Origin of the sequence: Rhizobium sp. BK060 (genome assembly GCF_014193145.1) — a bacterium.
Lineage (GTDB): Bacteria > Pseudomonadota > Alphaproteobacteria > Rhizobiales > Rhizobiaceae > Rhizobium.
Window position 1 is genome coordinate 1 of the sequence record NZ_JACHYW010000014.1, and the last position, 55,128, is coordinate 55,128.

Sequence of the window (55,128 nt, forward strand, 5' to 3'; positions counted from 1 at the left end):
TAGCCGATCGGCGCCAATGCCGGTCAAACCACAACCGAACCCAAGGAAAAGCCGCCAGTTGAAGGCGTTTTGCCCCTTGTGTTCTTTCATTGGAGCCATCATGACAGACCAGGTCATCGTCGAGCAGGATACAGCCCACCCCGGCATCCAGATCATCCGCATCAACAGGCCGGAAAAGAAAAATGCCATCACCCGGGCGATGTATCGGACGATGGCGGACGCGCTGATCGCCGCCAACGGCGACACGCAGATCCGGGCAACGGCCTTTCTTGGCACCGAAGGCTGCTTTTCCGCAGGCAACGACCTGGGTGATTTCCTGGCCGCCGCCATGGGTGGCGCCATGCCGCGGGAGATCGTTGAGTTCCTCTATGCCATGGTCCGGTCCGAAAAGCCGATCGTCTCCGGCGTGGACGGCTTGGCGATCGGGATCGGAACCACAATGCACATGCATTGCGACCTGACCATCGCTTCAGCGCGCAGCCAGTTCCGCGCACCGTTCGTCGATCTCGCGCTCGTTCCGGAGGCGGGATCCAGCCTGCTTGCGCCGCGCATCATGGGACACCAGCGCGCCTTCGCGCTGCTGGCAGCGGGCGAGGGCTTCTCCGGCGAGGAAGCACGGGAGGCAGGACTTGTCTGGAAGGTCTGCGCGCCCGACGAGGTCGAAGCCACGACACTGGCCACCGCCGCCAAACTCGCGGCCAAACCGCCGGAAGCGCTGAAGATCGCGCGCAACCTGATCCGCGGCGACCGCGATGAGATCATTGCCCGCATCGATGACGAGGCGCGCCACTTCTTCGATCGCCTGCACAGCGCCGAAGCGAGGGCCGCCTTCGAAGCCTTCATGCGGCGCTGACGTCGGAATTATTTGAATTTTGTTAGATTTTAAGCCTGTTTTAAATACCCCTCTAATATTAGGGGCGTGACGGCGCGCAGATGTCGCAGCTGTCCGGGCGCATGAGGTGCTTTGTTCAGCTTTGCCCATTGTCTGCGCATCGAGTAGCCCGCGTTTCGTCAAGTACGGCGCGGGACCGCTCACAAAAGGAAAACCCTTGAAAAAGAAGACGAACTTGATGACGCGCATCCTCGTTGCCGCGTCTGCCGTTGTTCTCGCGGCCTTTGCCGCCTTTTCCTATTACATCAATTCCGTCGAGCGGAGCACCGCGACCGCCGCGATCGAAGCCAACATCAGCTCCTCCGGTGAGCAGGCAGCCAACAGCCTGGCCAACTGGATGAACGGGCGTGTGACGCTGACCGCGATGGTCGCTAACGCCATCGGCCGCGCCACGGATCAGAAAGGCGTCGAAGCCGTGCTCCAGAATGATGTTCTGACGAGCCAGTTCGTCAGCACCTATTTCGGCGACGAGCAGGGCGTCTTCACCATGTGGCCGAAGCTGCCGATGCCGGACGGCTATGATCCGCGCAAGCGCCCTTGGTATCAGGACGCAGTCAAGGCCAACGCGGCCGTCATGACCGAACCATATGTCGATGCGTCGAGCGGCGATCTCATCATCAGTTCCGCTGTTCCTGTCAGCCACATTGGCAAACTGGCCGGCGTCGTCGGCAGCGACTTCTCGCTGAAGACCATGGTGGACATGATCAAGGAGATCGATCTCGGCGGTAAGGGCACGGCCTTCCTCGTCAACAAGAGCGGACAGATTCTGATCCATCCGGACGCGAAGCTGGTGACAAAGACGCTCGCCGACGCATTTCCGGCTGAGACGCCGGCGATTAAAGCGGGGCTGGCCCCGACTGAGTTTGCCGGCAAGGATGTCCTTGTCAGCTTCATGCCGGTCGCAGGTCTGCCCTCGGTAGAATGGTATCTCGGCTTCGTCGTCGACAGCGATGCCGCCTTCGCGTCATTGAACGAATTCCGCATTGCCGCAACGATTGCCACGGTTCTCGCCGTCGGCCTGATGATCGCCGCCATGGCGTGGCTGCTGCATGGCCTCGTGATCCGTCCTGTGACGGATATGACCGCCGCGATGCAGAAACTCGCGGCGGGTGATCTGTTGGTCGCCATTCCCGGCGAACAGCGCCGTGACCAGATCGGTTCGATGGCCGAGGCCGTTGCCGTCTTCAAGAAGAACGCGATCGATCGCCAGCGTCTGGAGGGCGAAGCTGAAACCGGCCGCACACTCACCGAGCGCGAAGGCCGGGAACGCGAGCAGCAGAAGAACCGCGAAGCAGCGGAAATCCGCGATGCAGTCGACGCGCTTGCCAGCGCCCTAGATGCGCTGTCGGACGGCAACCTTGCGCATCGCATCGAGACGCCATTTGCACCACACCTCGACCGCCTTCGCAATGACTTCAACACGGCCGTCACCAAGCTCCACGGTGCCCTGCATGCCGTCGGCAACAACGCTCATGCCATCGATGCCGGCGCCAGCGAAATCCGCACCGCGGCGGACGGCCTTGCCCGCCGCACCGAGCAGCAGGCGGCTTCGGTCGAGGAAACGGCAGCAGCGCTCGAGGAGATTACGACGACGGTCAAGGACACGGCTCGACGCGCCGAGGAAGCCGGCAATCTCGTCTCCCGTACCCGCAACGGTGCAGAAGAATCCGGCAATATCGTTCGCAAGGCTGTTTCGGCGATGACCGAGATCGAACAGTCGTCGCAGAAGATCGCCAACATCATCGGTGTCATCGATGATATCGCCTTCCAGACCAACCTGTTGGCGCTGAACGCCGGCGTCGAAGCAGCCCGTGCAGGTGAAGCCGGCAAGGGATTTGCTGTTGTGGCTCAGGAAGTACGCGAACTGGCACAGCGTTCGGCTAAGGCCGCCAAGGAAATCGAAAGCCTGATCACCGCCTCGAACGATCAAGTTCGCTCCGGCGTGACGCTCGTCGGCGATACCGGCAAGGCGCTGGAGACGATCGTCGGCCAGGTCCAGGAAATCAACCGCCACGTCGATGCGATAGTCACGGCAACCCGCGAGCAGTCGACCGGACTGGCCGAGATCAACACTGCGGTCAACACCATGGACCAGGGCACGCAGCAGAATGCCGCCATGGTCGAGGAGCAGACGGCGGCAAGTCACGGGCTGGCGCAGGAGGCGGCAAAGCTGATGCAGTTGCTTGGCCAGTTCAACCTCCAAGCATCCCAGGCTGCTGCGTACAGTCGTCGCGCCGCCTGAGGCAAGCAAAGCTCGGAACGAAAAGGCCCGCACGATCTGAACTGACCCCCGAAGGTTGTTGTCCAACTTTATGGGGTAAGTTCAGAAACGCGGGCCTTTAACTGACTCTGGAATACCCAAGTCAGGGACTTGCGACGGAAGTAGTCGTGAGCCAGAACCGGCGATCTTATTGCGAGGATCAGGACCTCTACGAATGGCTGTGAGGCCCAAGATTTTGAGGCTCCCCGATTTCGATCGCATGCCTGTCAGGGTCATAAAAACGGAAGACCCTTTGCCCCCATGTTTGCCGTTCGACAGGATGGATCAGCTCGACATGTGGTGCGATGCTTTCGAAGGCCGCATCGACATCCTCATGTTCAAAATACAAAAGCAAGTTTCTTCGCCCATAGGATTCTTCAGTAACAGGCGATTGCCGCCAGATCGTTTGTTCAAGCGACCTTCCGTCATGGATCGCAAAGCCAGTCTCGAAAAGGACGAAGTTTCCGAAGTCCTCCAAAATCTGCAGGCCAAGTGTTTTGCGGTAGAATTCCTTGGAGCGATTTATGTCGCGGACGAAAGGGATGGGATTGATAAAACGCATCGAATTCCTTTCGGGGTGCTCAAGACCGTTGAGATTCGCCGTGCTCGCAGGGCAACCTCTTATTTCTCCAGCGCAGCTACGACCTCGACATGCGGCGTCCACAAGAACTGATCGATCGGCGTCACACCGGTGATGCGATAGCCTCCCTCGACAAGAAGAGCGAGATCGCGGGCGAGCGTCACGGGATTGCAGCTGACCGCCACAATCTTCTTGACGTTCGAGCGCGCCAATTCCTTGCACTGAAACTCTGCCCCGGCGCGCGGCGGATCGAAGACCACAGCGTCGTAGACTTTCAGCTCCGAGGTCATCAATGGCCGGCGGAAGAGGTCCCGTTTCTCGACGCTGACTGGCTTGAGGCCCTGCGTGTTGCGAGCGGCATGATCTAGCGCCGCCAGTGGCTTGTCCTCGCTCTCGACCGCATGCACGCGACCGACCCGGGCAAGGCGAAGTGAAAACGTGCCGGCACCGGCAAAGAGATCGGCGATGCGTTTCGCCTTGCCGACATGCGCCAGAACGAGTTCCGCCATCGCATCTTCCGCTGGCTTGGTCGCCTGCGTGAAACTACCGGGTGGCGGAACGACATTGACGCCGCCGAAGTCGACGATCGGCTTGGATGGTTCGACGAGGATCTCGTCGTTGAGCGAGACGCGGGCGATGCCGCGAAGGGAAAGCACAGTCTCAATCGCCTTGCGACGCTGCTGGTCGGAGAGCTTCTTGATGCCGTCGACCGCAAGATCGAGGCCCGACAGGGTCTCCAATACGGTGATGCGGAACGCTTCGGCGCTATTGGCAAGTGCTGCACCAATCGCCTTGATCGCCGGCAGCCTGGCCATGATGCCCGCCGACGAGATGGGACATTCCTCGATGGCGACGATGTGGTGGCTTTCGGCCTGATTGAAGCCGATCAGCATGTCCTTCTCGGTTCGCCGCGCGGCGAAGACGACGCGTCGGCGCTCGCCGGGATGAGCGGCGACGAGGTCGGCAACGTCGGACGTTAGCCCCTTCGATTTCAGCGCATCGACGACGAGCTGCCGCTTGAAGCGGCGGTAGGCCGCATCGTTCATGTGCTGCAGGCTGCAGCCGCCACAGGTGCCGTTCATTCCGTCCGGGCCGAAATGGCGGCAGGGCGGGTCCTGACGATCGCCTGATGGGGTCGCGATGGACATCAGCGTGCCATGGTTTTTAACGCGCACTATGGCGACGGTTTCGCCGGGCAGAGTGAAGGGCACGTAGATCGGCGCGCCGTCTGCATGCACGATCCCGTCGCCTTGGGCGCCGAGCTTTTCGATCGTAACTGTTTGCGTGCTCAAGGTTTCGTTCCTGCGAGTAGAAATTCCTGGTTCCCGTCGCCGCCGGCGATCGGGGAGGGGATGAGGCCAAGGCTGTTCCAGTCCATATCGTCGACGAACCAACGCTCGAGTTCGGCTGCGACATCAGGCGCCGAAGACGGGTCCTTGAGAAGCCCGCCTTTGCCGATCGCATCGCGCCCGGCTTCGAATTGCGGCTTGACGAGGAGAGCAGCGATGGCTCCCTTTTCCGCAAGGTCGAGGGCAGGGGCCAGCGCTAGCTTCAGCGAGATGAAGGAAACGTCCGACACAATGAAGGTGATCGGGTGCCCGATATCCTCGGCCGTCAGGTTGCGGGCGTTCAGGCCTTCGATGTTGGTCACGCGAGGATCGTTCGATATGCGCGGATGCATCTGGCCATGCCCGACATCGATCGCGGTGACGTGTGCCGCACCGCGCGCCAGCAGGACTTCCGTGAAGCCGCCGGTCGAAGCACCGACATCGAGACAGCGATGCCCCCACGGATCGAGCTTGAAGTGATCCAGCGCAGCTGCCAGCTTCAACGCAGCGCGCGAGACATAGTCCTGCGCCGGATCGTCGATCTCGATGGCGGCATCCTTGCCAAATAGTGCGCCGGCCTTCGTCACCACCTTGCCGCCGACCTTCACGGTGCCGCGCTGCACGGCATCTCGCGCGCGGGACCGGCTGGCGAAGAGACCAAGGCTGACAAGAAGCTGGTCGAGGCGTTGTGTGTTCTGATCTGACATGCGCTGTCCTTGCAGGGCAAAGCCAAGCCTTGCAAGCCTTTTGTTCCAGAAACGCTTCGGTGTCTCGCTCGCGACGTTCGCCGCGTCGCACAAACTTAAGCAAATTTAAAGTCTGCCGTCATAGGGTCGGGCGGATTGCAGCGGCTTGTGAAGCTGCTTCCCGCCATGATGGCCCACCTCCCAATTTGCCGATCATGTTCCCATCCTCCGAATTTTCCGGGCATGCCTTGGCGTGCCGTTTCCCCATGGCCGCAGGCCGTCAGGAGAGATTGACTGATGTTTGCTAGAAACATGTCCTTGAATGGTAAGCTCGCTGCGACATTCGCAGTGCTGATCCTTATCTTTCTGTCCGTTTCCGCCTTTGTCTACTCGAAAGCAGGCGCCGTTTCCGCCGCTTCAGAGCAGCAGAAGAAGTCCGAGCGTCTGGTCAACCAGATCGATGACGCGCTGCAGGCCATGCTCGAACAGGCGGTGAACCTGCGCGGCTTCCTGCTGTTCCGCAGCGACAGCACCTATGGTGACATCTTTGCGAACCGCGAGCGCATGCTGAAGGCGATCGCCGCTGCACGCGAAACCGCAGCCGGCAACAGAGATTTCATCCAGCAGATCGACGGTATGCAGAAGGCCGCCGATCTCTATTTCCACGAGCTTGCCGAACCGCAGTCCAAGGCTAGCAAGGAAACCGACATGCCGATCGACCAGATCGTCAAGATCGGCGTCAACGAAACAAAGGGCCAGCTCGACGGGTTCCGTCAGGCGTCCGCCAAGATCAAGGCTGCCGCGCGCGATGAGTCGAACGCGCTTGCGGCTCTGCAGGCAGATGCCGGCAGTGATCTCCGTGCCACGCTGCTGACCGGCGGCATCGCTGCCGCTTTTGCCGCCGTCCTTCTTGCCTGGATGCTGTCGCGCAGCATCGTTCGCCCGATCGTCGGCATGACCTCGGCGATGGGACGCCTTGCCGGCGGTCAGAACAACATCGACGTTCCGGCCCTGGACCGCCAGGACGAAGTCGGCCGCATGGCCCAGTCGGTTCTGGTCTTCAAGGATGCGGCGATCGAGAAGCTTCGCCTGTCCGGCGAGACAGACCGCATGCGTAGCGACGCCGAGCGTCAGCGTCAGGCGAGCGACGAACAGAAGGCCCGCGAGGAAACCGAACTTCGCTTTGCCATCGAAGGCCTTGCCGGCGGTCTTTCCGATCTCGCCAACGGCAACGTCGCCGTTCGCATCACGACGCCGTTCGCATCGCAATTCGATCGCCTGCGCAGCGACTTCAACAACGCCGTCGAGAAGCTGCAGGGCGCCCTCCAGTCCGTCGGCCGCAATGCTTCCGCGATCAATGCCGGCGCCGGCGAGATCCGCTCGGCTGCCGACGATCTCGCACGTCGGACCGAGCAGCAGGCGGCTGCCGTCGAGGAAACCGCAGCAGCGCTCGAAGAGGTCACAACCACCGTTCGCGACTCCGCCAAGCGGGCCGAGGATGTCGGCCAGCTGGTCGAGCGCACGCGCCTCGGCGCCGAGAAGTCCGGCGATGTCGTCCGCAAGGCCGTCTCTGCGATGCAGGAGATCGAAAAGTCCTCCGGTGCGATCAGCAATATCATCGGCGTGATCGACGACATCGCCTTCCAAACCAACCTTTTGGCGCTGAATGCCGGCGTCGAAGCGGCACGTGCCGGTGAGGCGGGCAAGGGCTTTGCCGTCGTCGCGCAGGAAGTGCGTGAGCTGGCGCAGCGCTCGGCGAACGCCGCCAAGGAGATCAAGGCGCTGATCAACACGTCGGGCACGCAGGTCAATGTCGGCGTCTCGCTCGTCGACGAAACCGGCAAGGCGCTGGCCGAGATCGTCGGCGCCGTCCAGGAGATCAACAAGCATGTCGGCGCCATCGTCACCGCAACGCGCGAACAGTCGATCGGCCTGCAGGAGATCAACACGGCCGTCAACAACATGGATCAGGGTACGCAGCAGAATGCGGCCATGGTCGAAGAGCAGACGGCGGCCAGCCATTCGCTCGCGCAGGAGGCCGGCGCCCTCGACGATCTGCTGCAGCAGTTCAATCTCGGCAACAATGTCGTCGCGGCAGCCTCTCGCGCCGCTCCCGCCCACGCCGCATCGCGTCCGGTCGCCTCTCCGGCTCGTGTCCTGACCAGCCGTGTCGCCAGCGCCTTCGGCGGCAAGGCGGCAACCGCCGCAGCCGTCAAGGAAGACTGGACCGAGTTCTGAGACGCAGGCTCATTCGAACGAAAAAGAAGGGCGGCCCGATCGGGTCGCCCTTTCAAAGGGGTGGGGACACTCCCGCTATCGGACCGCTTGGAGACCGCTCCCGCTAGGAATTTGGCTCGGCAATAGGTCGATCCAGAAAAGCTGCCAACATTGCGAGCGATGCCGATATCAGCATCGCCCCGAAGAGCGCATAGACTGTTGCTAACTGCGCGACAAACACACCGGCAATCGCGACGACAAGCGCTCCACCGGCGATCGACATCGCAGCGGCCAGCCCTGCGGCAGTTCCGGCGAGTTCCACATGCACCGAAAGCCCGCCGGTGTTGGCGGCAGGCATGGTCAGCCCGTTGCCGATGCCGATGAACACGCAAGGCCCAAAGAATGCCAGGATGTGGGTACTTCCCGACATCGACAGGCTCAAACCGACCAACAGCCCCATGCACGTCAGCAGACGCGCGAGAACCAGCATGGTGCCGAGCGGAAGTCTGGAGGCGTAGCGGCCAGCCAAATAGCTGCCCAGGATAAAGCCTGCGGGGATCATTCCCATGTAGAGGCCCAGTGCCGCGGTTGACCCGTCAAGCGATTTACCGATCGCCAACGGTGCGCCTCCAAGGAAGATGTAAAGTGTACCCATGGAGAAGGTCATGCACAGGGTGTACGTCCAGAACCGTGCCGAATACAGTAGCTGGCCATAGGAGGCGAGGTAGTTGGCCCTTGCGCCGGAAGAGATCGCAGCAGTCTCTTTCAGCTCGCTATAGACGAGGCGAGTGCTGCCGCACCAAGGATCGCGAAGACGACGATCCGAACAACTCGTCCAGAAACCCGCCAAGCAGCGGACCGAGCATCGGTGCGATCGCCCATCCCATGGCCAGATAACCCAACTTGCTCGCCGCTTTGCGTTCGGCCGACGTTTCCTTGATGACGACGAGCGCGATGGAAAAGCAGGTCGCTATGGACGCTTGCATCGCCCGAAACAGAAGGAAGACGCCAATATTGGTCGCGAGCGCGCAGCCAACAGACGCGGCGATGAATATCGAAATCGCAATTAATGCTACCGGCCTGCGTCCGTATCGATCCGAGATTGCACCCGCGACGAGGTTCGTCAAGGCGGTGGCGATCGCGTAGCCGGCAACCGCGAGGTTGACGAGTGCGAAATCAGCTCGGAACGTCGCGGCAATATGCGGTAGCGACGGCAGGATCGCGTTCACCGGCAGCACGGCGATCGCCGAGAGCAGGATGAGGGTCGTCAGCCGCGGCGGGCTAGCAGTGGAAGGGACTACGGTTGTCCGGGTCCTTGGTGTGCTCGAAGTGTCAATGGGATTGTGGCCCGTCATGGCGTTGGTCTCTTTTCCGTGGGAGATGGCGAAAGCCTGACGAGGCGCGCTGAACTCCAGCCATAAAAAAGGCCCCGTCAGGAGCCTGCTTACCGCGCATGGGTGCTTTCGCCGGATGGCTATGCCATCCCGCCCATGCGCTCCATCACCACGATGAGAGCCATTGCGATTTTCATGATCGTTACGGCTAGAGAGAAATTTGCCTGTCGTCAATGCAGGCAGGCAGAGACGGCCTGTGCGTCAGGCCGCCATTTCGCGCCGGCAAGGATGCAGGAGTCTAGCCTGCGACGCCGACAGCCAGGCCACGGCCAAGCGCCTTGAACACCGTCGAGACGATCCCCGCACGGTCGAGGCCTGCGTGGGCATTCATTACTTCCGGCTTTGCCTGTTCCATCCACACGTCGGGCATGACAAGCGAGCGGATCTTCAGGCCGTTGTCGAGGAGACCGTCCATCGCCAGGAACTGGATGACCTGGCTGCCGAAGCCACCGATTGCACCTTCCTCGACGGTGATCAGGATTTCGTGGTGGCGGGCAAGCTGGCGGATCAGTTCGTGATCCAGCGGCTTGGCAAAGCGCGCATCGGCAACCGTCGTCGAAAGGCCGGCTGCATCCAGATCCTCTGCCGCAAGTAGACAGTCGGCGAGGCGGGTGCCGAAGGAAAGCAGCGCCACCTTAGAGCCTTCCTTGACGACGCGGCCCTTGCCGATCTGCAGGATCTCGCCGCGGGCAGGCATTTCGATGCCGACGCCTTCGCCGCGCGGATATCGGAACGAGATCGGACCGGCATCATAGGCCGCTGCGGTTCGCACCATGTGTTTCAGTTCGGCCTCATCCGCCGCCGCCATGACCACGAAGCCGGGCAGGGTGGCGAGGAAGGTCGTATCGAACGAACCTGCATGGGTCGGGCCATCGGCGCCGACAAAGCCGGCGCGATCGATGGGGAAGCGAACCGGCAGCCCCTGGATCGCAACGTCGTGGACGACCTGGTCGTATGCACGCTGCAGGAAGGTCGAGTAGAGGGCGGCGAACGGCTTGAAGCCCTCGGCTGCGAGGCCCGCCGCAAAGGTCACCGCATGCTGTTCGGCGATGCCGACATCGAAGCACCGCGACGGGAAGACGCTTGCGAGCTTGTCGAGCCCGGTGCCGTTGGGCATGGCGGCGGTGATGCCGACGATCTTGTCGTCGAGCTCCGCTTCGTGCACCAGCGCTTCGGCGAAAACACTCGTGTAGCTCGGTGCGTTCGGCTTCACCTTCGCCTGCGCCCCGGTGATGACGTCGAACTTGTTGACGCCGTGGTACTTGTCGGCTGCCGCCTCCGCCGGCGCATAGCCCTTGCCCTTCTGCGTCACGACATGGATCAGAACCGGACCTTCCGCATTGTCTCGTACATTGCGCAGCACCGGCAGCAGGTGCTCGAAGGAATGACCGTCGATCGGACCGATATGATAGAAGCCCATCTCTTCGAACATGGTCCCGCCAGTCACATAGCCGCGGGCATGCTCGACCGCGCGGGTGATGGCGCGATCGACGTTCTTACCAAGGTAGGCCGTCAGTTTCTTGCCGAAATCACGAAAGCCCATGTAGGTGCGGCCGGAGGCTAGGCGCGCGAGATAGGCGCTCATCGCGCCGGTCGGCGGCGCAATCGACATGTCGTTGTCGTTGAGGATGACGATCAGCCGGGCATCGAGTGCGCCAGCGTTGTTCAAGGCCTCATAGGCCATGCCGGCCGACATCGCGCCGTCGCCGATCACCGCGATCACGCGGCGGTCGGTCTTGTCGAGCTCCGAGGCAACCGCCATGCCGAGGCCGGCGGAAATCGATGTCGAAGAATGAGCGGCGCCAAAGGGATCGTATTCGCTTTCAGCGCGCCGCGTGAAACCGGAAAGTCCGTCTTCCTGGCGCAGCGTGCGGATGCGGTCGCGTCGTCCGGTCAGAATCTTGTGCGGATAGCACTGGTGCCCGACATCGAAGATCAGCCGATCTTCCGGCGTATTAAAGACGCTGTGGATCGCAATCGTCAGCTCCACCACGCCGAGGCCCGCGCCGAGATGGCCGCCGGTGCGTGACACCGCGTCGATCATTTCATCCCGCACCTCGCGCGCAAGCTGCGGCAGGTCGCGATCCTCCAGCTGTCGGAGGTCGGCCGGATAGGTAACCTTGTCCAGCAGCGGCGTCTTCGGCGGTTGTGTCACGGGTGGGCGCTCTTTCTTGTCATTCTTGGGCAGGATGCCTTTAAGCCATAAATTGCGGTGAAAAAAGTCGATTTCAAGAACGGCTGAAACTCCTTTCTAGAGGAGATCATCCTTCCGGCAAAGGTATGAATTCTTCTTCGTCCCCCGGAACGATGTCGAACTTGCCGGTCCGCCACTCTTCCTTTGCCTTTTCGATGCGCTCTTTCGAGGACGAAACGAAGTTCCACCAGATGTAGCGCTTCGAGTTCAGTGCCGCTCCACCGAACAGCATCAGATGGCAGCCCTCTCTGCCTGCTTCGAGCGTGATCGCATCGCCGGGGCGGAAGACGAGGAGCTGATCGGCGGCAAATCTATCGCCCGATATCACGACTTCGCCTGACAGCACGTAGGCCGCCCTCTCCTCGTGTCCCGCAGCGAAGGGAAACTTTACGCCGGCCTCGAGACTGATATCGGCATAGAGCGTGTCCGAGAACACCTTCACCGGCGAGGACATTCCCTCGAACGATCCGATGACGACGCGTCCGCGCACGCCACGTTCGTCGATCACGGGCATGTCGCTCTTTTCGGTGTGTGCAAAGGAGGGATCGATCTCCTCTTTGTCGTCGGGCAGGGCAAGCCATGTCTGCAGGCCCGACATCAACAGCGGATGGCCGCGCAAGTTGTCGGGCGTGCGCTCGGAATGCACGATGCCGCGTCCTGCCGTCATCAGGTTGATATCGCCGGGGCGAATGACCTTCTCGGTGCCGAGGCTGTCCCGATGCCGGATCTCGCCGTCGAAGAGGTAGGTGACCGTCGACAGCCCGATATGCGGATGCGGCCGTACGTCCAGGGCCTCGTTCGGCTTCAGGATCGCCGGCCCCATGCGGTCGAAGAAGATGAACGGCCCGACGAGCCGCCGCTGCCGCGTCGGCAGCGCTCGCCGCACCTCGAAACCGCCGATATCGCTGGTGCGCGGGATGATGAGGTTCTCGATCGCGTCGCAACTGAAGGCGTCGCCGGGCAGGGGGTCTTTACCGGGGAAGAAGGACATGAGCGGGTCTCCGATCAGAGTAGCAACACCTTAACCGCAAGCGGCGCAGAGGCAAGCGGCGGCCGGCAATGCGGCACAGCCGATATAATCCGTTCGATAGTATAAAGCGTTTCTTCACCGACCAGCAGACTTTGCTGCCGGAACGGCCGGGATGCCTTGTTTCATTTTGAAATACCTGCCAGCAAAAGAGGTGTTTTGAACAGCGGGAATATTGTCGTATATGCAATATAATCAAAGGCGTAAGGTTAGAAAGACGAGCGCAACAGCCGGTCTCTTGGCAGTGGGAGTAGCTCTCTCCTCCTGCGGGACAAATCCGAATTCGCTGGAAATGAACGAGAGCGCAAAGGAGGCCGGCAAGCGCGCGAACCCATGGTTCAGGAGAAAGGTGCCGCAGCGGTCGTGTCTCATTGAACGAGACTTATTGCCAGAGAGGTCAGGTCCGCCTCCAGAAGATCGTCGATGGCAGGATCGATCCGGGTCCTTTTGTCGAGTTGGGACAGCCCACCGGTTTCTATGGCGACAAGGCCCTGAAGGAGTTTGCCAAGCTTTTCGATGCAGATGCTTACGCTGAACCTGCCAGCGATCGCCAAGGCAACGGCCGTCGAAGACATCCGCACGTCTTTCCGGCCAATTGAGCCCGGGCGCTACATCGTCACCTTGGTCAATTGCAGCAACGGCAACAGCGGCGCGGCAATGGGCTTTGGAAATGTCGGCTTGCCCGGTGTAAAGGGCTCGAATCCGCAAATTCCAATTCTAGGCGATAATTCTATCGTGATCGGAAAGGGCGAAATCGTCGACGCCGGCATCGTCGATATCGTCTCGACGGGTTCGAGCGGCGTCTTCTTCAAGAACGAGACGGCCCGTCTTGTGGGATCGGAGGCGCCCCAACCGTTCAGGGAGCATCAAGCGGAACCTGCCGGAAAACTATGCCCGCATTACCTACAGGAAATTTTCAGCCGATGACGGCCTCCTGCTTCCAGAAAATAAAAAAACAACGGAGAAACAATAGTATGACGATTATGTTCATAACGGCAACGCCCAAAACGGCATCTGCCCTTCTTGCAATGACGCTTGTTGCAGGCATTGCGCTCCCGCAGGTGGGCATGGCTGCACCCGCCGCCGGAATCAGGGGAACGGATATCGCCATTGCCGCATTCAAGGATGTTTACTTGCGCTCCGCGCCATCCTTCGCCTCGGCCCTTACCAAGGCAAAGCGCTACGGCGTGAAGGAAACCACCAAGCTTGGCGATTCGAACATCGGCATGACCAGCGACGATTCTATATCCGTTCAGGTCAAGCTGAAGCGGGAATGCGCCGTCACGAGCCCCAACCGCTCGAATCCCACCCTTCATGCGCAGTTTCTGCGCACCATCGCCGAGGTCGCAGATGCGCCGCCGCAGGGAAACAAGGCGGGAGTGCCATTTACCGGCACCATTCAGGGCCATTGCTTCGTCTTCATGCATGACAGGAAAGGCGGCGAAGCCTACGTGATGATCAGTCTGGAGAAATAGTCCGCGCGCAATGGCGGTGGTCGAACGATCACTGCCCGTCAAGCGACTCGACGCCCTGCGGCTTGCCGGCGCGGTCGAGGCGGATCTTTTCGATGCGGTTTTCGGCAGCCGACAGCAGCGTTTCGCAATGCTTCTTCAGCGCCTCGCCGCGCTCATAGATCTCGATGGATTCGTCCAGCGCCACGTCGCCGCGTTCCAGCCGGGCCACGATGCTTTCGAGTTCGGCAACAGCCTTCTCGAAGGAAAGACCGGAAACCTCCGGCTTGGCGCTGTCAGTCATACTCAACCCTTCATCATTCTGAGAATATGCAGGCCGGCCGATTCGGCGAGGCCTTCGAGATCATAGCCGCCTTCCAGCAGGCTGACGACCCGGTTTCCGGCACTTTTGTCGGCCACCTCGAGCAAGCGCCCGGTTGCCCAGTCGAAATCTTCGCCGACGAGATTGATCTGCGCCAGCGGATCGCGGTGATGCGCGTCGAAGCCGGCCGAGATGATGATCAGGTCCGGACGGAAATCGAACAGCGCCGGCAGCACGCGCGATTTGAATGCCTCGCGGAAGTGATCACTGCCAACGTTCGGAGACAGTGGCGCGTTGACAATGGTGCCGTGCTTACCGCTCTCGTCCTTGGCGCCGGTGCCGGGATAAAGCGGCATCTGGTGCGTTGAGCAGAAGAGCACCGAAGGATCGTCCCAGAAGATATCCTGCGTGCCGTTGCCGTGGTGCACGTCCCAGTCGACGATCGCCACGCGCTCGGCGCCGTGCACCTTCTGCGCATGACGGGCGGCGATCGCGGCATTGTTGAAGAAGCAGAAGCCCATCGCCCTCGATTTTTCGGCATGATGGCCGGGCGGGCGGGCAGCAACGAAGACGTTGTCCGCCTTGCCGGTGAAGACGTCATCGACAGCGGCCATCGCGCCGCCGATTCCCGTCAGTGCCGCTTCGAAGCTCTTTCTGCTGGCATAGGTATCGGCTTCGAGCTGATTGATTTCGCCATCCTCTTCCGGCACCTGGCGCAGGACCGAAAGCAGGTGCTCTTCGGGATGGGCAAGCAGCACGGCCTCTTCGGCGGCTTGCGGCGCGCGCTTGCGGTCAAGCCCAGCGAAATTCGGATGCTCCAGGGCCACGTTGATTGCCCGCAGACGGTCGGACCGTTCGGGATGGCCGGCGGGCGTTACGTGTTCCAGGAAAATCGGGTGCTCGTAAAGGCGGGTGCTCATAGGATCACTCTATCTTTACCTCCCGTCATGATCCACAGCAGATGGGGCTCGACGCTGCGATTTCAACAAGCGCGCACCTTGCTCCTCGCACCGGTCCTCCCGTTTACTTCGGTCGACCTCGCGGCTAGTCTTCGGGGAGGGGGAAATTGGTAGAAAGATCAATGAACGAGGTCACGCGCACCGTTGAGATGAATGTGCCGTTCCGCGACGTCGACATGAACGGCCAGGTATTTTTGGGTTCCTATATTTCCTATGCCGAGTCCGTGCTGGCCACCTTTTGGTCGTCAAGGCCACGGTTGGAGAATGAGCCGCTTTATATCGCCAGCAAGGTGACCTGCATCTTGCATCGGCCGATGCATTACGACGAGAGAGTCCTGTTCACGGCATCGGTCGACAAGATCGGCGTGCGTTCGGTTGGCTTCATCATTTCGGCCGATATTGGCGATGAGCGCTCTGCGGAGGTCGAAATCATCTGGCAGGCACGCTCACGCGAAGATCGTTCGCCAGTCCCGCTTCCGGAGGTCACGCGTGACTGGCTTTACGGTTTCGTCGACTAGCTGCGCACCGGCAGCAGGGGATAACCGACCATGACCGCGCGGCCGACAAGAGCCGCAACGAACGCCTTGACGACGTCACCAGGAATAAACGCCATCGAGCCGAGGAAGGCCTTGGAGAGGCCAAGCTGGGCGGCGACCGCCAGATAGACGATGCCGAAGGCGTAGAGAACCACGATGCCACCGATCATTGCGGCAAGGAAAAAGCCGACTGTCTGCACCAGCGCCGACTGTTCGGATTTGACCAGCCGCTCGCTGACCCAGCCGGTCACGAAAGCAGCGAATACCCAACCGATGAGGAAGCCGGTGGTCGGTGCGGCGAAAGCGGCAAGCCCGCCGCGGCCGCCTGACAAGACCGGAAGGCCGATCGCGACAAGCACGAGAACAATCAGGACCGCGATCGTGCCGCGGCGCGCACCAAGCACGACACCCGCCATCATCACGCCGAGCGACTGCGCGGTGATCGGTACCGGAATGAAACCAAGCGTGATCGGCGGCAGAATGCCGAGCGCGACGATGATGGCCGCAAAGAGAGCGGAGAGAACGAGGTCGCGAGTGCTCATGCAGGGCTCCTGTTAGCGAGTTCTCAAATTGACATGCCGCCGAACGCCGCGCGCGTCAATCGCCGCGGCAATGTTATCCGCATCCCTCAGCGTCAGAATGATCAGTGGCACGAGCACTGTTGTCGGTCGCACCTTGATGCCCCGTGCAGCGTGCGCCTCGCGGATAGCCTGGTAACGGCCGAGAATCTCGGGAACAAAGCGGACGACAAGGCCGACAGCGAGGCCGACATCGTCGGCCCGGAGGAGGCCGAGGCGCTCCAACGGCCGCGCCAGCAGCGTAATCTCGTCGATGAATTGCGCGATCGTTGTCGTCGCCGTCACGGCGGCAGCAAACAGCATCAACGCCGTCAGCCGCAGCAATGCGACGACCGCAACATGCCAGGGATTGAAGGCAAGACTGAACAGCGCAACGACGAGGATGGTCAGGAATATCGGCTTCAGGCGCGCAAGCGCTGACCGCGTCGAGAGGCCGATGCTGAAGTAGATCGTGGCCATTACGAGCACTGCCAGGGCAAGCAGCAGGAGGTTCGCCGAAAGGAAGAGCAAGACGCCAAGAGCGGCAAGCGCAAGCAGCTTGGTGCGGGCGGAAAGGCGGTGCATGGCGCTGTTGCCTTCGACGAAAAGCGACTTCATCGGCTGGCGATCTCCTTGTAGCGGCGGATCGCTTCTGTGGCAGGCGCGTCGGCAACAAGGTTGCCTTCGTGGAAAACCAGCACGCGTTCGTAATCAGCGACCAATTCCAGATCGTGGCTGATGACGATAGCGTTCTCTGGAAGGCCTTCCACCAGCCTCTGCACGAGGCAGCGGTTCTTGAGATCCAGCTGGTTGGTCGGTTCGTCCAGGATAAGAATGTCGGGCCCGGTAGCCAGCACAGAGCAAAGGGCTGCAAGTTGGAGCTCCCCGCCCGAAAGCTCGTGCGCGCGGCGGTCGGCAAGATGGGCGGCGCTGAAACGCTGCAGGACCGCCTCCACCTTGGCTGTTATTTCTGCCGGTTTGTAGCCGCGGCTCTTCAGGCCGAAGGCGATATCGTCGCGCACGACGGGCAGGATGATCTGGTTTTGCGGGGACTGGAAGATGAAGCCGACATCGGTAAGGATCGCCTTGGCGTCGGCGGTATCGCGCCCGTTGACGACCACGCGCCCGACGCTCGGCTTGGTCAGGCCGTTGATGAGACGCGCAAAGGTCGTCTTGCCCGACCCGTTGAGGCCGATGATGCCGACGCGCTTTTCTGTGAGCTGCAGCGTGACTGGTGCCAGCGCGACGCGCGTACCATAGCTGACCCCTGCGCCTTCGAAACGGATATCCACTTGGTCCCTCGTGAATTGAGAGGCCGTTCTATAACGAATTTCGCACTTTGAAAGCTCAAAATCTCGCATTGAATGCCGGCTGCTCCTACCTGATGATCGTGCCAACATATCGGGTGGCTAGGAACATTTTCCGTTCTATGATGCGCAGATGACGAATCTCATTTCGAATTCCGATGCCCGCCGCATATTCCTCGCCAAGCAGGGCCTGAGCGCGCCGCCGAACAAGGCGTTGACGAAGGCCGGCCTGCTGGAACTCATCCACGAGATCGGCTTCGTGCAGGTGGATAGCATTCAGACGGTGGAGCGGGCGCACCACCAGATCCTGTTTTCCCGCAACCAGACTTACAAGCGCGAGCATCTGACTGCACTTCTGGAGAAGGAAGGCTCGCTTTTCGAGCACTGGACGCATGACGCCTCGATCCTGCCCAGCGCCTTTTTCCGATACTGGAAACACAAGTTTCGCCACGAGGAAGAGGTGATCGGCGAACGCTGGCGAAAATGGCAGGGGGAGGGGTTCGAACACGCCTTCGACGAGACATTTAAGCGGGTTGCTCGCGACGGAGCAATCATGGCCCGCGAGATCAAGGCGGATGGGCACGTTTCCGGCGGCTGGTGGAACTGGCATCCGAACAAGACGGCGCTCGAATATTTCTGGCGCACCGGCAAGTTCGCCATCGCCGGACGCTCCAACTTCCAGAAGATCTATGATTTGGTCGAGCGCGTCATTCCCGCCGAATTCCACGAGCCAGAAGTCAGTCGTGAGGAGTTTGTCGACTGGGCCTGCCGCAGTGCGCTGACGCGCCTGGGCTTTGCAACGCATGGCGAGATCGCCGCTTTCTGGGATCTGCTGTCGCCCGATGAAGCGAAAGCATGGGTCAACGCGCATCGCGACGAGTTGACCGAGGTTCTGATAGAGCCGGCGCTTGGCGGCAAACCGCGAGCCTCCTGGGCCTTCCTGGATCTGCTGACGAGCCTTCAGGACTATCCCGATGCGCCGCCGCGCGTTCGCGTGCTCAGCCCCTTCGATCCGATGATCCGCGACCGCAATCGCACCGAACGTCTCTTCGGCTTCTTTTATCGCATCGAGGTGTTCGTGCCCGAACCCAAGCGGGAATACGGCTACTACGTCTTCCCGCTTCTGGAAGGCGACAAGCTGATCGGTCGCATCGACATGAAGGCCGATCGCAAAGGCGGAACGCTGGACGTGAAGCGGCTGTGGCTGGAGCCGAGCGTGAAGGCTGCGGCCGGGCGGCTCGAAAGGCTGCATGCCGAACTGGAGCGCGTGGCAAAGTTTGCGGGACTGGAGAAGATCGTGCTGCTGGATGGGTGGTATACGAAGAGCTAGATGAAAGGCTTCTGTAACGGGCCTTGAGTCAATCCCTTGTGAGCTTAGTCCCTCGCCAAGTGCTTGCTTCTGTTGGGGTGGACGGCCCCGAACGGCATCGAAATGTGCCAGAGTGAGTCGTTAACGATCTCAAACGAAGGAGCCGTCCGTGGATCAGATTATCCGTATTGGCATGGATACGTCAAAGCACGTCTTTCAATTGCATGGCGTCAACGCCGCCGAGCAACCGATCCTGCCCGCAGTCGACGCTTGGCCGCTGCTCTATGGGGTCTGCTGACGCGCAGTCACCTGAGTGCTGCTTGCCTTTCGGCAGCCTAGCCCATCCATCGTCCCGGCGAAGGGACCTTGCTCCGGGGGGGCTGATGGCAGCGCCCGCCCGAACCCTGTTGTTGTCTCCTTCCGGCTCAGGCGGCCATGGCTGACGTCGCCTTGTGGGGGATGAAGTTGGTTTTATCCCTGAGCATGTGGTGCAACACCACCGCCAGCTTGCGGGCCAGCGCAACGCGCGCCTTTCTGGGACCCGCGCGCCTGGCGACCGCCAGCGCCCAGCTCTTCAGATCCGAACCCTTCACGGGGCGCGTCAGGATGACGTTGGCCGCCTCGTAGAGCGCGGTTCGTACGCCCACATCGTCGATCTTCGAGATGCGACCGCTATAGTCGGTCTCGCCCGATTGGTACTTCTTTGGCGTCAGTCCGAAATGCGGCCCGACCGCTCGGGATGAGCGGAAACGCTCGGGCGCATCAACGGCCGATGCGAATGTCAGCGCCACCACGACGCCAACGCCGGGCGTCGTCATCAGCCGCCGTGCGTTGTCGTCCTGACGGGCCAAGGCACGGAGCTTTCGTTCAAACCCGGCAAATTCGTCCGCAAGCGCGTCGCGCACCTTCAACAGCGACGCGGCGATCGCCTCCAAGGTCGGGTGACCTTCAATCAGCTCGCGGATGCGTGCCGCATAGGTGCGCCGCGTCGTCGGCCCCACCTTGAGGCCAAAACCGCGCAAAATGCCGCGGATGCTCATCTCGATGTCGTGAAGCTTGCCCTGGATGAGCTTGCGGCCGGTCAGCAGAGCACGAACCTCTTGGGCCGGAAGCGATCTGCAGTGGACTGGCCTGAACCAGCCAAGCCGCATCAACTGCGCAATACCCCGCGCATCCTTCTTGTCCGTCTTCACCGGCATCGTCTTGAAGGCGGCACGCACGTGGCGCGTCTCGATCAGTTCGACCGCCAAGACCCGCCTCTGTCATCCCGGCGTGCAGCCATTGCGACAAGGGACCGGCCTCCAGACCAATTCGTTCCATGGCCACGCCGTGCTCGCCAAACCAGGCGATCAACGCATCGGGCTCGCTGAGCACTTTTGCCTCCCGCACGATGCGGCCATCCGCATCCACCACGCACACACTTGAGTATTCCAATGACACGTCGATGCCGGCATACTCGCTCATGGTCGTCTCTCCGTGATGCTATGGAGCAGGCCATTTCTGACTCCGCGACACCATCATTGTGAGGGACGACCACCAGCCTTTCAAACCTCGCTGGCCGAGCTCCGCCCGTTACATCTAGACACAGCGATGCTCGCTTTCGTCAAGGTTCGCCGTATTCTTCGATTTCTTTCAGTGGTCGCCGCGCTGGCCGGATGCGCCGCCGCCTACGTCGCAAATCTCAAGAGCCACATCACCTCGATAAGTCCCGACGGTATTGTTTCCCTGGGAAACTATCGGATGCTGCGCGATCTGCATTACGATATCTCACTTGGGTTACTGCACGGCCTCGAAAGATGGCCGGATCCTGAAAGCTGTGCGCAACGAGACTCCTTCGAGATCGATTTGGAGCCGTTTCCGTACGGAGTGGGATGCACAAATCTGCCTATTGCGGATTCTGGATACTTGGGAGGTCCGGAGCAAGGGGTGGCTTGGCTGAGTGCGCAGCATCTAAAATACAACGATCACGCGCATTCTACCAAACGCTTCTGATCGCACGCTCAGCTTCGCATGCACCAAGCATACCGGGAGCTGTAGCAGCCTTATAGCGCAGTGGCGCCGCCGGTATTACATTCTGCAGCCTTATGCGTACGACTTCTCGATAACCTATCGCAACGATCGTCTCGTCGATATTGAGACCTTTGCCAACACTATCTAGCTGAATCTCAGCAAATCTCCGTATTGGCGATTTTGATCCCAAAGCCCTCGAGGCCGACGTAGTGACGCTCGCGGCTGGTGAGCAGCTTGATCGACGTGACGCCGAGGTCCTTGAGGATCTGCGCGCCAAGGCCGATCTCCAGCCATTCGCTTTCGCGGCTCTTAGCTTCGGCGTGGGATTCGCGGCCCTGGCTACGCGTCTTGCGGCCGTTGTCGTAATGGCCGACGCCGACGGAGCCTTCGCGGAGATAGACGATGATGCCACGGCCTTCCTCGGCGATCTTCTGCATGTAGTGATCGACCGGGCTCCGCTTCCCGAAGAGGTCCTCGGCGACGTTTTCGGGGTGTAGGCGTACTGGAATATCGATGCCGTCGCGGATATCGCCAAAGACGACGGCGAGGTGCTGCATCGGATCCCAGGGGAGCGAGTAGGTATGGGCTTTGGCCTTGCCGAAGGGCGTTTCGACATCAAAGCTGGCGCCGAGTTCGATCAGTGTTTCCTTGCGCTGGCGATAGGCAATCAGATCGGCCACCGACACGAGCTTCAAGTCGTGCTTTTCGGCGAACTCGACCACCTGCGGTCCGCGCGTGACGGTACCGTCATCATTGACCAACTCGCAGATCACGCCGATCGGCGGAAGCCCGGCAAGCTTGCAGAGATCGACGGCGGCTTCGGTGTGACCCGAGCGCATGAGCACGCCGCCTTCGCGCGCGACCAGCGGGAAGATGTGGCCCGGACGCACGAAGTCCCCGGCGCCGACATTGGGGTTGGCCAGGCTGCGAACAGTCAGCGTCCGGTCATCAGCGGAAATGCCCGTCGTCGTGCCGTGCTTGAAATCGACCGAAACGGTGAAGGCCGTCGTGTGGGCCGAGTCGTTTTCAGCAACCATTGCATTCAGATTGAGCCGGCGGGCTTCTTCCTTCGGCATCGGTGTGCAGACGATGCCGGAGGTGTGACGCACGATGAACGCCATCTTCTCCGCAGTACAATGGACGGCCGCAACGATCAGGTCGCCTTCGTTCTCGCGGTCGTTGTCATCCATCACCACGACAATTTCGCCAGCCTCGAAGGCCCGGATCGCATCGACGACGCGCTTCTGATCGTAAGGCATGTCAGTGTTCCTATTTCAGCCGGCCGGTCTGGCCGCGGTCACGGAGATAGTGGTCGGCAATGGCGCAGGCGACCATCGCTTCGCCGATCGGCACGGCGCGAATGCCGACGCATGGATCGTGCCGTCCCTTGGTACGGATATCGACATTGTTACCGTCTGCATCGATCGACTGGCGCTCGGTCAGGATCGATGAGGTCGGCTTGATGGCGAAACGCGCGATAACAGGCTGACCGGTGGAAATGCCGCCGAGAATGCCGCCGGCCTTGTTCGACAGGAACAACGGCTTGCCGTCATTGCCCATGCGCATCTCGTCGGCGTTTTCCTCGCCGGTGATCTCGGCGGCCTCGAAGCCATTGCCGATTTCGACGCCCTTGACGGCGTTGATTGACATCAGCAGCGAGGCGATATCCTGGTCGAGCTTTCCATAGATCGGCGCACCCAGACCTGCCGGTACGCCCTCGGCCACGACCTCGACAACGGCGCCGATCGACGAGCCGTTCTTGCGGATGCCGTCGAGATAGTCTTCCCAGACAGGAACGATCTCAGGGTCCGGCGCAAAGAACGGGTTCTGATCGACCTGATCCCAATCCCAGTTCTGGCGGTTGATCTTGTGCTTGCCGATCTGCACCAGGGCGCCACGCACCTTGACGCCAGGCACGACGAGGCGGGCAATGCCGCCGGCTGCCACGCGTGCAGCCGTTTCGCGGGCTGACGAGCGGCCGCCGCCGCGGTAGTCGCGGATGCCGTATTTTACATCGTAGGTATAGTCGGCATGGCCGGGCCGGTACTGTCGTGCGATCTCGCCGTAATCCTTGGAGCGCTGGTCGGTGTTCTCGATCATCATCGAGATCGGCGTGCCTGTTGTGATCATCGTCTCGCCGTCGGCGTCCAGCATAACGCCGGACAGCACCTGGACGAGATCGGCTTCGCGACGCTGCGTTACAAAGCGCGACTGGCCGGGCTTTCGCTTGTCGAGCCAGACCTGAATGTCCTCGAGCTTGAAGCGCAGACCGGGAGCGCAGCCGTCGACGACGCAGCCCAGCGCCGGCCCGTGGCTCTCACCCCAGGTGGTTACGCGGAAGAGATGACCGAATGTGTTGTGCGACATGTGTCCCGACCGGATCACGCCAACCGGTCGTCACCGGCGGCGTCCTTCATCTGAAAAATGCGCGACACTCATAGGCCAAAAAGACGCAGCGGCAAAAGCCTTTCTTTGCTCGAAACCGTCAACGAAAGGAAATGGTGTTTCCGTTGATTGTAAACGATGGCCTCAGGAGGCGATACTCCAGGAGCTTCCGATCGCCATTTGCGCGAAGTCCGCGAAGGACAGCGGGCGCGAGAACGCGTAGCCCTGCAGAAGGTCGCAGCCGAGTTCGTGGAGGAGGGTGGCGTGAGCCGCCGTTTCGACGCCTTCTGCTACCGTCTCGACTCCGAGCGAGCGGGCGATCTCGATGATCGAGCTGACCAGTGCGCGCTCCTGCGGCGAATTCATGATCGGCTGCACCAGCTGCCTGTCGATCTTGAGCCGCTTCGGTTTGAGCTTGAGGAGACTGACGATCGACGTATGACCGGTGCCGAAATCGTCGATCTCGATGTCGATCCCAAGCGCCTTGATCCGTTCAAGGTTATGGGTGGCCACATCCTCGCTTTCGTCGAGAAATATTGACTCGACCAATTCAAAGGACAGTTCGCCGGGCCGGATTTGCAGGCCGCTTAATGTCTCGACCAGTGTCTCGTCATGCAGCCGTCGCGCCGAAACGTTGACCGAAATCTTCGGAACGGAGACGCCCCTTGCTGTCCAGCGCATCTTGTCCTTCAGTGCCGTGTCGAGAACGATGCGGTCAAGGGTTTGGACGACGTTGATCTCGTCGGCGATCTTCAGAAATTTGTCCGGCGTCAGCAGTCCCCGGGACGGATGTTGCCAGCGAACCAGGGCTTCGACGCCGGTGAGTTGCATCGAGCGCGCTGAGAACTGCGGCTGATACCAGGCGGTAAACTCGCCGTTCTCGATGCCGGCAAGGATCTCGTCGGCCAGGCGCTTGTTGTTTATGATGTCGGCTTGAAGATTGTGGCTGAAGAATTCGTGGCGGTTCCGCCCCTGGCTCTTGGCGCGGTAAAGGGCGATGTCGGCGTTGATCAGCACTTTGCGGGCATCGACGTGCATGCCATTGGCGAGCGCGATGCCGATGGAGACGCCGCAACGGCAGGCGAACCCTTCGAAGTCGATCGGCTGGCGCATCTGCTCGATGATGCGGCCGGCCAGCGCCGACATATCGGCATCACTGGCGTTGAGCGACAGAATGACGAACTCGTCGCCGCCGATACGCGCGACGAGGTCACCACCGCGCAGGTTCCTCGACAGCACTCGTGACGCGTGGATCAGCATCGCGTCGCCGGCGGCATGGCCGAGCGTGTCGTTGATCTCCTTGAACCTGTCGAGGTCGATGTGGAGGATGGCGAACTTCTGCCGCTCACTGCGGCCATCGAGCGTCAGCCTTTCAAGTGCGATATCAAGTTTGCGGCGGTTGGCGAGCGCCGTCAGCGGGTCGTGCAGCGAATTGTGCTCGATGCGGTTCTTGGCGATCTCGAGCTCGATATTCTTGGCGATCGCCTCGTCCTTGGCCGCCTTGAGCTGCGCGGTCATCAGAGCATCTTCGGTGACATCGAAGGCGACGCCGATGATCTTCAGTTTGCCGCTGGGGGTCTGGTGAACCTTGCCCGTCGAACGAACGTAGCGCATCGCGCCGTCTTCCGTCGGGACACGGCAGATCAGGGTATGAGTGTCGCCAAGTTGCTTGAAATGGCGAGCGCTCTCGACCGCCAGTCCCCTGTCTTCAGGCAAGATACAGGAAAGCCAGACCGGTTCGGTCATGAATCCGGCCCTTGGCGTCAACCCATAAAGCTCGTGCATCCGCTCGTCCCAGATCGAGCCTTCGTCGCCGAGCGTCGCTTCCCAGATGCCGCACTGATAGGAGTCGAGCGCGAGATCCAGCTTGCCGGAGAGCTCGGAGAGCTCCGCCTCGCGCCGTGACAGTTCGTCCAGCGCCATTTCGAGTTCGGCATTCTTAATGTCGCTGACATCCTTCGCCCTGCGCAGCGTTTCAGCCGCTTCCGCGTCGGCGGTGACGTCCCAGACGATGCCGATGGTTTTGTCGTCGCCGGCCGCGTCCGTGTAGAAGGAGCCGACGGAGCGCAGATGTCGGACAGTGCCGTCCTCGGCTACGACCCGGTATTGTGTTTCATAGGCGGAGCCGGCGACGTTGTAGTTGAAGAAGTGGACCTCGGCGATGTGCCGGTCTTCGGGAACGATCGCAGCAAGCCAGTCTTCCAGCGAATGACTGCCATCTTCTGCCGGTTTACCGTGGAGCGCTGCGGCCCGGGCATCCCAGAACAGGGTATGCCCGTGGTCGTGCAGTTCCCATATGCCGATATTCGAGGATTCCAATGCTAGATTGAGGCGCTGCGACAGCTTCAGCAGCGTTGCCTCGCGCATCTTGAGTTGCTCGATGTTGCGATTGCGCTCGCCGAGCAGCAGGGTCGCAAAGAAGACCGGGACGACCGTGATGCAGCCGGCGGCGGCGATGATCAGGCGGAGCGTTGACTGGTTCTCGGGAACAGCGTTCCAGCCGGTCTTCGGGACCGCCGCAATCTGCCAGCGCCCGCCCGCAAAGGCGATCTTTCGCGTTATCGGTTGCTTCTCGCGCAAATCCTGCACGCCGAAGAAGGGCGTGACCGAGTCCGCCGTAGCGAGGTCGCGTACCGCGATCGAGAGGTGATCGAGGTGGGGATACTTCTCCTGATTCTCGCTGTTGCGCGCCGGCCGCAAGCCGGTGCTCTGATAGAACATGTCTGCATCGATCATGACCTCGACCGCGCCCCAGATCCGGCGTTGCCCATTCTCCTTCACGAAGACAGGAAAGAAGATCGCGAACGCTTCCGTGCCGTCGGCCACCGTGATCGGGCCAGAGAAGCGTGCCTGCTGCGTGCCGGCGGTGCGCATCACCGACTGACGCGCGGCAAGAGCGTCGCGGACATCTTTCCCAATTCGGCCTTTCCCGGCCTGTGGCGGATAGACGGCGCCGACGATGAAATCCGGTGCGACGGCAATATTCAGGAAGTGGGGGTTCTGGATGAGCAGCCAGTTGATCTGCCGCTCCATCTCCTCGGCATTTACGCTCGAATTGACGGCAACCATGTTGGCCAGGTCGCGAACGACCGTGATGTCCATGTTGATCTGCGCAGTCATCCGCGCCCGAATCAAACTTACTTCGTTTTCTGTCCGTATCGTCAGTTCGCGCAGATGAGCGGCAGTATTGGCGCGGTCCAGCCCGAAGCCGACGATGACAACAACAACAGTAACAAGGCTGGAAATCAGGAGGGCTAGGCGTGTATGCCTGAAGACGCGCCGCAATGTGTTGCTGTCTCTAAGGCGGAATAGCAAAACCCAGTCTCCCATGTTCGAGGACGACTGTAGAGAGAAGCCGTTAATTTACGCTTGCCCGCAAATACCCTTTGCCGGACGCGGAAACGTACTGGAAATGCAATTAATGAACCGGTGCCGTTATTGTTAAAATACTCTTCACCAATTTGGCGCGGCAAGTCATTCTTCAGGGCAAATTTCGCCATATTCGGGAGGTTATCTGTGCGCAGTTGGATTATTGAGTCGTGTTTTCGAGGGAATGCTGTCATGCGCTTCGTAGTAGCTACGCTTTTGGCCACTGCCAGTTTCTTGTCGCCGATCAGCGGATTTGCCGAGAGCGCGGACGTCGAGGCGACGATCAAGAAGGTCGATGTGACAAATCTCAGCCTCACGCTTGATGACGGAAAGACCTATCAGGCACCGGAAGAATTCAATTTCGAGGGGTTGAAGGCGGGCGTGAAGGTTATCGTCTTCTACACCGAGGTGGATGGCAAACGCGTCATCAACGATCTCGATATCGTCCAGTAATCAGGCCTAGATCCAGCCAATCAATCCGTTGTCGCGATCGATCTTGAGGATGCGATCCTGTGGGATCTCACCTTCGGCAGCCTCATCCTTGGGCAAGGCGGCAATCGTCCTGAAGAGACTGCGTATGACGCCGCCGTGGGTCACGCAAACCGTCGGTTTGTCGATGGAATTCAGCCAGGAAGCCACACGCCAGGACATGATTTCGTAGCTTTCCGCGTCGTCTCCCGGGGGAATGAAATCCCATTTGTTGAGATTGCGCTCGGTGACGCGGTCCCGGGCAGTGGCCTTCAGCTCCTTGATCGTGAAGCCTTCCCAGTCCCCGAAGGACACCTCGACCAGGCGCTCGTCGGTTCGATAGTCTTTCGATGGAAGACCCATCGCCTCGCGCATGATTTCCATCGTGGCGCGGGTGCGCGCCAGCGGGCTTGCTACAAAATCGAAGGGGATTGCTTCGACCTTGAGGATTTCTGCGAGGTCGATACCGTTCTGCCACGCCTGCGCTCTGCCGATGGCATTGAGCGGAATGTCTTTCTGCCCTTGCAGGCGGCGTTCGGCGTTCCAGTCTGTCTGGCCGTGTCTGACGACGTAGATAAGCAATGATCGGCTCCGTTTGGGGCACGCAACCCCTCAATCGCTGTCGCGAAGAAAGGGGTCGCGAGCGCGACGCAGCAAAGAGTGCGATCAGTCCTTTATGACGGAAATGTCCGGCGCGTCTACCGCCTTCATGCCGATGACGTGGTAGCCGCTGTCTGCGTGGTGGACCTCCCCGGTAACCGAACGCGAGAGATCCGAGAGCAAGTACAGACCGACATCGCCGACCTCTTCGATCGTTACTGTCCGACGCAGCGGCGCATTGTATTCGTTCCACTTCAGGATGTAGCGGAAGTCGCCGATGCCTGATGCTGCAAGCGTCTTGATCGGGCCGGCGGAAACAGCGTTGACGCGAATGTTCTTCGGTCCGAGGTCGACGGCCAGGTACTTCACGCTCGCTTCCAGTGCCGCCTTGGCAACGCCCATGACGTTGTAGTTCGGCATGACCTTCTCGGCGCCATAGTAGGTGAGCGTCAGCATCGAACCGCCGTCTGTCATCAGCTTCTCGGCGCGACGCGCGACCGAGGTGAACGAATAGACGGAGATCTGCATCGTCTTGGCGAAGTTGTCAGCCGAAGTATCGACATAGCGGCCCGTCAGCTCGTCTTTGTCCGAGAAGCCGATCGCGTGAACGATGAAGTCGATCTTGCCCCACAGCTTTTCGACGTGGTCGAAGACGGCATCGATGGTCGACTCGTCGCTGACGTCGCAATGACCGGCAAGAACGCCGTTTACTTCTGCAACCAGGGGCTCTACGCGCTTCTTCAATGCGTCGCCTTGGTAGGTAAATGCGATTTCGCCGCCCTGTGCATGAATAGCCTTGGCAATACCCCACGCAATCGAACGATTGTTGGCAACGCCCATGATGACGCCGCGCTTGCCTGACATGAGGCCTGTTGCCTGAGCCATATTTCGCCCCCTAAGGAATTCTGATCGGTCCTGCCTATGGCATAGGCTGCTAATCGGTTCAAGATTGGCAGCAATCATCAACTGTTAGGGACCGTAACAAAGGGTGCGTGTGTCACCAAAATTTCACAGAAACAGCCCGTTCTTCATGCTCCGCATCAGATCCGTGACTTTGTCGTCGGGTTTTTCCCACAACATAATACGCAGTTCGACGACGAGATCGCCCCTGCCGCCGTCCGTGTTCGCCAACCCCTGACCCTGAATCTGGATGGTTTTGTCGGAGCCCGACCAGGCGGGAATCGTGACGGTGACGGGACCATTGGGGCCTTCAATACGCGCTTCGGTTCCGAGCACCGCATTCTCGATCGTTACCGGCAGCACCGTGTGCAGATCGAAGCCATTGACCGTAAACCGTTCATCCGAAGCAATGTGGATGCTGACGACAGCATCGCCGCGCTGCAAACCGGCGAGCTTGTGGCCCTGACCCTTCAGACGGATCTGATGACCTTCCGTCGTGCCGGCCGCCAGCGCAAATCCCGTGTCACGACCGTCACCGAGGTCGACCGTGACCCAACTGCCTTTGATGACCTCATCGACTGTGACGGTCTTCGTTACGAACTGGTCTGGCGCTTTTTCGGGCGCGGCAGCGCTGCCGCCGGTAAAGCGGCGAACGAGTGAAGTCAGCAAGCTAAGCGGCTGCATGACCGCGGAGGCCTGAGTGGTCGCGTCCTCAGCAGCTTGCTGTTCAGCCTCGGCGTTGGCTGCATCCGGCTGTTTGTCTGCATTCGCAATTTCCGCCTCCGGCCGCTTCGAAGCACCGGCGGCGGCAAAACCTTGGGTGCGGCCGCCACCGGCCGCAGCGCGTGCCTGCGTGCCGAAGATACGCTCGATCATTTCTTCTGGCGGCTCGCCCGTACCTGTCTTCCGCTGCTTGGCGGCGTCCGCCGCAGCCTTCTGCGCGGCGGCGCGCGCAAGCTCTTCCATAACGCGCTCGGCATTGGCCTGAGCGGCCTTTGCACGTGCGGCAGCTTCGCGAGCTGCCTGACGCTGTTGCATGATCGTGTTCTCATTGGCCTTGGCTTCTGCCATGCGCGCGGCATTGTCGAAGAGGCTCCGCTTCTTCGGATCCTTCAACGTTTCATAGGCGCGGCCGATCTCGGCAAAGCGCGCGCTCGCCGTCGGGTCGCCCTGATTGTGATCAGGGTGAACGGCCTTGGCCATGTTACGCCAGGCTGCCTTGATTTCGTCCTGGCCCGCGTCCCGCTTGACGCCCAAAATCTTATAAGGATCGCGCATGTCCCAAACCGCCGGTGTTCCGATGCGGTGTGCCTGTCCTCTGCCCTAGCACCCCGAAGCCTCTCACTTGGCGCCCGGCCTCATCCACAGGAAGAAACCGTGCCCACCTGAGGCGGATTGTGGATAGAAGTTGCTAATCAGTTCTTATTCGACGTGGGAGACGTCTCGCTTTTGCGCCGAATGGTTAGCCTTTTGCTAAACATCATGAGAGAACGGAGCGCGCGTTAAGCATGCTCGGCCGGCGTTCAGCTTTCCGGCTGGAAACTCATGAGCTGCCAGTTTCCGCCGCCGACCAGGCAGGTCTTGCCGTAGAATTTTGCGATGCCGACATAGGAATGCCGCGTCGTGCGGAACTGGCGGCAAACCTTGCCGGAATCCGTATTCTCGACGATCGTATCGATGACGCCGGCGCTGCCGGTCGACGCGTTTGCCCAAGGGAGGGGACGGCCCTCCAGCCGTTGGATATCGGCTGAGGTCACGGCGTTGCCGACGGTCATTTCGTCGGAGATCGAGTCGCTCGTCGGCGCGGGCTGCGGCACGGTGCCCGTTGCAACCGACCGATCGACCTTGGAGCTGCTGAAGAGATCCAGACCGCTGGAAATGCAGCCAGAGAGGGAGAGCACCGCCGCACCGACAATGCAGAAGGCCGCGCTGCGACGCAGCAGACCCTTTGTATCACGATCTGACTTTGCTATGACTTCCACCCTGCGTCCTGTCCAGTAGCCAAAGGCTGGGCAAATTTCGAATAAACCCGGGGCATTCGAGCTAATATGTCGGCAAATGAGTTAACAAGCGGTGACTTCACCGAGCGAAACGAACCGTTCGATCTTTTTGCCGAGTGGTTGAAGGAAGCGGAGGCTTCCGAGATCAATGACCCGAATGCGGTAGCGCTTGCGACGGTCGATGAGGACGGCCTTCCCAATGTCCGCATGGTTCTCCTTAAGGGATTCGATCACGAGGGCTTTGTCTTCTACACGAATTTCGAGAGTCAGAAAGGTCAGGAAATCCTCGGGCAGAAAAAAGCGGCCATGTGTTTCCACTGGAAAACGCTGCGGCGGCAGGTTCGCTTGCGCGGACCTGTGGAAATCGTGAGCGACGAAGAAGCCGACGCTTACTTCAAGACGCGAGCCCGCGGCAGCCGAATCGGTGCCTGGGCATCCAAGCAGTCGCGGCCGCTGGAGAGCCGATTCGCGCTGGAAAAAGCTGTAGCCGAATACACCGCCCGCTATGCAATCGGGGAGATCCCGCGTCCGGCGCATTGGTCGGGCTTCCGGATCCGGCCGGTATCGATCGAATTCTGGAAAGATCAGAAATTCCGCCTGCACGACCGCATCGAGTTCCGCCGGCCTTCGCCAGAAGGCGATTGGACGAAGGTCCGCATGTATCCCTGATCAGGCATCAGCAGGAGCGTTCACGCCCTGTTTGGCGCAAACCGAAACGGAATACCGGAGGCAAGGCCGGACACGTACCGCACGTTCTGATAAATTCCGTTGATCGAGAGTCTCGGCAGATAGGTGAGGCTGCCGAGCGAGCGCTGGGTGACGACACCGGGTTGGGTCGTTACCGCGATATCGAAACCGACTTCGCGTGCGATGGCTGCCTGCCTCTGTGTTGCCGCCTCGCGTGTGCCGTAAGGGTAGGCGAAGGAGCTTGGTCGGTCGCCGGTGATCGCAGCAACGTAGTCCCGGGACGCCTCCATCTCGTCGCGAACCTCCGGGTCGGAGAGTCGCGACATCGCCCTATGGCTGATTGTGTGCGCGCCGAGCGAGGCGAGGGGGCTGGCCTCGAGGAGATTGAGTTCCGCCGGGGTCATGACGAGATCGTCGACGATTGCGTCCGGATCGATCTCGTGCTTTCGCGCCATTAGATCGATGGCTGCGACGGCGGCGCTCTCGTCATGACGATGAAGATGGTTGGCGATGCGCGCGAAAACGCGCTCCTTTGCATCGGTCGTCGTGACGTCGAGCATCTCGTGGCCGCTGCCGAAATCGAAGCCGAGCTTCTCTTCCCTGCGTAGAAGTGCTGCAAGCGTCTCCCACCAGATCGTATGCGTGCGTTCGGCAAGGCCCTTGGCGACGAAGACGGTAAAAGGCGCCTCGTGCTTTTCGAAGATCGGTAGGGCGTAGACGAGATTGTTGCGGTAGCCATCGTCGAGGGTGAAGGCGGCGAAGGGTTGACTGGACGCGGTTTGCGAAAGCAGTGCCGGAATCTCGGCAAGCGCCACGAAGCGATAACCGTCGCTCTTCAGGCGATCGAGGACGAGATCGAGGAATTCCGGCGTGATTTCCAGATGCGCATTGGGCTCGAACGTGCTCTCTTCGTGCGGACGGACATGGTGGAGCGTGAAGATGGCGCCAAGTCCGCGAGCGCCGCGCATCACGCCGGCTGCGCGCAGCAGATTGGCAGTCTCAAGACCGCTTGCGATCGCAATCCGCTTCGCAAGCTTTTTGACGCTCGCCGTCATCTCATTCGCCCGCTGGTTTCCGGAGCGGCGAAACTAGCAAGCCCGAGGTTAAGTCTTGCTGAATGAGGATTTTTGAGTGTCCTCTTTACGGGATTTTCACTATGAAGGATAAAACTTGTCAAAAATCATACCAGTCGCCGCAAAGTCGCGCCACATTGGCGGCTTCTGTAGCGGAACGGGACAAATCCGAATGGCGCCGGCTATTCGTTCATCGAGGGGAATTGCATGAAGAAGCTGCTGGCCGCGATTATGACCGCGACGCTCGTCGTTGCGGCGCCGTTGACGGCGATGGCCGGCAGCGCCTCCCTCATATTGGATGCCCGTACCGGCAAGGTGCTCAGCGCCGAAAATGCCGACGTTCTGAATCACCCCGCTTCGCTGACGAAGATGATGACCATCTACATGGCATTCGAGGCGATCAACCGTGGCAAGCTCAGCTGGAACACACCGCTTGTCATGTCGAAATACGCCGCCTCGCGTCCGCCGACGAAGCTCGGCGTTCGCGCTGGCGATTCCATTACGGTTCGCGATGCGATCCTTGGCATGATCACCAAGTCTGCCAATGATGCCGCCGCCGCCATGGCCGAGAAGCTAGGTGGTTCGGAAAGCAACTTTGCCCGCATGATGACGCAGAAGGCCCGGCAGCTCGGCATGAACCGCACGGCTTTCTATAATGCGTCCGGCCTTCCCGATGGCCGGCAGGTCACCACGGCGCGCGACATGTCCACGCTTGCCGTGGCGCTGATGCGGAATTATCCAAGCGAGTATCGCCTTTTCTCGACAGCCAGCTTCAATTTTCGTGGGCGCACGATCCGCGGTCACAACAACCTGATGTACCGCTACCAGGGCATGGATGGCATCAAGACCGGCTACACCAACGCATCCGGCTTCAATCTGGTCAGCGCGGTAAAGGACGGCAACCGCCGCGTCGTCGGTGTCGTGCTTGGCGGCCGCACCGCCCGCAGCCGCGACGCCAAGATGGCGGGTCTGCTCGACAAGTATCTCGGCCGTGCCTCAACCGGCGGTAAACTGGTTGCAAGCATCAATGCGCGCCAGCAGGTGGAAATTGCTTCCGCGGCTGATGACAGCGACATGCCGATCCCGGAAACTGCGCCGCGCACAAATGAACTCTCGCCGAAGGCGCTCGGCTATCTGAGCGATGCGACGGTTCCGATGGAGCGTCCGTCCGCTCTCGGAGAAATAACCAACGCCGGCAAGCCCGCCGCCAAATCCGCCGGCGCGCCGTCTGCTTCCGGCGACTGGCAGATTCAGATCTCGGCCGCATCGAGCGACGATGCCGCCCGCGCCCTTCTTGCCCAGGCCAAGGCTGAAGGTGGTGCGGCGCTGAAAGCCGCGTCGCCCTATACCGAGGCTGTCGGCAATGGCGCCAACAAGGTCTATCGCGCTCGCTTCATCGGCTTCCAGAGCCGTGAGGCGGCTACATCTGCCTGCGATGCCCTAAGACAGCGCTCCTACGACTGCATGCTGCTGCCCGATCACGGCTGATCCATCTCGACTTTCCAGCAGAATCAGGATTCTCCTTTATAAACAAAAGGAGAACGTCATGCTGGATGATCTCGCAGAAAAGTTCGAGCGTGCTTCGCGGAACTATGCCGATGCCAACGGCATAGAGCGCGACGCGGACTGGTTTCTGCTGAAGCTTCAAGAGGAAATCGGCGAACTCACCCAGGCTTGGAACCGGGTCAGCGGCAAAGGGCGTCGGAAAGGCAGGTCGGATGAGGAACTGGCTCGCGACCTCGCTGATGAGACGGCCGATGTCCTCGGCCACATCCTGCTTTTCGCGCACAGGAACGATCTGGATCTGGCGGCGGCGGTCAAGCGCAAATGGCTCTTCCAGCCTGAGGAGGGCCAGACCTAGGCTGCGGTGATCATGCGCCGGTAGAATTTGGTATCAACGGCCATCAGCGGAAACGATCGCGGAAGCTCGCTTTTCGAAACTTCCAAAAAGCCGTTCTTTTCGTAGAAGCGATGCGCGGCGAGGAACTTGTCGGTCGTTCCAAGGAAGATATCCTTGATCCCATGATCTTCTGCGTGCGCCACCAGTTGCGCCAGAAGCCGTGCCGCAACGTCGTGTTCGCGACCGAGCACCTCAGCCGCGACAAACATCTTGCGCAATGGCGTCTGATCGTTGCCGATGTCCTTCAGCCCGATCGTGCCGACGATCTGGCCGTCGCGTACGGCAACCCAGAACTGACCTTTTCCAGACTGATAGAAATCGGAAATGACGGCAAGATCCGGCTGATCGTCAGCCGTAATCGCAAATACCGAATTCCTCGCGCTGGATCGGCAGGATCACCGAGAAAACATCATCGATATAGGAGGCGACGAAAGGTCTGATTTCGATTTCGCTCATCGCCGCTCCCCGTTCTCGACTAAGCCTTCGTGCCGCCGACGGTCACCTGATCCATTCTGAGGTGCGGTTGGCCGACGCCGACCGGAACCCACTGTCCGGCCTTGCCGCAATTGCCGATGCCGGTGTCTAGCTTCATGTCGTTGCCGACCATTGAAACGCGCTTCATCGCCTCCGGGCCGTTGCCGATCAACATTGCGCCTTTGATCGGTGCACCGATCTTGCCGTTGTCGATCAGGTAGGCTTCCGTGCAGCCGAACACGAACTTACCGGAGGTGATATCCACCTGGCCGCCACCGAAGGAGACGGCATAGATGCCCTTCTTGACGGAAGAGATGATTTCCTCGGGCGTCTTGTCGCCGCCCAGCATGTAGGTGTTGGTCATGCGGGGCATCGGAACGTGTGCGTAGCCCTGGCGACGGCCGTTGCCGGTCGGTGTCATGCCCATCAGACGGGCATTCTGCCTGTCCTGCATGTAGCCGACGAGCCTGCCGTTTTCGATCAGCACGTTGTAGGCGGACGGTGTGCCTTCATCATCGATGGTGATCGAACCGCGGCGGTTGTCGATCGTGCCGTCGTCGACGACGGTCACGCCGGGTGCTGCAACCATCTGACCGAGAAGGCCGGCAAAGGCCGAAGTCTTCTTTCGGTTGAAATCGCCTTCCAGCCCGTGGCCGACCGCTTCGTGCAGCATGACGCCCGGCCAACCGGAACCGAGCACGACGTCCATGGTGCCTGCCGGCGCGTCGATTGCCTCCAGATTCACAAGCGCCTGCCGCAAGGCTTCGTCTGCGCCGAATTGCCAGCTGTCCTCGGTGATGAAGTCGCCAAAGCCGATACGGCCGCCACTGCCATAGGAGCCGCTCTCCTGGCGCTCGCCTTCACCCACGATGACCGAGATATTGATGCGCGTCATCGGCCGGATATCGCGTACGCGGTGACCATCGGCGCGAAGAATGTCGACGACCTGCCAGCTGGCGGCCACGGATGCGGTCACCTGGCGCACCTTGTCGTCCTTGCCACGCAGATAAGCGTCGATATCGGTCAGCACCTTGACCTTCTCCTCGAACGTCGGCGCGCCGATCGGGTTTTCGTCCGAATAGAGCTTCTTGTTCGTCCGCTGGGGAGCCGCGGCATAACTGCCGGAGTAACCGCGGGTGACAGCGCCAACGGCATCAGCAGCACGTCTCAAGGCGGCGACGGAGAGGTCGCCCGCATGCGCATAGCCAACCGCTTCACCGGCCACCGCGCGCAGGCCAAAGCCCTGTTCGGTGTTGAAGCTGCCGCCCTTCAGTCGCCCATTATCGAACATCAGCGATTCCGCCTGGGCGTGTTCGATGTAGAGCTCCCCGTCGTCCGCGCCCGAAAGCGCCTCGGCAACGAGCGAACGCATCTTCGCTTCGTCGGCATCGAAAAGCGTGAGGAGATCCGTATTCATGTCTTTGTGCTCCGCTGAAGCAGGAATGCTCTCAGCCGATGTAGGTCCGGTGGACGGTTCGAGCAAGCCCCGAAAAACGAGACGATCAGGGAAGGGCGTCGTAGCCTTCGGCGAAGCCCTTGAGATCGACGGGGATGCCGATCCCTTCTTCCGGCGTCTGGAAGACGATGAAGGTGGCGCTGGCGCCGCTGCGGAAGGTCTTCAGCAGTTCGTCCTCGAGAACAACCTCGGCATAGCAGCCATCGGCGAAGCAACGGACGAAATAGGCCCGGCCGATGTCCTTGCCGTCGACATTGAGGCCGAGGCCGTTCGGCAGCAGAACGCCGAGCGGGGCCAGAACGCGCAGGATCTTCGACTTGCGGTCGGCGGTCTTCAGGACGACGACTGAGAGACCGACCTCAGGCCGATCCTCGGCGATGACGTTCTGCATCAACGCGCACTGCTCGGTCGAGGCGCCGGCCGGCTTGTCACACACGACTGACCATGCGCCGTGGTTCGACTTTACGGTGCCGGGTGCCTGCGGCTGCGTCTGGCCGGGTGTTGCCTGCGTCGCCGGAGCTTGGGGCGCGGGCTGTGCCGGCGCGGGTTGCTGCTGGGCGAAAGCGGGAGCAGTCGCTGCTGCCGCAATGCACGCTGTCAGCACAAACGGCCGTGCGAGGGAACGGAAACCCATGAAAACCTCTGCAATTCGAATCAGTGCCGCTAAGTTGGGGCGCGCCATCAAAAATGAAAAGCCCCACCCGCTGAAAAGCCGGGGACTACGGCGGAAATGGGACGTTTATCCGAGAATGTTGGCGGACGGCCCGGGCCGCAAGCGATATTTCACGGATTATAACGAAAAGTTGGAATGTTTCGTTATGCTTGGATCAACCTGTTTGAAAGCGAAAATGCCGCACGAACAAACGCTTTGGGCTGTTGCGATCAATGACAAACTGTGGTTTGAAGCGCTGAGATGGCAAGGATTCTGTGCGCGATTTTGCACAGATCAGCGCTCGAGGGAGATTTTAAGGTGATTAAGAAGGCTTATGCAGCTCTGACCGCGCTGGTCTGTCTGCTTTTTGCTTCCGGCAGTTATGCCGACCAACCGATGCCGTGGCAGGCGACGTTGCAGCCGGCAGCCACGCCGATCATGCGGGACATTCATTGGTTCGAACAATATACCCTGTGGTTTATCGTTCCGATCACGCTCTTCGTTCTGGTCCTTCTTGTCGTCGTCTGTCTCAAGTTCCGCGCCGGTGCAAACCCGGTGCCGTCCAAGACGAGCCATAATACGTTGATCGAAGTTGCCTGGACCGTGGGACCGGTCCTCGTGCTTCTTTTCCTCGCTGTGCCTTCGTTCAATCTTTTGACCGCCCAGCTGACCCTGCCGGAAAATCCGGATGTTACAATCAAGGCGACCGCCACCCAGTGGCAGTGGAACTACGAATATGAAGGCTCGGGCGAAACTCCGGTTGCTTTCGATTCCTATCTCCTGAAGGATCAGGACCGCACCGCTTCTGGCAAGGACGACAAGTCGAAATATCCGCGCCTCCTGGCTGTGGACAATGAACTGGTGCTGCCCGTCAACAAGACCGTCCGCGTTCTCGTGACCGCTGCCCCAACCGACGTCATTCATGCTTTTGCGATGCCGTCCTTCGGCGTCAAGATCGATGCCGTTCCGGGTCGCCTCAACGAAACCTGGTTCCGCGCCGAGCGCGAAGGCCTGTTCTACGGCCAGTGCTCCGAGCTTTGCGGCAAGGACCACGCATTCATGCCGATCGCCATCCGCGTCGTTTCCGAGGACAAGTACAAGCAGTGGCTCGCCGCTGCCGCCAGCGATCTGCCCGGCGCGTACAAGACACTCATGGCCGCAACCGATGGTCCTGCAAAGACCGTCGACGTTGCCGAAAACGTCGCACAGTAAGGGAAGAGGGAACGGGACATGGCTGGACCTTCCGCACACGACGATCATCACTCGCATGATCATTCTCATGGCGCACACGCCCATGACGACCATCACGATCACTCGCACAAGCCGAGTTTCATCAATCGCTGGTTCTTTTCGACGAACCACAAGGACATCGGCACGCTTTACCTGATCTTCGCGATCATCGCCGGCATCATTGGCGGCGCGCTTTCCGTTGCCATGCGCATGGAGCTGCAGGAGCCGGGCATCCAGATCTTCCACGGTCTGGCATCGATGGTTTACGGCTACAAAGGCGACGCCGCCATCGACGGCGCCAAGCAGATGTTCAACATGTTCACCACCGCTCACGCGCTGATCATGATCTTCTTCATGGTCATGCCGGCGATGATCGGCGGCTTCGCCAACTGGATGGTCCCGATCATGATCGGTGCGCCTGACATGGCGTTCCCGCGTCTGAACAACATTTCCTTCTGGCTGATCGTCCCGGCCTTCCTTCTGCTCATCCTGTCGATGTTCGTCGAAGGACCTGCCGGCGCTTACGGTGCGGGCGGCGGCTGGACGATGTATCCGCCGCTGTCTAGTTCGGGCACGCCGGGTCCTGCGGTCGACCTTGCGATCTTTGCGCTCCACATCGCCGGTGCGTCCTCGATCCTCGGTGCGATCAACTTCATCACCACGATCCTGAACATGCGCGCTCCGGGCATGACGCTGCACAAGATGCCGCTCTTCGCCTGGTCTGTGCTGATCACCGCCTTCCTGCTGTTGCTGTCGCTTCCGGTTCTGGCAGGCGCCATCACCATGATGCTGACGGACCGCAACTTCGGTACCTCCTTCTTCGTACCGGAAGGCGGCGGTGACCCGATCCTCTACCAGCACCTGTTCTGGTTCTTCGGTCACCCGGAAGTGTACATTCTGATCCTGCCGGGCTTCGGCATCGTCAGCCACATCATCTCGACCTTCTCGAAGAAGCCGGTCTTCGGCTATCTCGGCATGGCCTACGCCATGGTGGCGATCGGTGCCGTCGGCTTCGTCGTCTGGGCGCACCACATGTACACGGTCGGCCTGTCGCTCGATGCGCAGCGCTACTTCGTGTTTGCAACGATGGTCATCGCCGTTCCGACGGGCGTGAAGATCTTCTCCTGGATCGCAACGATGTGGGGTGGCTCCATCAGCTTCCGCACGCCGATGGTCTGGGCGATCGGCTTCATCTTCCTGTTCACGGTCGGCGGCGTCACGGGTGTTCAGCTCGCCAATGCCGGTCTCGACCGCTCGCTGCATGACACCTACTACGTCGTGGCTCACTTCCACTACGTTCTGTCGCTTGGCGCCGTCTTCGCCATCTTCGCTGCCTGGTACTACTGGTTCCCGAAGATGACCGGCTACATGTACAACGAGTTCCTCGGCACGCTGCACTTCTGGGTCATGTTCGTCGGCGTCAACCTGGTGTTCTTCCCGCAGCACTTCCTTGGTCTCGCCGGTATGCCGCGCCGCTACATCGACTATCCGGATGCGTTTGCTGGCTGGAACTATGTTTCCTCGATCGGCTCCTACATCTCGGCCGTCGGCGTGCTGATCTTCCTGATCGGTGTCTTCGAGGCTTTCGCCAAGAAGCGCGTTGCTGGCGACAATCCGTGGGGTGAGGGCGCAACGACGCTCGAATGGCAGCTGTCTTCGCCGCCGCCTTATCACCAGTGGGAACAGCTCCCGCGTATCAAGTAAGATGCGAGAAATTGCGACCGCCGCGTGTTACAGTGCGGCGGTCGGCTTACAGGTTTGCAGGACAAGAGAATGACAGTAATCGGCAATCGCAAAGCTCTGGCACACGATGGCGAGTTCCGCCTGTCGGAGGCGAGTGCGCGCGATTATTTCGAGCTCCTGAAGCCGCGTGTCATGTCGCTCGTGGTCTTCACGGCATTTGCCGGTCTCGTTATGGCCCCTGGGCACATCAACCCGGTGCTCGGCCTCATCGCCATCCTTTGCATCGCCATCGGCGCGGGCGCTTCCGGCGCACTGAACATGTGGTACGACGCCGATATCGATGCGATCATGACCCGTACCGCCAAGCGTCCGATCCCGGCTGGCCGCATCGCTCCACGCGAGGCGCTGGCATTCGGTCTGGTACTTTCCTGTTTCTCGGTGACGATCCTCGGCCTCGCGGTCAATTGGCTGGCAGCCTCGATCCTCGCCTTCACGATTTTCTTCTACGCCGTGATCTACACGATGTGGCTGAAGCGCTCGACGCCGCAGAACATCGTCATCGGTGGGGCAGCTGGCGCCTTCCCGCCGATGATCGGCTGGGCCTGCGTGACCGGTACCGTCACGATCGAAAGCTTCGTGCTGTTCATGATCATCTTCTTATGGACGCCTGCCCACTTCTGGGCTTTGGCTCTGTTCAAGATGGAAGACTACGAGGCGGTCGGCGTCCCGATGCTGCCGAATGTCTCGGGCGAGCGGACCACCAAGCATCAGATCGTCGCTTACGCTGTGCTGACGGCGATCTGCGGCGTGCTGCCGACGGCGCTCGACTTTGCGAGCCTTGGCTATGGCCTGGTTGCCGCCGCGCTTGGCGCAATCTTTATTTACTGTTCCATCGCCGTCTGGCGGATGCCGGACGGCGATGAGAAGATGATCCCGGCGAAGAAGCTCTTTGGCTTCTCGATCCTGTATCTCTTCGCGATTTTCTCCGCCCTGATGTTCGACCGGCTTGCGGCCGTGCTCGTTTCACATGCGGGAGGCATTTTCTAATGGACGTCGTCAAGCTTACGGAAGCGCAGCGCAAGTCGCGCCGCAACCGCAACGTCGCTCTCGGCCTGGTTCTGGGCGGCCTGGTCGTGCTCTTCTACGCGATTACGATCGTGAAGTTTACGTCGGGGCACATGGGATGAGCGAGATGCGGAGCGCACCGAGGAAGCCGCGCAACAACGGCGCCATCGTTCTTATGTGCCTTTCCTTCGTCTTCGGCATGGGCGCAGCGAGTTATGCCGCGGTGCCGCTCTACAGGATGTTCTGCCAACTCACCGGCTACAATGGGACGACGCAGCGCGTCGAGCAGGCCTCCAGTGTGATTCTCGACCGCAAGATGCGCGTCACCTTCGATGCCAATATTGCGCCGGGTCTCGACTGGGAGTTCAAGCCGGTCGAGCGCGAGGTCAATCCGCGCATCGGCGAAACCATTCAGGTGAATTTCGTCGCCGTGAACAAGTCGAACGAGCCGCAGCGCGGCCAGGCTGTGTTCAACGTGACCCCCGGCGAGGCCGGCGCCTATTTCAACAAGGTGCAGTGCTTCTGCTTTAACGAAACCGTCCTGAAGCCGGGCGAAAAGCTAGAAATGCCCGTCGTATTCTATATCGATCCTGATATTACCAAGGCTGTGGAATCGAAGGATATCCACACCGTTACCTTGTCCTATACGTTCTATCCCAAAGAGGGTCCGAAGCCGCTGGCTTCGAATGAGGGTAGAACGGTAAAGCTTGAAAAGAAACTTTGATTGAGGTTCGTTTCCGGCTATGCCGGAGCGGAGAGGAAGAGATCCGGGGATAGCTTACATGGCTGATGCTCATCAGAAACATCACGACTACCACATCATCGATCCAAGCCCGTGGCCGCTCTTGGCTTCGATCGGCGCGTTCGTCATTACATTCGGCGGCGTCGGCTTCATGCGCTATCTCAATGGCGGCTCGCTGCACCTCTTCGGCGTCGAGTGGGCTCATCCGTGGCTGTTCTTCATCGGCCTTGCGATCATTCTCTACGTCATGTTCGGCTGGTGGTCGGACACCGTGAAGGAAGCGCATGAGGGTGCCCATACGCGCGTCGTCTCGCTGCACCTGCGCTACGGCATGATCATGTTCATCGCTTCGGAAGTGATGTTCTTCGTCGCCTGGTTCTGGGCCTATTTCGACGCGAGCCTCTTCCCGAATGAAGCGATCCAGGCCTCGCGCCTCGCCTACACTGGTGGCCAGTGGCCGCCGAAAGGCATTGAGGTCCTCGATCCGTGGCACCTGCCGATCTACAACACAGTCATCCTGCTTTTGTCCGGCACGACGGTCACCTGGGCGCACCACGCGCTGCTGCACAACGACCGCAGGAGCCTGATCCAGGGCCTGACGCTGACCGTTCTGCTCGGTGTCCTGTTCTCCGCCGTGCAGGCCTACGAATACGCTCACGCTCCGTTCGCCTTCAAGAACTCGATCTACGGCGCGACTTTCTTCATGGCCACTGGTTTCCATGGTTTCCACGTTTTCGTCGGTACCATCTTCCTGCTGGTCTGCCTGCTGCGCGCGATCCGCGGGGACTTCACGCCGAAGCAGCATTTCGGCTTCGAGGCGGCGGCCTGGTATTGGCACTTCGTCGACGTTGTCTGGCTGTTCCTGTTCTTCTGCATCTATGTTTGGGGCGGCTGGGGCGCACCACTGGCTGCGGGATGAGCCGCAGGTCGCGAAACGGAAAAAGGGCCGGTGCCGTGGCACCCGCCCTTTTTGTTTTGTCGATCACCGCATGGCGGCGATCCGCTCGAATGCGGAGGGTTCAGGAATGCCGAGGTCGAGGCGCTGCCGGATTGCTTCGGCGCATTCCAACGGCGTCAGCACCGAGGTGTCCACCTCAAGATCGTAGATGCCGGGGATATGAACCTGCTCCTGCCAGAGCTGGACGGGATGGGGGACCGCGTCGCTTTCGGTCGCGCGGACATAAAGCGTATGCCCCCCAGGCACAGGGATGTTCCGCCTTTTCATGATGACCTTGATCGGACATCTGACGCCGACAAAAAGCACCGGCAATCCCTCAAGCCGGCGCGCGCAATCGGCGAGAATGCCGAGCGGCTGAGAGTAGCTGTCGTGATGGCCGAGGTCGGCCACCACATTGAGGCCGAGCCCGGCGTGAATGGCGATCGATTCGTAGAGCGCCGCATAGAGAAACGGAACCATCTCCTCAAGATCGGGGCGTTCCCCGCCTGGGCGCAGCCCGATCCCCGGCAGATAACGTTCCGGGGTCATGCCGTTGTAGGTGTCGACGCCGAGGTTCATCCAGGGGCCGTCGAAGTGCTCCTGGATCGCGTTGGCGATCGACGATTTTCCGCTGCGCGGGGCGCCGTTCAGGATGACGATCTGTCCGGCCGAGCTGTCGTATGTCATCAGTTTTCGTCTTCTGTTTGGCGCGAATCGCTGAGGCGAAAGAGCGCAGGTATTTCCTTTCCCTCTGCGAATACTTTATGGGTGAGTTATGGCGGAGGCCCCGGTTGGCCATAGGCAATTGGAAGGATGGCATGAACGAGGACAGCGCGCATTTCCCGCCGGTCGATCCGGTGAAGACAGGCATCAAGGGATGCTGCCCGCGCTGCGGCCAGGGAAAGCTCTTTAACGGCCTGCTGGCGCTGAAGCCGAGCTGCTCGGCCTGTGGTCTCGACTACGCCTTTGCCGATGCCGGCGACGGCCCAGCGGTGTTCGTCATTCTCATTGTTGGCTTCATCGTTATCGGCTCGGTGCTGTGGCTGGAGGTCAACTACGCGCCGCCGATCTGGCTGCACATTCTGCTGTTCGGCCCCCTGACCATCATTCTCTCCCTGCTTGCGCTTCGCTGGTGCAAGGGGATCCTGATCGCGATGCAGTATCGCCACAACGCCAGGGAAGGGCGTCTTTCGCGTGACTGAATTTCATGTTTCGGCGTCTCGCCGAAAGCGGTCGGTCCTCACCGGCATCGCGGTGCTTATTGCGCTGGCCATCCTCCTTTCGCTCGGCACTTGGCAGGTCGAGCGGCTGCAGTGGAAGGTGAAGCTGCTCGCCGATATCGCCGAGCGCCGCCAGGCGCCGCCGGCATCGCTCGCAGATATCGAAGCGTTGGCGGCAAAGGGCGAGGATATCGATTATCGCCACGTCACGGTCAGCGGCGAATACGTCAACAGCAAGGAGCGGCACTTCTTCGCCACCTGGCACGGCCGAACGGGCTTTTACGTTTACACGCCGCTGCAGCTTGCCGATGGCCGCTATCTCTTCGTCAATCGCGGTTTCGTTCCTTACGAGAACAAGGAACCGGAAATGCGCATGCAGGGCCAACTGACCGATCAGCAAACGGTCATCGGTCTTGCCCGTGCGAAACTAGCTGGCAAGCCATCCTGGGTCGTGCCCGACAACGACGTCGCCAAGAACATCTTCTACTGGAAAGACCTCGATGTGATGGCTTCCAGCGTCGACCTTGACAAGGCCCAGGTCGTTCCCTTCTTCGTGGACGCGGACGATACCCCCAATCCGAAGGGGCTGCCGATCGGCGGCGTCACTGATGTCGATCTGCCCAACAACCATCTGCAATATGCCTTCACATGGTATGGGCTCGCGGCAACGTTCGTGATCATCGTCGTGGTCGCCCGTTTCCGTAAGCGGAGTCCAGCGCAATAGTATCGCTTCAATTCTTGCCTATATTGGGTTAGAGAGCCCTATCCCTATGAACCGGAACAGACATGAATATTGCGGCGAAACCCCCTTTGACGATCAGGCTCTGCGGACCGCGCGGCTTTTGTGCCGGCGTCGACCGCGCTATCCAGATCGTCGTGCTGGCGCTGAAATCCTACGGTGCGCCGGTCTATGTCCGCCATGAGATCGTCCACAATCGCTATGTGGTCGAAGGCCTTGAAGCCAAGGGCGCGGTCTTCGTTGAAGAGCTCGATGAGATTCCCGAAGAGCACCGCGCCCAGCCGGTCGTCTTCTCCGCCCATGGCGTTCCGAAATCGGTTCCGGAAGATGCGAGCGCCCGCAACCTCTTCTATCTCGATGCCACATGTCCACTGGTGTCGAAGGTCCATAAGCAGGCGATGCGCCACAGCCGACTCGGTCGCCATGTGGTGCTCATCGGCCATGCCGGTCACCCTGAAGTCATCGGCACGATGGGCCAATTACCGGAGGGTTCCGTCTCCCTCATCGAGACGGTCGAGGACGCCGACGTCTATGAGCCCGCCGATCCGGACAATCTTGGTTACGTGACGCAGACGACACTGTCGGTGGACGACACGGCCGGCGTCATCGCGCGCCTGCAGGAACGCTTCCCCAATCTGACGGCGCCGGCGGCCGACTCGATCTGTTACGCCACGACCAACCGCCAGGAAGTGGTCAAGCAGGCAGCGCCCGGCTGCGACCTCTTCATCATCGTGGGAGCGCCGAATTCGTCGAATTCCAAGCGGCTCGTCGAGGTGGCGCTCAGGGCAGGGGCCAAGAAGTCGCTCCTCGTGCAACGCGCCTCGGAGCTCGATTGGGATGAGATCGGCCCGATCTCCACACTTGGGCTTTCCGCAGGCGCATCGGCACCCGAGGTGATCGTCAACGAGATCATCGAGGCCTTCCGCGCACGCTTCGACGCCAAGGTCGAGCTTGCGGAGACGGTTCAGGAAAACGAGCATTTCCTCGTCAACCGCGAGCTGCGCAACATAGAGCTGACGTCGGCCGACATGGCTTTCGTAAACGGATGAGGCGGGTCCCGCGATGCGGGGGCAATCGTCGAGCGACGATTGCAGCGCCTGCCAGCGCCCGGACCGGGTGGTGGCCTTCAACTGATCAACCATTTTCGCGGGACGTAAATTGGCAGTCTATACCGATATTTCCGAAGACGATTTGAAGTGGTTCCTGATCGAGTACGATGCCGGCACGCTGCTGTCCTACAAGGGCATCGCGGAAGGCGTCGAGAACTCGAACTTCCTGCTGCACACCACCAAGGACCCGCTGATCCTCACCCTTTACGAGAAGCGCGTCGAGAAGAGCGACCTGCCCTTCTTCCTGGGGCTGATGCAGCATTTGGCCGCCCGCGGTCTGTCCTGCCCGCTGCCACTGCCCAGAAAGGACGGCGCCTTGCTCGGCACGCTTTCCGATCGCCCGGCAGCGCTGATCTCCTTCCTGGAAGGCATGTGGCTGCGCAAGCCGGAGGCCAAGCATTGCCGTGAAGTCGGCAAGGCACTGGCGCAGATGCATGTCGCCGGCGAAGGCTTCGAACTGAAGCGGCCGAACGCGTTGTCGATCGATGGCTGGAAGGTGCTCTGGGAGAAGTCGGAAGCCCGCGCCGACGAGGTGGAAAAGGGGCTGCAGAACGAAATCGGCAGCGAGCTCGATTTCCTCGCCGCCCATTGGCCGAAGGATCTGCCCGATGGCGTCATCCACGCCGATCTCTTCCCCGATAACGTCTTCTTCCTCGGCGACGATCTGTCAGGCCTGATCGACTTTTATTTCGCCTGCAACGACCTGCTTGCCTACGACGTCTCGATCATCCTCAACGCCTGGTGTTTCGAAAAGGACGGCGCCTACAACATCACCAAGGGGATGGCGATGCTGGAAGGCTACCAGAGCGTCCGGCCGCTAAGCGCAGCCGAGCTGGCCGCGCTGCCGATCCTGGCTCGCGGCTCGGCGCTGCGCTTCTTCCTGACGCGCCTCTACGACTGGCTGACGACGCCCGAGGGTGCGCTGGTCACCAAGAAGGATCCGCTCGAATATCTGCGCAAGCTGCGCTTCCATCGGCAGATCGCCTCTGCCGCCGAATATGGGCTTGCAGCATGAAGCACGTCGATATCTTCACGGACGGCGCCTGCTCGGGCAATCCCGGCCCCGGCGGCTGGGGGGCGGTGCTGCGCTACGGCGAGGTGGAAAAGGAACTCTTCGGCGGCGAGGCGGAGACAACCAACAACCGTATGGAACTGCTCGCAGCGATCTCCGCCTTGTCGGCGCTGAAGACGCCCTGCGAGGTCGACCTCTACACGGACAGCGTCTACGTCAAGGACGGTATCTCCAAGTGGATCTTCGGCTGGAAGAAGAACGGCTGGAAGACCGCCGACAAGAAGCCGGTGAAGAATGCCGAGCTCTGGCAGGCGCTCGAGGAAGCCCGCAACAGGCACAAAGTCACTCTGCACTGGGTCAAGGGGCACGCCGGCCATCCGGAAAACGAGCGCGCCGACGAGCTCGCCCGCAAAGGCATGGAGCCGTTCAAGAAACGCTAGAGCTTGCCGCTCAGACTTTCACAGAAACAAGGACATCGAGCGTTTCGTTGCATCTGAAAGGAAACGCTTGGCACAGACCGGGGAGGGATGTCATGCGGATTGTCTCGTTGAATGCATGGGGCGGAAAGCTGCACGCGCCGCTCATTCCCTACCTCGCCGAGATCGACGCCGATGTTCTCTGCCTGCAAGAAATCACGCGTTCGGTGACCGTTTCCAGTGACTGGCTGGTCTACCGCGACGGAAGTCATATCCTGCCGCAACGCGCTAACCTGTTTGCCGAGATCAAGGCGATCCTTCCCGCACACGATGCCTTGTTCGCGCCGACCGCGCGGGGCGAACTGTTCGAAGGCGAGACCTCTGTCATGTCGGAGTTCGGCCTCGCAACCTTCGTGCGCCAGTCCCACCCGATCATCGGCCAGGCGATGGATTTCGTGCACGGCGACTTCTCGAGCGATGGCTATGGCGTGCACCCCCGCGCGCGCAATGCGCAGTGCCTTCGCCTGTTCGACTATCGCACCAATCGCCCGATCACCGTCGCACAGCTGCATGGCTTGCGCGACCTTGCCGGCAAGGGCGACACGGCTGCACGCCGCGGGCAGGCGGATGCCTTGATTGCTCTCATTCGCCGCATATGGCGCGAAGGCGAGCCGCTAGTCGTCTGCGGCGATTTCAATGTGCTCCCCGACAGTGTCATGTTCGGCGCGCTCGCCGACCTCAGCCTCACCGACCTCGTGACCTCGCGCGGTCACATGGATACGCGAACCTCGCACTACATCAAGGAGGGCCGCTACGCCGACTATATGCTGGTCACAGCAAACGTTGACGTCGTGGCGTTCGACGTCATTGAAGAGCCCGAGGTTTCCGACCATCGGGCCCTGTTGCTGGAGATCGCGTAGGGAACACTGCAGGATGGCGCAGCGGTGCAGGAGGCATCCGCTGCGCCGAGCCTTGGGAGGCTTGTCGATTATGCTGCCTTGGCGACTTCGCCGTGCGGGTCGAGCACGAACTTCGTTGCCGCGCCGTGGTCGAAGCTCTCGTAACCCTGCACTGCATCTTCGAGAGGAATGACCTTGGCGTTGACGATATCGGCGATCGGCAACCGGTCGTGCAGGATCGCTTGCATGAGCTGGCGGTTGTACTTGAGCACCGGTGTCTGACCCGTATGGAAGGACTGTGCCTTTGCCCAGCCGAGGCCGAAGCGCAGCGACAGGTTGCCGTGCTTGGCGGCATTGTCCACAGCACCGGGGTCCTCGGTCACGTAAAGGCCGGGAATGCCGATCGAGCCTGCCGCGCGGGTGATCTCCATCATCTGGTTCAGAACGATCGCCGGCTGCTCGCCGCCGCTGTGGCCGCGCGCCTCGAAGCCGACGGCGTCGATGGCGCTGTCCACTTCGTTGCTGCCGGTCACCTGCGCGATCATGTCACCAAGCCGGTCGCTCTTCGACAGGTCGATCGGCTCGAAGCCGACCTTGGCGGCATGGGCAAGGCGATCCTTGTTGAAGTCGCCGATCATCACGACAGCAGCACCGAGGATGCGGGCAGACGCGGCCGCCGCAAGCCCGACCGGGCCGGCGCCGGCGACATAGACGGTGGATCCCACGCCAACACCAGCGCGCACCGCGCCATGGAAACCGGTTGGCAGGATATCGGAGAGCATGGTCAGATCGCGGATCTTCTCCATGGCCCTGTCGCGGTCTGGGAATTTCAGCAGATTGAAATCAGCGTAGGGAATGGTGACATAGCGGGCCTGCCCACCGATCCAGCCGCCCATGTCCACATATCCGTAGGCGCCGCCGGCGCGCGACGGATTGACCGTCAGGCAGACGCCGGTGTCCTGCGACTTGCAGCAACGGCAGCGGCCGCAGGCGACGTTGAATGGCACGGAGACGATATCGCCGATCTGAAGCATCTCCACGTCGATGCCTTTTTCGATGATCTCGCCGGTAATTTCATGACCGAGTACGAGGCCAGGCATGGCAGTGGTTCGGCCGCGGACCATGTGCTGGTCCGACCCGCAGATGTTGGTGGAAATCACTTTCAGGATGACGCCGTGCTCGATGCGGCGGCCATCGGGCGCCTCAAGCTTCGGATCGTCGATGTCGTGGATTTCGACCTTGCCCGGCCGCATGTAGACGACGCCTCGGTTCTTGCTCATTTCCATCTCCTCCGTTGAAAATGTGTCTAGTGCAGGGCTCCTCTTCCCCGCGCACTGGATACCGACAGATTAGACGAGAATGTAGGACGCGCAGTTCCATTTACGACGGTTTACGGCGCCGAATTGGCCGCGTCTTGCACACCGGCGTTTGCCGAGGCCATTCAGATGGGGATGTCTTCAAAACGGCACATCCTTGTCACTTGCCCCTGCGACGTTTCTCCTTATGCTCGCCTGAAAATGGATCCGGGAGGTTATCACATGATCCTGCACTGCGTGCTAATGCGGCTGAAGGCAGCCATGACAGGGGAAGAAAAGCAGTCCTTGTTTGACGCGATCGTCGCATTGAAGCAGGTGATTCCCGGCATCATCGATATCAAGTATGGCCCGAATGTCTCGCCGGAGGGGCTGCATGCGGGCTACGTCGACGGCTTTGCCGTGACCTTCGAAAGCGCGGAAGCGCGCGACGCCTACCTCGTGCATCCAGAGCATGTCGGCGTCGGCGAGCGCATCGTCTCCTCGACGGACGGCGGCTTGGGCGGCCTGATCGTATTCGATCTCAATTATTGAGGCTGGGCCGCGTTGCGCGGCCCAGCTTTTGTCATCAGCTAGCCTTTGCCATTGCCGCAACGAGCTGGTCGACATTGTAGCGGAACATCTTCTCGTAGGTTGATGCCGGCCCCTTGGCGTCCGAAAGAGACTCGACATAGAGCTCGCCGCCAGGCTCTGCCCTCGTCGCCCTTGCGATCTGCCTGATGAGGCGCGGATCGTTGGAGTTCTCGAAGAAATACGTCTTCACGTGCTCGGCCTTGATCTGCTCGATCAGTTTGGCGACATCTGCGGCAGAGGCTTCGCTCTCCGTCGAGACGCCGATCGGGGCGAGGAACTGCACGCCATACTCGCGACCGAAATAGCCGAAGGCGTCGTGGCTGGTCAGGACCTTGCGATGGGCGGCAGCGATGGTCTCGAGCTTCGAATGCGCGTAGGCATCGAGCGCGTCGAGCTTCTTCAGATAGGTCTCGGCATTGGTCTTGAACGCCGTAGCATCGGCCGGCGCGGCCTTCGCGAGCGCTTGCTCGATGTTGGCGACCCAGACCTTGACGTTGACCGGGCTGTTCCAGACGTGCGGATCGGTGACCGTCTGCCCGTCCTCGTCCATGGTGCGGAACTTTATCCCCTCCGAGACGACAACCGGTTTGCCCTTGTAGCCTGAGGCGGTGATCAGGCGGTCCATCCAGCCCTCCAGACCCTCGCCGCTGACGAAAGCCACCTGTGCCGCATTGAGGTTCTTCGCGTCGCTCGGCGAGGGTTCAAACTCATGGGGGTCGCCGTTCGGGCCGACGAGGCTTGTGACCGTCACACGGTCGCCGCCTACCTGGCGGACCACGTCGGCAAGCACCGTAAAGGACGCGACGACCTTCAGCGTCGCGGCAGACGCCGATGTCGTCGAAAATGCCACGAGCGCGGGGAGCATCACTGAGAAAAGCAGTCTGCGGGAAATCATGAGGGTCTCCAGGGTTGTCAGCCCTTCAGGTGCGGGCGAGGGAAATACCGCCAGGCAAGGCCTGACGGGGCGAGGAAGATGGAAAGGCCATAGATCAGCGCCGCCGTCATGATGATCGTCGGTCCGGAGGCGAATTCGAGATGGTAGGAGGCGATGAGCCCGAGATAGCCGGAGGCAGTGGCGCTCGCAGCCGCAATCGCCATCATGGATGGTAGACTACGCGACCAGAGCTGGGCGATCGCCGCCGGCAGCATCATCAGCCCGACCGCCATCAGCGTTCCCAAGGCTTGAAAACTGGCGACAAGATTGAGCACCACCAATAGCAGGAAGAGAAAGTGATAGATCGGTCCACGCCCGCCGATGGCCCGGAGAAAGCCTGGATCGAAGCATTCCGCGACCAGCGGCCGGTAGATGATCGCGAGCGTCATCAGGGTCACCGTGCTGATGACGCCGATCTCATAAAGGGCAGGCGCATCGATCGCGAGAATGGTGCCGAACAGGACGTGCAACAGGTCGATATTCGAACCGCGTAACGAAACGATGAGCACGCCGAGCGCCAGCGAGGACAGATAGAAGCTGGCAAAGCTCGCATCCTCCTGTAAGGACGTCACGCGGCTGACCATGCCGGACAGCAGTGCAACAGAAAGCCCGGCAACAAGCCCGCCGAGGCCCATCGCCGTCAGCGAGAGCGAGCCGGCCACAAGGTAGCCGATGGCCGCGCCGGGCAGCACGGCATGGCTCATCGCATCGCCGACGAGGCTCATTCGCCGTAGCATCAGGAAGACCCCGATCGGCCCGGAGCCAAGTCCCAGACATAGGCAAGCGACAAGCGCGCGGCGCATGAAGCCATAATCGGCGAAGGGCGCGAGAAGGAGATCGTAGGCGGTCATCTCGCGGGCTCGCAAATACCGGCGCTCTCGTCCCACCGCTCGGCCATCACCCGCGCTTTGCGCAGGTTTGCCGGGGACATGACATCCGCCGTTGCCCCCCAGCGGATAACTTCGCGCGCAAGTAGGAGTGTTTGCGGAAAGTGGGCACGGACCTGCTCGAAATCGTGCAGGACGGCAAGGACCGTTCGGCCTTCGCCATGCCAGTCCGCAACGATCTCCAGAAGATCCCGAGTCGTGCGGCCATCGATGGCCGTGAACGGCTCGTCAAGAAGAATGACACTCGCGTCCTGCAGGAGCAGCCGCGCAAACAGCACGCGTTGAAACTGGCCCGCCGACAGCGATGCGATGCTCCGCCGTTCGAAGCCCTCCAGCCCCACCACGCCCAGTGCGTCGTGCGCTCTGCCGCGGTCGGCCGATGCAATGCTTAAGAAGGCTCCAGCTTGCCGCCAGGATCCCAGCAGAACCGTGTCGAGCACCGAGATCGGAAAGCGGCGGTTGATGTCGGCTGCCTGTGGCAGATAGCCGAAATCCGTGCGCTTCAACCGGTGCCTTATTGTGCCGGAGGAGGGACGGAGCTCTCCTATGATGGCTTTCAACAGGCTGGATTTGCCGGCTCCGTTTGGGCCGGCAATCGCAGTCAGGCTGCCGGCCGCAATCGTTCCGGAAACATGATGCACGGCGGGATGCCGTTCGTAGGCGACAGTCAGATCCTCAAGCTCAATCGCGATGTCGCTCATGGCAGCAGCGTTGCCCAATGGATCGCCGCCCAGAGCGGGATACCGATTAAAGCGACGTAGAAGACACGACGTCCGGCGGAGAGCGCCATCAGGCCCGGACAGGTTGGAAACTTTGAGAAACGCATGCTTGTACCAAAATGTAATAACATTACGTGTTATGTTATAACAAATGGGGCGAAAAAATGGCAACGCCTGAAATTAAGCGGCGAAACAGAAAAGCGGCCGCAAGGGCCGCCTTGAGATGGTGGGTCAGTGAAGCTTTACAGCTGCTCCAGCATTGTCGCAGCACCGGAAACCGTAGCCTGGCCTGGGCTCTCTTCAACGTTCAGTGATTTCACGACGCCATCGTCGATAAGCATGGAGTAGCGCTTCGACCGAACGCCGAGGCCGCCGGCCGAAAGGTCGGCGTCAAGACCGAGCGCCTTGGTGAAGCCCGCGTCCCAATCGGCAAGGAAGTGAATCTTGCCCATGCCGCCGGAAGACTGGGCCCAGGCGCCCATCACGTGCCAATCATTGACGGCGACGACGGCGATATCGTCAACGCCCCTGGAAAGGATGGAGTCGCGGTTCTCCAGATAGCCCGGCAGGTGGTTCAGCGAGCAGGTGGGCGTAAACGCGCCGGGGACCGCAAAGAGAACAACGCGCTTGCCCTTGAAGAGCTGCTCCGTGGTAATCTCGACCGGGCCATCCGACGTCTTTTCCTTGAAGGTGGCCGGAGGAAGCTTGTCGCCGATTGCGATGGTCATGGACGTCTCCTTGTCATGTATGGCGGTGCAGATACCGCGATTTTGGCGCGACTATAGACCGCGATTACTCAAAGACAAGCGGCGTCTCGATCGCGCGCGAGCCATCGATGACGAGCGCGCTCCATGCCTTTCCGTGGACGTTGTATCCCTTGGGAAGCTTGCCAACTGCAAGTTTTGTCGTGAATTTGTTGCCGTCGCGGTGGGTCGCCATCTGCTTGGTAAAGACGTGCCCGCTCGGGCCTGCCACAATCACCTCGGGTGCGCTTTCGCCACTCTCCGGCAGGGTAATGCTGAGTGAAAGTTCCGTCATGTCCGCCGACAGGGTGTGGTGGTCGACTTTGAATTCGGAGGAGGCGGCTTCCGGCAAGGTGGCAGCGGCAGCCTTGAGAATTGCCTCCTCGGCTGGGCGCGATTGAGCCGACGGCTCAAAGGTCAGCGATAACTCAGCCTGAAAGGGGATGCAGATTTCCTTGCAGATGCCGATGAAGGCATTTGCCTTGATCTCGTGAGTGGCGGCGTCTTTTGCGGTGAGTTGCAGCGGGAACGTCACCGACGCGTCGTAGGCGACCTCGTCGACCTTTCCATCGACGATATGCTTCGGGATCGGATAGCTCATCTTGTCGAGGAAGACGGCGTCCGAGGAGAAGCTGACTTGGGGCGGGATGCCGCTATTCCCGGGCTCGCGCCAATAGGTGATCCAGCCCGGCTTCGGCTCGATTTGCAGGCCGGCGCGTATCTTCCCGCTTGCATCAGGCGAAAGCGCAATCAGCCGCATCCGGCCGCCCTCATTGTCGGCCCAGGCGCTCATCTCCGCCCGAGCCGGCGGGGAAAGCTGCAAGATGACCACGAGCAGGCACGAGGCGGGCCAGAATGGGCGAACGGCGAGTGAAATAGTCTCCATGGATCAACCGTTTATTGAAAATCCTCATGCTCGGCTAGAACTCGCCATCACTTAAGTCTTCATTTTCAGTTGATTGATCCGTGACATTGGCTCATGCTCATGGTGTCGGGGCCTCGTGCGGTCTGGCAGAGGAGGAATGATGTCCTTGGCGACCCTGAAAAACAAAAGAGAACGTGGTTTCTTCGACGGCCAGTTTCTCATTGCCATGCCGGGCATGGAGGATCGCAACTTCGCCCGCACAGTGATCTATATCTGCGCCCATTCGGATGCTGGCGCGATGGGGTTCGTGATCAACCGCCCGCAGAACCTGACCTTTACCGACGTTCTCCTGCACCTCGAAATGATCAAGGACGAGGAGGCCATTGTCCTTCCCCCACATGCGCGCGATTGCCCGATCCAGACCGGCGGGCCGGTGGAAAGCGGCCGCGGCTTCGTCCTGCATTCCGATGACTATCTATGCGATTCCAGCATTCCCGTCAGTGACGATATCTGCATGACAGCGACGCTCGACATCATCAGGGCGATCTCCAAGGGCAAGGGGCCGAAGCGAGCCACCATGCTGCTCGGCTATGCCGGCTGGGGCGCAGGTCAACTGGAGGCCGAAGTCGGCAACAACGGTTGGCTCACATGCCCGGCCAGCGAAGAACTGATCTTCGACCGCAGCCTCGACGACAAGTACGAGCGCGCTCTGGCCACCATGGGTATCAATGCCGCCATGCTTTCGGCCGAGGCCGGCCACGCCTGACCCGCGGAACGATCTGCACAAAAAACGCGTTCTCCTGGCGCCGCGGCGGGCATGAACGCCGTCTGGCGGTAACTGCGCATGCCCGCTGCATCCCGTGTCGCGGGCTTTTCGATGACGGGATCCGCGAGGAGCGCGATGCGACTGTTTGCCTGCGACAACTGCGATCAGGTTGTGCATTTCGACAACCGCCAATGCGTCCGGTGCAGCCATCGGCTCGGGTTCCTGCCGCATGACCTTGCCATGCGTGCGCTGGAGCCGCTGGATGATGACGGATGGCAGCTCG

General features: G+C 60.7%; 56 protein-coding genes and 3 pseudogenes (1 of these 59 only partly in view). 29 read left to right on the forward strand and 30 right to left on the reverse strand.

All coding sequences use genetic code 11. From position 1 onward, the window contains the following. The first annotated feature begins 100 nt into the window (after window positions 1-100). Together FHT71_RS16425 and FHT71_RS16430 are read left to right on the forward strand one after the other, a co-directional pair. Window positions 101-853, forward strand: coding sequence for a crotonase/enoyl-CoA hydratase family protein (locus FHT71_RS16425; protein ID WP_132588450.1), 753 nt, complete (start codon window positions 101-103; stop codon window positions 851-853). A 196-nt stretch (window positions 854-1,049) separates the two neighbouring features. Further along, the gene (locus FHT71_RS16430) at window positions 1,050-3,134 is read left to right on the forward strand and encodes a methyl-accepting chemotaxis protein (RefSeq protein WP_183720934.1); all 2,085 of its coding nucleotides are present in this window, start codon (window positions 1,050-1,052) and stop codon (window positions 3,132-3,134) included. A gap of 187 nt (window positions 3,135-3,321) precedes the next feature. On the opposite strand, the gene FHT71_RS16435 is transcribed toward FHT71_RS16430, so the two are convergent. From FHT71_RS16435 to FHT71_RS16445, 3 genes are read right to left on the reverse strand one after another with little or no spacing between them, the layout of a single operon-like run. Beyond that, a complete protein-coding gene (locus FHT71_RS16435) occupies window positions 3,322-3,714 on the reverse strand; it encodes a VOC family protein (RefSeq protein WP_183720937.1) in 393 nt (130 codons plus the stop codon). 59 nt (window positions 3,715-3,773) lie between these two features. After that, window positions 3,774-5,024: a class I SAM-dependent RNA methyltransferase gene (locus tag FHT71_RS16440; protein WP_132588452.1), complete on the reverse strand. Its 1,251-nt coding sequence runs from the start codon at window positions 5,022-5,024 to the stop codon at window positions 3,774-3,776. Beyond that, the gene (locus FHT71_RS16445; RefSeq protein WP_183720940.1) at window positions 5,021-5,767 is read right to left on the reverse strand and encodes a TlyA family RNA methyltransferase; all 747 of its coding nucleotides are present in this window, start codon (window positions 5,765-5,767) and stop codon (window positions 5,021-5,023) included. The genes FHT71_RS16440 and FHT71_RS16445 overlap by 4 nt, the downstream gene beginning before the upstream one ends. Before the next feature lie 276 nt (window positions 5,768-6,043). Here FHT71_RS16445 and FHT71_RS16450 point away from each other — a divergent pair, with 276 nt between their 5' ends. Then, window positions 6,044-7,984 (forward strand): methyl-accepting chemotaxis protein, encoded by a 1,941-nt coding sequence (locus FHT71_RS16450; RefSeq protein WP_183720942.1) that lies wholly within the window; start codon window positions 6,044-6,046, stop codon window positions 7,982-7,984. A 103-nt stretch (window positions 7,985-8,087) separates the two neighbouring features. Here the strand turns inward: FHT71_RS16450 and FHT71_RS16455 are convergent. The 3 genes and pseudogenes from FHT71_RS16455 to FHT71_RS16465 form a co-directional block, all read right to left on the reverse strand. Continuing rightward, a pseudogene (locus FHT71_RS16455) lies at window positions 8,088-9,318 on the reverse strand (MFS transporter). Between the two features lie 277 nt (window positions 9,319-9,595). Next, the gene (gene dxs, locus FHT71_RS16460) at window positions 9,596-11,512 is read right to left on the reverse strand and encodes a 1-deoxy-D-xylulose-5-phosphate synthase (RefSeq protein ID WP_132588455.1); all 1,917 of its coding nucleotides are present in this window, start codon (window positions 11,510-11,512) and stop codon (window positions 9,596-9,598) included. Window positions 11,513-11,618: 106 nt separating this feature from the next. Continuing rightward, complete coding sequence (locus FHT71_RS16465) at window positions 11,619-12,542, reverse strand: pirin family protein (RefSeq protein ID WP_183720945.1); 924 nt, start codon at window positions 12,540-12,542, stop codon at window positions 11,619-11,621. A 552-nt stretch (window positions 12,543-13,094) separates the two neighbouring features. On the opposite strand from FHT71_RS16465, the gene FHT71_RS16470 reads away from it, so the two are divergent. Both FHT71_RS16470 and FHT71_RS16475 read left to right on the forward strand, forming a co-directional pair. Next, on the forward strand, window positions 13,095-13,505 hold the full coding sequence (locus tag FHT71_RS16470; RefSeq protein ID WP_183720948.1) for a hypothetical protein: 411 nt from the start codon (window positions 13,095-13,097) through the stop codon (window positions 13,503-13,505). A 47-nt stretch (window positions 13,506-13,552) separates the two neighbouring features. Then, on the forward strand, window positions 13,553-14,053 hold the full coding sequence (locus FHT71_RS16475) for a hypothetical protein (RefSeq protein WP_132588459.1): 501 nt from the start codon (window positions 13,553-13,555) through the stop codon (window positions 14,051-14,053). Window positions 14,054-14,081: 28 nt separating this feature from the next. Here the strand turns inward: FHT71_RS16475 and FHT71_RS16480 are convergent, their stop codons facing one another. Beyond that, window positions 14,082-14,333: an exodeoxyribonuclease VII small subunit gene (locus tag FHT71_RS16480; protein WP_132588460.1), complete on the reverse strand. Its 252-nt coding sequence runs from the start codon at window positions 14,331-14,333 to the stop codon at window positions 14,082-14,084. Window positions 14,334-14,335: 2 nt separating this feature from the next. Continuing rightward, on the reverse strand, window positions 14,336-15,271 hold the full coding sequence (locus FHT71_RS16485; protein ID WP_007793196.1) for a histone deacetylase family protein: 936 nt from the start codon (window positions 15,269-15,271) through the stop codon (window positions 14,336-14,338). Between the two features lie 161 nt (window positions 15,272-15,432). On the opposite strand from FHT71_RS16485, the gene FHT71_RS16490 reads away from it, so the two are divergent. Beyond that, window positions 15,433-15,828: a hotdog domain-containing protein gene (locus FHT71_RS16490; RefSeq protein WP_037082786.1), complete on the forward strand. Its 396-nt coding sequence runs from the start codon at window positions 15,433-15,435 to the stop codon at window positions 15,826-15,828. Here FHT71_RS16490 and FHT71_RS16495 read toward each other — a convergent pair. From FHT71_RS16495 to FHT71_RS16505, 3 genes are read right to left on the reverse strand one after another with little or no spacing between them, the layout of a single operon-like run. Next, entirely contained in the window at window positions 15,825-16,388 is a 564-nt protein-coding gene (locus FHT71_RS16495; RefSeq protein ID WP_132588461.1) for a biotin transporter BioY, read from the reverse strand. The two genes, FHT71_RS16490 and FHT71_RS16495, sit on opposite strands and share 4 nt — an antisense overlap. Before the next feature lie 12 nt (window positions 16,389-16,400). Then, complete coding sequence (locus tag FHT71_RS16500) at window positions 16,401-17,021, reverse strand: CbiQ family ECF transporter T component (RefSeq protein ID WP_183720951.1); 621 nt, start codon at window positions 17,019-17,021, stop codon at window positions 16,401-16,403. Further along, window positions 17,018-17,695, reverse strand: coding sequence for an ABC transporter ATP-binding protein (locus FHT71_RS16505; RefSeq protein WP_132588463.1), 678 nt, complete (start codon window positions 17,693-17,695; stop codon window positions 17,018-17,020). Before FHT71_RS16505 ends, FHT71_RS16500 begins: the two co-directional genes overlap by 4 nt. A 148-nt stretch (window positions 17,696-17,843) precedes the next feature. Between FHT71_RS16505 and FHT71_RS16510 the strand changes: the two genes are divergently transcribed. Together FHT71_RS16510 and FHT71_RS32160 are read left to right on the forward strand one after the other, a co-directional pair. Beyond that, a complete protein-coding gene (locus FHT71_RS16510; protein ID WP_183720954.1) occupies window positions 17,844-19,040 on the forward strand; it encodes a winged helix-turn-helix domain-containing protein in 1,197 nt (398 codons plus the stop codon). Between the two features lie 148 nt (window positions 19,041-19,188). Continuing rightward, complete coding sequence (locus FHT71_RS32160; protein ID WP_281412159.1) at window positions 19,189-19,317, forward strand: hypothetical protein; 129 nt, start codon at window positions 19,189-19,191, stop codon at window positions 19,315-19,317. A 127-nt stretch (window positions 19,318-19,444) separates the two neighbouring features. Here FHT71_RS32160 and FHT71_RS16515 read toward each other — a convergent pair. Further along, window positions 19,445-20,483: pseudogene (locus FHT71_RS16515) on the reverse strand (IS110 family transposase). 126 nt (window positions 20,484-20,609) lie between these two features. On the opposite strand from FHT71_RS16515, the gene FHT71_RS16520 reads away from it, so the two are divergent. After that, window positions 20,610-21,011 carry a hypothetical protein gene (locus FHT71_RS16520; protein ID WP_183720956.1) on the forward strand — a complete coding sequence of 134 codons (402 nt, stop codon included), beginning with the start codon at window positions 20,610-20,612 and terminating at the stop codon, window positions 21,009-21,011. 173 nt (window positions 21,012-21,184) lie between these two features. Here FHT71_RS16520 and ribB read toward each other — a convergent pair whose 3' ends face one another. The 3 genes from ribB to FHT71_RS16535 form a co-directional block, all read right to left on the reverse strand. After that, on the reverse strand, window positions 21,185-22,288 hold the full coding sequence (ribB, locus tag FHT71_RS16525; RefSeq protein ID WP_183720959.1) for a 3,4-dihydroxy-2-butanone-4-phosphate synthase: 1,104 nt from the start codon (window positions 22,286-22,288) through the stop codon (window positions 21,185-21,187). 10 nt (window positions 22,289-22,298) lie between these two features. Beyond that, a complete protein-coding gene (gene aroC / locus FHT71_RS16530; RefSeq protein WP_007793174.1) occupies window positions 22,299-23,396 on the reverse strand; it encodes a chorismate synthase in 1,098 nt (365 codons plus the stop codon). 162 nt (window positions 23,397-23,558) lie between these two features. Next, window positions 23,559-26,729: an EAL domain-containing protein gene (locus FHT71_RS16535; protein ID WP_183720962.1), complete on the reverse strand. Its 3,171-nt coding sequence runs from the start codon at window positions 26,727-26,729 to the stop codon at window positions 23,559-23,561. A 246-nt stretch (window positions 26,730-26,975) separates the two neighbouring features. Here FHT71_RS16535 and FHT71_RS16540 point away from each other — a divergent pair, with 246 nt between their 5' ends. Beyond that, window positions 26,976-27,236, forward strand: a complete 261-nt coding sequence (locus FHT71_RS16540) for a DUF1344 domain-containing protein (RefSeq protein WP_007793168.1) — start codon at window positions 26,976-26,978, stop codon at window positions 27,234-27,236. 6 nt (window positions 27,237-27,242) lie between these two features. On the opposite strand, the gene FHT71_RS16545 is transcribed toward FHT71_RS16540, so the two are convergent. The 4 genes from FHT71_RS16545 to FHT71_RS16560 form a co-directional block, all read right to left on the reverse strand. Next, on the reverse strand, window positions 27,243-27,833 hold the full coding sequence (locus FHT71_RS16545) for a histidine phosphatase family protein (protein WP_007793166.1): 591 nt from the start codon (window positions 27,831-27,833) through the stop codon (window positions 27,243-27,245). Between the two features lie 84 nt (window positions 27,834-27,917). Continuing rightward, entirely contained in the window at window positions 27,918-28,736 is an 819-nt protein-coding gene (gene fabI, locus FHT71_RS16550) for an enoyl-ACP reductase FabI (RefSeq protein ID WP_007793163.1), read from the reverse strand. A 123-nt stretch (window positions 28,737-28,859) separates the two neighbouring features. Beyond that, complete coding sequence (locus FHT71_RS16555) at window positions 28,860-30,029, reverse strand: DnaJ C-terminal domain-containing protein (RefSeq protein WP_132588468.1); 1,170 nt, start codon at window positions 30,027-30,029, stop codon at window positions 28,860-28,862. 245 nt (window positions 30,030-30,274) lie between these two features. Beyond that, a complete protein-coding gene (locus FHT71_RS16560) occupies window positions 30,275-30,733 on the reverse strand; it encodes an RT0821/Lpp0805 family surface protein (RefSeq protein WP_007793157.1) in 459 nt (152 codons plus the stop codon). A gap of 66 nt (window positions 30,734-30,799) precedes the next feature. On the opposite strand from FHT71_RS16560, the gene pdxH reads away from it, so the two are divergent. Then, the gene (gene pdxH, locus FHT71_RS16565; RefSeq protein WP_007793154.1) at window positions 30,800-31,420 is read left to right on the forward strand and encodes a pyridoxamine 5'-phosphate oxidase; all 621 of its coding nucleotides are present in this window, start codon (window positions 30,800-30,802) and stop codon (window positions 31,418-31,420) included. A gap of 20 nt (window positions 31,421-31,440) precedes the next feature. Here the strand turns inward: pdxH and FHT71_RS16570 are convergent, their stop codons facing one another. Then, window positions 31,441-32,493, reverse strand: a complete 1,053-nt coding sequence (locus FHT71_RS16570; RefSeq protein WP_132588469.1) for a polysaccharide deacetylase family protein — start codon at window positions 32,491-32,493, stop codon at window positions 31,441-31,443. 225 nt (window positions 32,494-32,718) lie between these two features. On the opposite strand from FHT71_RS16570, the gene FHT71_RS16575 reads away from it, so the two are divergent. Continuing rightward, window positions 32,719-33,999, forward strand: a complete 1,281-nt coding sequence (locus tag FHT71_RS16575; protein WP_132588470.1) for a D-alanyl-D-alanine carboxypeptidase family protein — start codon at window positions 32,719-32,721, stop codon at window positions 33,997-33,999. A gap of 58 nt (window positions 34,000-34,057) precedes the next feature. Beyond that, entirely contained in the window at window positions 34,058-34,372 is a 315-nt protein-coding gene (locus FHT71_RS16580) for a pyrophosphatase (RefSeq protein ID WP_132588471.1), read from the forward strand. Here FHT71_RS16580 and FHT71_RS16585 read toward each other — a convergent pair. From FHT71_RS16585 to FHT71_RS16595, 3 genes and pseudogenes are all read right to left on the reverse strand, one after another. After that, window positions 34,369-34,867: pseudogene (locus FHT71_RS16585) on the reverse strand (GNAT family N-acetyltransferase). The gene FHT71_RS16580 and the pseudogene FHT71_RS16585 sit on opposite strands and share 4 nt — an antisense overlap. Window positions 34,868-34,886: 19 nt before the next feature. Beyond that, window positions 34,887-36,302, reverse strand: coding sequence for a metalloprotease TldD (gene tldD, locus FHT71_RS16590; RefSeq protein ID WP_007793138.1), 1,416 nt, complete (start codon window positions 36,300-36,302; stop codon window positions 34,887-34,889). Between the two features lie 85 nt (window positions 36,303-36,387). Beyond that, window positions 36,388-36,975 (reverse strand): invasion associated locus B family protein, encoded by a 588-nt coding sequence (locus FHT71_RS16595; RefSeq protein WP_007793136.1) that lies wholly within the window; start codon window positions 36,973-36,975, stop codon window positions 36,388-36,390. Between FHT71_RS16595 and FHT71_RS16600 the strand changes: the two genes are divergently transcribed. From FHT71_RS16600 to FHT71_RS16630, 7 genes are all read left to right on the forward strand, one after another. After that, complete coding sequence (locus tag FHT71_RS16600) at window positions 36,974-37,315, forward strand: hypothetical protein (RefSeq protein ID WP_183720965.1); 342 nt, start codon at window positions 36,974-36,976, stop codon at window positions 37,313-37,315. The two genes, FHT71_RS16595 and FHT71_RS16600, sit on opposite strands and share 2 nt — an antisense overlap. Beyond that, window positions 37,312-38,205, forward strand: coding sequence for a cytochrome c oxidase subunit II (gene coxB, locus FHT71_RS16605; RefSeq protein WP_183720968.1), 894 nt, complete (start codon window positions 37,312-37,314; stop codon window positions 38,203-38,205). Before FHT71_RS16600 ends, coxB begins: the two co-directional genes overlap by 4 nt. Window positions 38,206-38,223: 18 nt before the next feature. Continuing rightward, a complete protein-coding gene (gene ctaD / locus FHT71_RS16610; protein WP_132588474.1) occupies window positions 38,224-39,927 on the forward strand; it encodes a cytochrome c oxidase subunit I in 1,704 nt (567 codons plus the stop codon). A 69-nt stretch (window positions 39,928-39,996) separates the two neighbouring features. Beyond that, window positions 39,997-40,953: a heme o synthase gene (locus tag FHT71_RS16615; protein WP_132588475.1), complete on the forward strand. Its 957-nt coding sequence runs from the start codon at window positions 39,997-39,999 to the stop codon at window positions 40,951-40,953. Beyond that, window positions 40,953-41,093 carry a hypothetical protein gene (locus tag FHT71_RS16620; protein ID WP_007793125.1) on the forward strand — a complete coding sequence of 47 codons (141 nt, stop codon included), beginning with the start codon at window positions 40,953-40,955 and terminating at the stop codon, window positions 41,091-41,093. Before FHT71_RS16615 ends, FHT71_RS16620 begins: the two co-directional genes overlap by 1 nt. Continuing rightward, window positions 41,090-41,695: a cytochrome c oxidase assembly protein gene (locus FHT71_RS16625; protein ID WP_183720972.1), complete on the forward strand. Its 606-nt coding sequence runs from the start codon at window positions 41,090-41,092 to the stop codon at window positions 41,693-41,695. Before FHT71_RS16620 ends, FHT71_RS16625 begins: the two co-directional genes overlap by 4 nt. Window positions 41,696-41,753: 58 nt before the next feature. Beyond that, window positions 41,754-42,632, forward strand: a complete 879-nt coding sequence (locus FHT71_RS16630) for a cytochrome c oxidase subunit 3 (RefSeq protein ID WP_132588476.1) — start codon at window positions 41,754-41,756, stop codon at window positions 42,630-42,632. A gap of 63 nt (window positions 42,633-42,695) precedes the next feature. On the opposite strand, the gene FHT71_RS16635 is transcribed toward FHT71_RS16630, so the two are convergent. After that, window positions 42,696-43,337: a chloramphenicol phosphotransferase gene (locus tag FHT71_RS16635; protein WP_132588477.1), complete on the reverse strand. Its 642-nt coding sequence runs from the start codon at window positions 43,335-43,337 to the stop codon at window positions 42,696-42,698. 131 nt (window positions 43,338-43,468) lie between these two features. Here FHT71_RS16635 and FHT71_RS16640 point away from each other — a divergent pair, with 131 nt between their 5' ends. The 6 genes from FHT71_RS16640 to FHT71_RS16665 all read left to right on the forward strand — a co-directional run bounded on the left by FHT71_RS16640 (window position 43,469) and on the right by FHT71_RS16665 (window position 48,066). Beyond that, window positions 43,469-43,852: a DUF983 domain-containing protein gene (locus tag FHT71_RS16640; protein ID WP_132588478.1), complete on the forward strand. Its 384-nt coding sequence runs from the start codon at window positions 43,469-43,471 to the stop codon at window positions 43,850-43,852. Further along, on the forward strand, window positions 43,845-44,594 hold the full coding sequence (locus tag FHT71_RS16645) for an SURF1 family protein (RefSeq protein ID WP_132588479.1): 750 nt from the start codon (window positions 43,845-43,847) through the stop codon (window positions 44,592-44,594). Before FHT71_RS16640 ends, FHT71_RS16645 begins: the two co-directional genes overlap by 8 nt. 62 nt (window positions 44,595-44,656) lie before the next feature. Further along, a complete protein-coding gene (gene ispH / locus FHT71_RS16650; RefSeq protein ID WP_132588480.1) occupies window positions 44,657-45,658 on the forward strand; it encodes a 4-hydroxy-3-methylbut-2-enyl diphosphate reductase in 1,002 nt (333 codons plus the stop codon). Window positions 45,659-45,767: 109 nt separating this feature from the next. After that, window positions 45,768-46,733: a homoserine kinase gene (locus FHT71_RS16655; RefSeq protein WP_183720975.1), complete on the forward strand. Its 966-nt coding sequence runs from the start codon at window positions 45,768-45,770 to the stop codon at window positions 46,731-46,733. Beyond that, window positions 46,730-47,170: a ribonuclease HI gene (gene rnhA, locus FHT71_RS16660; RefSeq protein WP_007793101.1), complete on the forward strand. Its 441-nt coding sequence runs from the start codon at window positions 46,730-46,732 to the stop codon at window positions 47,168-47,170. Before FHT71_RS16655 ends, rnhA begins: the two co-directional genes overlap by 4 nt. Window positions 47,171-47,262: 92 nt before the next feature. Beyond that, complete coding sequence (locus FHT71_RS16665) at window positions 47,263-48,066, forward strand: endonuclease/exonuclease/phosphatase family protein (protein WP_007793097.1); 804 nt, start codon at window positions 47,263-47,265, stop codon at window positions 48,064-48,066. A 68-nt stretch (window positions 48,067-48,134) separates the two neighbouring features. On the opposite strand, the gene fdhA is transcribed toward FHT71_RS16665, so the two are convergent. Next, entirely contained in the window at window positions 48,135-49,325 is a 1,191-nt protein-coding gene (gene fdhA, locus FHT71_RS16670; protein WP_007793093.1) for a formaldehyde dehydrogenase, glutathione-independent, read from the reverse strand. A 258-nt stretch (window positions 49,326-49,583) separates the two neighbouring features. Between fdhA and FHT71_RS16675 the strand changes: the two genes are divergently transcribed. After that, window positions 49,584-49,892 carry a Dabb family protein gene (locus tag FHT71_RS16675; RefSeq protein ID WP_007793088.1) on the forward strand — a complete coding sequence of 103 codons (309 nt, stop codon included), beginning with the start codon at window positions 49,584-49,586 and terminating at the stop codon, window positions 49,890-49,892. Window positions 49,893-49,926: 34 nt separating this feature from the next. Here FHT71_RS16675 and FHT71_RS16680 read toward each other — a convergent pair whose 3' ends face one another. The 5 genes from FHT71_RS16680 to FHT71_RS16700 all read right to left on the reverse strand — a co-directional run bounded on the left by FHT71_RS16680 (window position 49,927) and on the right by FHT71_RS16700 (window position 54,100). After that, window positions 49,927-50,826: a zinc ABC transporter substrate-binding protein gene (locus tag FHT71_RS16680; RefSeq protein WP_132588482.1), complete on the reverse strand. Its 900-nt coding sequence runs from the start codon at window positions 50,824-50,826 to the stop codon at window positions 49,927-49,929. A gap of 17 nt (window positions 50,827-50,843) precedes the next feature. Further along, on the reverse strand, window positions 50,844-51,716 hold the full coding sequence (locus FHT71_RS16685) for a metal ABC transporter permease (protein ID WP_007793082.1): 873 nt from the start codon (window positions 51,714-51,716) through the stop codon (window positions 50,844-50,846). Next, complete coding sequence (locus FHT71_RS16690; protein WP_132588483.1) at window positions 51,713-52,453, reverse strand: ABC transporter ATP-binding protein; 741 nt, start codon at window positions 52,451-52,453, stop codon at window positions 51,713-51,715. Before FHT71_RS16690 ends, FHT71_RS16685 begins: the two co-directional genes overlap by 4 nt. Window positions 52,454-52,713: 260 nt before the next feature. Next, the gene (locus FHT71_RS16695; RefSeq protein WP_007793077.1) at window positions 52,714-53,199 is read right to left on the reverse strand and encodes a peroxiredoxin; all 486 of its coding nucleotides are present in this window, start codon (window positions 53,197-53,199) and stop codon (window positions 52,714-52,716) included. 64 nt (window positions 53,200-53,263) lie between these two features. After that, on the reverse strand, window positions 53,264-54,100 hold the full coding sequence (locus tag FHT71_RS16700) for a protein-disulfide reductase DsbD domain-containing protein (RefSeq protein WP_132588484.1): 837 nt from the start codon (window positions 54,098-54,100) through the stop codon (window positions 53,264-53,266). 139 nt (window positions 54,101-54,239) lie between these two features. On the opposite strand from FHT71_RS16700, the gene FHT71_RS16705 reads away from it, so the two are divergent. Both FHT71_RS16705 and FHT71_RS16710 read left to right on the forward strand, forming a co-directional pair. Next, window positions 54,240-54,845: a YqgE/AlgH family protein gene (locus FHT71_RS16705; protein ID WP_007793069.1), complete on the forward strand. Its 606-nt coding sequence runs from the start codon at window positions 54,240-54,242 to the stop codon at window positions 54,843-54,845. A 135-nt stretch (window positions 54,846-54,980) separates the two neighbouring features. Further along, a protein-coding gene (locus FHT71_RS16710) for a putative zinc-binding metallopeptidase (protein WP_132588485.1) crosses the window boundary here: on the forward strand, window positions 54,981-55,128 show its 5' end (the start). The gene runs 917 nt beyond the window's last position; 148 of the gene's 1,065 nt are visible here — the first part of the coding sequence; its start codon is at window positions 54,981-54,983; its stop codon lies off the right edge, out of view.

Bases quoted from the DNA above. Each gene is read 5' to 3' on its own strand.
- FHT71_RS16425 (WP_132588450.1), top strand. From the start codon at position 101: ATGACAGACCAGGTCATCGTCGAGCAGGATACAGCCCACCCCGGCATC.
- FHT71_RS16435 (WP_183720937.1), bottom strand. From the start codon at position 3,714: ATGCGTTTTATCAATCCCATCCCTTTCGTCCGCGACATAAATCGCTCC.
- FHT71_RS16445 (WP_183720940.1), bottom strand. From the start codon at position 5,767: ATGTCAGATCAGAACACACAACGCCTCGACCAGCTTCTTGTCAGCCTT.
- FHT71_RS16450 (WP_183720942.1), top strand. From the start codon at position 6,044: ATGTTTGCTAGAAACATGTCCTTGAATGGTAAGCTCGCTGCGACATTC.
- FHT71_RS16465 (WP_183720945.1), bottom strand. From the start codon at position 12,542: ATGTCCTTCTTCCCCGGTAAAGACCCCCTGCCCGGCGACGCCTTCAGT.
- FHT71_RS16470 (WP_183720948.1), top strand. From the start codon at position 13,095: ATGCAGATGCTTACGCTGAACCTGCCAGCGATCGCCAAGGCAACGGCC.
- FHT71_RS16475 (WP_132588459.1), top strand. From the start codon at position 13,553: ATGACGATTATGTTCATAACGGCAACGCCCAAAACGGCATCTGCCCTT.
- FHT71_RS16480 (WP_132588460.1), bottom strand. From the start codon at position 14,333: ATGACTGACAGCGCCAAGCCGGAGGTTTCCGGTCTTTCCTTCGAGAAG.
- FHT71_RS16485 (WP_007793196.1), bottom strand. From the start codon at position 15,271: ATGAGCACCCGCCTTTACGAGCACCCGATTTTCCTGGAACACGTAACG.
- FHT71_RS16490 (WP_037082786.1), top strand. From the start codon at position 15,433: ATGAACGAGGTCACGCGCACCGTTGAGATGAATGTGCCGTTCCGCGAC.
- FHT71_RS16495 (WP_132588461.1), bottom strand. From the start codon at position 16,388: ATGAGCACTCGCGACCTCGTTCTCTCCGCTCTCTTTGCGGCCATCATC.
- FHT71_RS16500 (WP_183720951.1), bottom strand. From the start codon at position 17,021: ATGAAGTCGCTTTTCGTCGAAGGCAACAGCGCCATGCACCGCCTTTCC.
- FHT71_RS16510 (WP_183720954.1), top strand. From the start codon at position 17,844: ATGACGAATCTCATTTCGAATTCCGATGCCCGCCGCATATTCCTCGCC.
- FHT71_RS16520 (WP_183720956.1), top strand. From the start codon at position 20,610: ATGCTCGCTTTCGTCAAGGTTCGCCGTATTCTTCGATTTCTTTCAGTG.
- ribB (WP_183720959.1), bottom strand. From the start codon at position 22,288: ATGCCTTACGATCAGAAGCGCGTCGTCGATGCGATCCGGGCCTTCGAG.
- aroC (WP_007793174.1), bottom strand. From the start codon at position 23,396: ATGTCGCACAACACATTCGGTCATCTCTTCCGCGTAACCACCTGGGGT.
- FHT71_RS16540 (WP_007793168.1), top strand. From the start codon at position 26,976: ATGCGCTTCGTAGTAGCTACGCTTTTGGCCACTGCCAGTTTCTTGTCG.
- fabI (WP_007793163.1), bottom strand. From the start codon at position 28,736: ATGGCTCAGGCAACAGGCCTCATGTCAGGCAAGCGCGGCGTCATCATG.
- FHT71_RS16555 (WP_132588468.1), bottom strand. From the start codon at position 30,029: ATGCGCGATCCTTATAAGATTTTGGGCGTCAAGCGGGACGCGGGCCAG.
- pdxH (WP_007793154.1), top strand. From the start codon at position 30,800: ATGTCGGCAAATGAGTTAACAAGCGGTGACTTCACCGAGCGAAACGAA.
- FHT71_RS16570 (WP_132588469.1), bottom strand. From the start codon at position 32,493: ATGACGGCGAGCGTCAAAAAGCTTGCGAAGCGGATTGCGATCGCAAGC.
- FHT71_RS16575 (WP_132588470.1), top strand. From the start codon at position 32,719: ATGAAGAAGCTGCTGGCCGCGATTATGACCGCGACGCTCGTCGTTGCG.
- FHT71_RS16580 (WP_132588471.1), top strand. From the start codon at position 34,058: ATGCTGGATGATCTCGCAGAAAAGTTCGAGCGTGCTTCGCGGAACTAT.
- tldD (WP_007793138.1), bottom strand. From the start codon at position 36,302: ATGAATACGGATCTCCTCACGCTTTTCGATGCCGACGAAGCGAAGATG.
- FHT71_RS16600 (WP_183720965.1), top strand. From the start codon at position 36,974: ATGAAAACCTCTGCAATTCGAATCAGTGCCGCTAAGTTGGGGCGCGCC.
- FHT71_RS16595 (WP_007793136.1), bottom strand. From the start codon at position 36,975: ATGGGTTTCCGTTCCCTCGCACGGCCGTTTGTGCTGACAGCGTGCATT.
- ctaD (WP_132588474.1), top strand. From the start codon at position 38,224: ATGGCTGGACCTTCCGCACACGACGATCATCACTCGCATGATCATTCT.
- FHT71_RS16615 (WP_132588475.1), top strand. From the start codon at position 39,997: ATGACAGTAATCGGCAATCGCAAAGCTCTGGCACACGATGGCGAGTTC.
- FHT71_RS16620 (WP_007793125.1), top strand. From the start codon at position 40,953: ATGGACGTCGTCAAGCTTACGGAAGCGCAGCGCAAGTCGCGCCGCAAC.
- FHT71_RS16625 (WP_183720972.1), top strand. From the start codon at position 41,090: ATGAGCGAGATGCGGAGCGCACCGAGGAAGCCGCGCAACAACGGCGCC.
- FHT71_RS16630 (WP_132588476.1), top strand. From the start codon at position 41,754: ATGGCTGATGCTCATCAGAAACATCACGACTACCACATCATCGATCCA.
- FHT71_RS16635 (WP_132588477.1), bottom strand. From the start codon at position 43,337: ATGACATACGACAGCTCGGCCGGACAGATCGTCATCCTGAACGGCGCC.
- FHT71_RS16640 (WP_132588478.1), top strand. From the start codon at position 43,469: ATGAACGAGGACAGCGCGCATTTCCCGCCGGTCGATCCGGTGAAGACA.
- ispH (WP_132588480.1), top strand. From the start codon at position 44,657: ATGAATATTGCGGCGAAACCCCCTTTGACGATCAGGCTCTGCGGACCG.
- rnhA (WP_007793101.1), top strand. From the start codon at position 46,730: ATGAAGCACGTCGATATCTTCACGGACGGCGCCTGCTCGGGCAATCCC.
- FHT71_RS16665 (WP_007793097.1), top strand. From the start codon at position 47,263: ATGCGGATTGTCTCGTTGAATGCATGGGGCGGAAAGCTGCACGCGCCG.
- fdhA (WP_007793093.1), bottom strand. From the start codon at position 49,325: ATGAGCAAGAACCGAGGCGTCGTCTACATGCGGCCGGGCAAGGTCGAA.
- FHT71_RS16675 (WP_007793088.1), top strand. From the start codon at position 49,584: ATGATCCTGCACTGCGTGCTAATGCGGCTGAAGGCAGCCATGACAGGG.
- FHT71_RS16680 (WP_132588482.1), bottom strand. From the start codon at position 50,826: ATGATTTCCCGCAGACTGCTTTTCTCAGTGATGCTCCCCGCGCTCGTG.
- FHT71_RS16685 (WP_007793082.1), bottom strand. From the start codon at position 51,716: ATGACCGCCTACGATCTCCTTCTCGCGCCCTTCGCCGATTATGGCTTC.
- FHT71_RS16690 (WP_132588483.1), bottom strand. From the start codon at position 52,453: ATGAGCGACATCGCGATTGAGCTTGAGGATCTGACTGTCGCCTACGAA.
- FHT71_RS16695 (WP_007793077.1), bottom strand. From the start codon at position 53,199: ATGACCATCGCAATCGGCGACAAGCTTCCTCCGGCCACCTTCAAGGAA.
- FHT71_RS16700 (WP_132588484.1), bottom strand. From the start codon at position 54,100: ATGGAGACTATTTCACTCGCCGTTCGCCCATTCTGGCCCGCCTCGTGC.
- FHT71_RS16705 (WP_007793069.1), top strand. From the start codon at position 54,240: ATGTCCTTGGCGACCCTGAAAAACAAAAGAGAACGTGGTTTCTTCGAC.